This is a genomic window from Burkholderia sp. ABCPW 111 (assembly GCF_000773065.1).
In the GTDB taxonomy this organism is placed as follows: domain Bacteria; phylum Pseudomonadota; class Gammaproteobacteria; order Burkholderiales; family Burkholderiaceae; genus Burkholderia; species Burkholderia savannae.
Genome location: NZ_JPWT01000071.1, coordinates 1 through 56,798 on the forward strand (window position 1 = coordinate 1; position 56,798 = coordinate 56,798).

Below are 56,798 nucleotides of genomic sequence, written 5' to 3' on the forward strand. Positions count from 1 at the left end.
CCGCCGAACCGCCGAACCGCCGAACCGCCGAACCGCCGAACCGCCGAACCGCCGAACCGCCGAACCGCCGAACCGCCGAACCGCCGAACCGCCGGGCCGCCGAATCGCCGAATCGCCAAGCCACCAAGCCGCCAAGCCACCAAGCCACCGAGCCACCGATCCACCGATCCACCAAGCCACCGAGTTGGCATCGGCCGAGCGGCCGCTGGCCATCGCGCGGCGCTTGACTTAGAGTGCACTCTAAGTCCTAACCTCGAGAACGTCATGTCGAACGCACCGAAGCAAACGTCCCCGCGCGCGTTGACGATCGGCCAGGTGGCCGCGCTCGTCGGCGTGTCGACGCACACGCTGCGCTATTACGAGCAGGCGGGCCTGCTGCGGTCGATTTCGCGCACGCAGTCGGGACACCGGCTGTACGCGCCCGCCGACCTCGACTGGCTGCGCTTCGTGATGCGCCTGAAGGCGACCGGAATGCCGATCGCCGGAATGCAGGCGTTCGCCGAGCTGCGCGCGCAAGGCGATGCGACGATCGGCGAGCGGCGCGCGCTTCTCGTCGCGCATCGCGACGCGGTGCGCGCGCAGATCGACGCGCTGCAGACGAACCTTGACGCGATCGTCGACAAGATCGCGTATTACGAGCGGGCCGAGCGCGACGCGAATCGACAGGCGAATCAATCTCAACCGGATAAGGACGAACGATGGAATCTCGAATCGCGGAAGACCGCTATACGCGCGGCTGGAACAAGCTGAAGGAAATCGACGGCGAAGTCGGCGAGCGCGTGGTCGCGTCGCTCGCGCCGATCGCGCCCGACTTCGGGCGGCTGCTCGTCGAGTTCGGCTTCGGCGACATCTACAGCCGGCCGCAGCTCGATCTGAAGTCGCGCGAAATCGCGACGATCGCCTCGCTCGCCACGCTCGGCCACGCGCAGCCGCAGTTGAAGGTGCATGTCGAGGCGGCGCTGAACGTCGGGTGCACGCGCGAGGAGATCGTCGAAGTGTTCATGCAGATGGCCGTGTACGCGGGCTTTCCCGCCGCGCTCAACGCGCTGTTCGCCGCGCGCGAGGTGTTCGAGCGGCGCGATGCCGCGCACGCGCATGCGTGAGCGCGGCGTCGGCGGTCGGCGCGCCGACATGTGATGCGGCGCGCCGACGCGGCGCTTCGCAATGTGCGGGGTAGGGCGTCGCGCGCGAGATGCCGCAAGCGCGCGCGATCGGGCCGATTTCGGACCGATTTCGGACCGATTCTCGCGCCTGGCGCGAGCTGCTCGCGGCGGCGGGCGCGGGCGGTCGCCGTTCGTGACGACGTCGGCTCGGATGGTCGGGCTCGGCGAGCGTGACGGCGATGGCGAGCCGCGCGATGCGGCGGTTGCGCAATCGGCGTGCGTACGGCGTCGACGCGCGCGTGATCGATCAAGGTGCCGCGCCGTCGCCATTCCGTCTGCAATGCGAAGCTACGCGGCGGCGGGCACGTTCATCACGCGGGCGGGTTTGCGCCCGGCTTGGCCGGGTGACGGGAACGCCCGCGCTGCCGTGGCGCCACGCGTGAGCATTGGCGCACGCGTGTCGCCACGCGCGACGCCGAACGCGCGGAAAGCGGCAACCCGAGCGAAAAAGACATAAAACACGACGCAGTCGACATCGACCGCTCCCCGCTACGCACCGCTTGCCTCCCGTTGCCCGATCCGCCTCAGATAGAGCGCGAGCCCGCCGCCCGCGAGGATCAGACTCGCGGTGTTGGCGATCCAGAAGCCGCGCGCGCCGGTGAGCGACGCGGGCACGACGCCGCCGACGTCGAAGCCGAGCAGATAGCCGCCGCCGAGCCCGACGCCCCACAGCGCGATCGCGTAGATCGCGGTCGGCGCGACGGCGACTTTGTGCGCGCGCAGCACGAACGCGGTCGTGATCTGCAGCGCGTCGAAGAAGTGATAGAACGTGACGATCGCGACGAGCGGCATCGCCGCCGCGGCGACGGCCGGATTCGGCGTGTAGCCCGACACGATGAGCGGCCGCAGCGCGAACACGACGATCCCGTACACGCATGCAACCGCGCAGGCGAGCGCGATCCCGTGCCGGCCGAGCGAGCGCGCTTCGTCGAGCCGCTTCGCGCCGAGCGCGCGCGCGACGAGCGTCGACGAAGCGACGCCGATCGACAGCGGCGTCATGTAGAGCACGGCGCCGATGTTGCCGGCGATCTGATGGCCGGCGAGCGTCGTCGTGCCGAACTGCGCGATGAAGAGCGCCATGAACGTGTACGACGTGACCTCGATCAGATACGAGAGCCCCATCGGCACGCCGAGTGTGAGGAGCGCTTTCTGCCGCCGCCAGACGGGCCGCGTGAAGCGCGCGAAGATCGCGAGCGGCTCGAACACGTCGAGCCTCGCGAGCAGCGTGAAGCCGACGATCGCGAGCGCCCAGTTGATCAGCGTGCTCGCGAGCCCGCAGCCGGGGCCGCCGAGCGCGGGCACGCCGAGGCCGCCGAAAATGAACCAGATGTTGAGCGGCACTTTGATTGCGAGCGCGCCGAGCTGCAGGATCATCGCGAGCCGCGGCTTGCCCGCCGCGTTCGTCAGCGCGCTGTAGATCCGAAAGAGCAGGCTCGCGGGCAGCCCGAACGACAGGATGCGCAGATACGCGACCGTGCGCTCGGTGAGTTCGGCGGGCGCGTGCGCGATCCGCAGCAGCGGATGCGGGAAATGCAGCAGCAGGAAGCCGGGGATCGCGAGCAGCACCGCGAGCCATATCGCCTGACGCACTTCTTCGCCGATCTCCGCGTAGCGTCGCGCGCCGTACAACTGCCCGGCGATCGGCTGCAGCGCGGACAGGATGCCCGTCAGCGCGATGAACACGGACAGATAGATCGACATACCGAGCCCGAGCGCGGCGAGATCCAGCGCGGCGAATCGGCCGACCATCGCGGTGTCGATCACGCCGAACGCGACGATCGCGAGCTGGCCGACGAGCACCGGCCACGCGAGGCCGGCGATTGTGCGAACGTCGCCGAACATCGGTCAGCGGGCCTTGGGCGGCGGGCGGCGCTTGACGGGCGTCTTCGGGCGCTCGATCCGTTCGTACAGTCGGAAGCGCTCGTCGCGGTCGGCGGCGCGGCGGCCTTCCCACACGAGGCGCCACACGTACTGCGACATCGAGCTCGGCTCGCCGAAGTCCGCGCGGTCCTGCCGCAGGATCACGTCGCAGTCGTCGGTGAACGAGAAGTGCATGTCGCCGAAGTAGGCGAACGTCGCGATCTGCGCGTCGCCAAGGCGCACGGGCGAGATGCATTCGTAGTCGGGCGGCAGGTGCGCGGCGATCTGCTGCGCGACGTCGCGATAGGTCCGGCTGTAGTTGACGATCGGCAGCCACAGCGTCATCAGCAGCACCCACATCAGCGTCGTGCCGGCGCTCGACAGCACGACGCTGCGCCACAGCACCTTCGGCTGACGCGAGATGCGCCAGCGCACGAGCATCAGCCAGCATGCGGTCGCGGCGACCGCGCAGACGAACGACAGCACCTTGAAGTGCGGCTCGTAGCCCGGCACGAGGCGGCCGAGGTTGCGCGCGAGCGGATGCGGGAAGCCCGTCAGCGACGCGAGCCACACGAGCCACACGAACGTGCCGAGGATCGTGAAGCTCAGCACCGCGAACCAGTCGATCGCGTTGATCGCGCCGCGCTTGAGCGTCGGCAGCGCGAACGTCGCGACGACGGCGAGCGGCGGCAGCAGCAGCATGTACATCCGGTTCGTCTGCTGGCTCTGCAGGATCACGAGCGCGACGAGCGGCGCGACGACCGACAGCGGAATCGCGATGTGCGGCCGGCGGCGCAGGCCCGCCCAGCTGACCCACGCCCAGATCGCGAGCGGCCACGCGGGCCACGTGAAGAGCGGCAGGTTCTTGGCCGCGTACGCGAGCACCGTCGTCGGCGGGCCGGAGAAGCGCATCAGGCTGCCGTGCAGCCATTGGTTGAAGAACCAGGCCGCGTCGTCGGGGAGCGCGACGTGCGCGGCGAGCGGCCAGATCGCGAACACGGCGACGGCGAGCGGCAGCCCGATCGCGGGCAACTGCGCGCAGCGGATTTCGGGCGTGACGAGATAGAGCGCGAGCGTGCCGACCGCGAGCGCGGCGACGAGCACCGGATTGCCCGACAGCGCGACGAGGCCGAGTGCGAGGCCCCACCAGAGCGCGCCTTGCACCGGCTTGTCGATCGCGCGCACGAGCCCGTAGACGAGCATTGCGATCCACGCGAATTGCGCGAGCTGCGGCGTCGTTTCGTGGCCGCGCTCGGCGAGGCCGAAGCACGCGAGCAGGACGAGGAGCGCGCCGTCGGCGAGCGTGCGCCCGTAGTCGCGCGGCTCGGGCTCGCCGCCGAACGCGTACTTGAACGGCTGGATTTCGGCGCGCCGGCCGAGCAGGTATGCGGCGTACCAGACGAACGCGGACGCGACGCAGAACAGCACGCCCGCGTAGACCCGCGACGCGTTGCTCGCGTCGACCCACGGCAGCGCGCGGATCGCGAGGCTGCCGAGCCAATAGCCGAGGGGCCCGTCCGACGTGATGAACTTGCCGACGAGGTTCGGCAGCAGCCAGTCATGCAGGCCGCCTTGCGCCATCGTCCACATTACGCCGAAGCCCGCCGCGTCTTCGTTCTTCCACGGATCGCGGCCGAACAGCCCGAACGCCGCATAGACGATGCAGAGCGTGAGCAGCAGCCAGCGCGGCAGCGCGCGGGTGGCGGAAGCGGTAAGGCGAACGACAGGCTTCATGCAGATGGGCGGCAGAGGATGGGCGGCATGCCCGACGCGCGAGCGGCGGGCCATTTCGAGCATCCGGCATTGTAGACGCGCTGGACGGCGCGCGTCAGCGAACCGGACGGCCCGCGCGGCGCTCGGCGTCGGCGCGGGATGAGCGGGGACAAAAAAAGGCAGCCTGGGCTGCCTTTTTTGCGGAACCGGACCGGCGCGAGGCCGGTGCCGATCGGGGCGCGAGACTTACTTCGCAGCCTTGCCGCTGGCGCGTGCGCCGAACTTGTTCTTGAACTTCTCGACGCGGCCCGCCGTATCCATGATCTTCTGCTGGCCGGTGTAGAACGAGTGCGATTCCGACGACACTTCGATCTTCGCGAGCGGGTAGGTCTTGCCGTCGAGCTCGACGGTTTCGCGCGTCTGGATCGTCGAGCGCGTGATGAACTTGAAGCCGTTCGACATGTCTTGGAAGACGACTTCGCGGTAATCCGGGTGAATGCCTTGTTTCATGGTTTTTCCTGTGTAAGAGCGGTAGCCAGCCCGCCGCTTGCGCATCGCGGCGCGCCTCGCTTCGTGTCCGGACAGCCGGGCATGCGTGCAGGGCGCGCCGTGAATCGACGCCGGTCGGCGCTGCGCGGTGCGAAAGCCCGGCGCGAGCCACTTGCCTAAGGTCGAAAGCTCGCGATTATGCCAGAAAATCAGAAGCTTGGCGAATTTTTCGTCAGGCGTGCGCGGCGGGCTGCGCGAGGCAGCCCGTTTTCGCGGGGTCCTGGCGGTAATAGCGGGCGAGCAGCCGGTACAGCTCCGGAAATTCGGACTCGAACGCGCGCGGCTTGACGAAGAGCGCCTCGCTGCAGACCGCGAAGAATTCCGACGGGTGATCGGCCGCATAGGGATCGATCAGCGAATCGCGCTCGAAACGCGCCCACGCGCGCTCCGGCACCGCGTCGACGCGATCGCAGAACTGGTCGTACGCGTGGTCGAACACGTCGGCCCAGCGTTCGGCGTCGAGGTCCGGCGCGTGCCAGCGGCGAAAAAGGGGGGGGTGGCCGTCGGCCGGGCCGCTCATCATGTCGATCTTGTGCGCGAATTCGTGGATCACGACGTTGTACGCGTCCGAGCCGTCCGACATCTGCACGTCCTCCCACGACAGGATCACCGGCCCGCCTTCCCACGCTTCGCCGCTCGCGTCGTGCTCGACTTCGTGTACGACGCCGTCCTCGTCCTCGACCGTCTTGCGGATCACGAATTCGCCCGGATAGACGACGATGCCGACCCAGCCGCGATACAGGTCGAGCCCGAGGTTCAGCACGGGCACGCACGCCTGCACGGCGACGCCGGCGACGATCGCGTCGGTGAGCTCGAGCCCGTGCGCGGTCGAAAACGACTTTTGCGCGAGAAAGAGGCTCGCCGTTTCGCGCAGCCGCGCCAGGTCTTCGCCGGACAGGTAAGACAGGAACGGCAGGCGCTCGAGCGTCTCGCGCCACAGCGCGTCGGGAATCGGGTGCGAGCGCAGTGCGCGGTCGCGGCGGCGCGCGTCGAGCCACTGGGTGAGTTTGGCGAGCATCGGGGAGAAGAGGGCGTGAAGCGACAGGCGCTAAACGTACCTCAATCGATCTCTTTTTGCCAGGCGGCGAAGATGCCGCCGCAGATCGCGACGCCCGCGAGGAAATAGAAGCCGTCGAGCGACGCCAGGAACGACGCCTGTTGCGAGATCGTCCGGCTCACGGTGACGAGCGCGAGCGCGTGCGCCTCGGAGAGCGCGTGGCCCGCGGCCGCGAAGCCGCGCGCGAGCGTGTCGACGGTCTGCTGGAACAGCGGGTTGTAGACGTTCGCCTGCTCGACGAGCCGCGTTTGGTGCACGGCGAGCCGATGCTGCTCGACGATGATGACCGACGCGGTCGCGAACGAGATCGTCAGTTGCCGCACGATGTTCTTCAGCCGGTAGCCGTGCGAGTACTCTTCGATCGCGAACACGCGGAACGTCAGGTTCGCGACGGGCAGCACGATGAAAAGGAGCAGCAGCCCGCGCATCAGGAGCGGCACGACGAGTGCCGCTTCGCCGACGTCGGGCGCCATCCGCGTCATCCACAGCGCGGCGAACGCGGCCATCGCGAAGCCGGGCACGATGATCCACTTCTTGTGCGTGAGAAGCTTCGCGTAGCGCAGATAGACGAAGAGCGCGCTCGCCGAGATGAGCGACATCGTGCCGACGAGCCGCCCCGCGTTCTCGACCGGATAGCCGAGCCCGGTTTCGAGAAAGCGCGAGATCAGATAGCTGTAGCCCGTCGTCTCGTAGTAATAGAACATGTAGAGCAGGAGGCCGACCTGGAACGTGCGCTCGCGAAACGCGTGCAGCCGCACGAGCGGCGCCGGATGATGCCACTGGTGATGGCCGAACCACGCGAGCGCCGCGAGGCCGCCGACGGTGAGCAGCACGAGCTGCGGCGAGCCCGCGAAGAGCTCGAAGCGTACCTGCTGCATCACGATTTGCAGCGCGCCCTGCGCGAGCGCGAAGATCACGTACGGCCAGAAGTGGGCGCTGCCGCGCTCCTCGGGCGGCGTGTGGCCCGAATCGGGCAGCGCGACGAGCGCGAGCGCGGCGAACAGGATGCCCGTCGGCACCGTGCTTGCGAAAAGGGCGCGCCACGTGAAATGCGCGACGAGGAGGCCGCCCGCGATCGGCGCGAGCGCGCTGCCGAGCAGCAGCATGATGAGGAACGCGCGCGTCGCGGGCGGGCGGTCCTTCGGCGAGAAGCTGACCTGGATCAGGATTCGGCACGCGCCCATCATCGGGCCGATGAAATAGCCTTGGAAGCCGCGCGCGAAGGCGAGTTGCAGCGATGTGTCCGCAAGCGCCGCGGCCGCCGCGCCGAGCGAGAACATCAGCATGCAGCCGGCGACGTAGCGGCGGTGCCCGAGGCGGTCGACCCACCATTGCTGTTGCAGGATGCCGAGCACGGCCGTCACCGCGTACGCGCTCGACGCCCACACGAGTTCGTCCGGCGAAGCGTTGATCCCGCCCGCGATGTAGCTCGCGAAGAACGAGAACGCCGCGTTGTCGAAGTAGTCGAGGCCGGTGACGATCGCGAGCACCCATGGAAAGAAATCGCCGCGCAGGTTCGCGACGCTCCAGAGCGGCGGCCGGCCCCGCGCCGCGTTCATGCGTCGGGCCCGCCCGTTTTGCGCGGGCCCGGCGTGCGGCCGCGCGCGGCGGCGCGGCGTTGGGCGATCAGCTCGTCGGGGTTTTCGCCGGCGAGCCGGCGCTCGACGTAGTGGATGTCGTGCTGCAGTTCCTTCTTCAGTGCGCGCACTTCCTTCAATTCGCGCTGCGCGGCGGCGATGCGCGCATCGAGCGTCGCGATCTGCTGCGACAGATCCGCGTGGATGTCGCGCAGCGACGCGTCCGAATAGCGCCGCCGTCCGTCGCCCGTCGGCTCGAGCGGGCGCTTCAGCATCTCGGTGATGCCGTGCAGCGAGAATCCGAGCGCGCGCAGCCGCAGGATGCGCTCGAAGCGCTCGAGATCCGCCGCGTCGTACAGCCGATAGCGGCCTTCGCTGCGCGACGGCGTGACGAGCCCGCGCTCCTCGTAGTACTTGAGCGTGCGCGGCGTGACGCCGAGCCGCTCGGCGGCGTCGCGTACGGTCAGCAGCAGGGTGGATGGGGCGTCGCTCATGGCGCGGAACTCTCCGGATGGCGAAGGATCGATGTCCGCGATTATAGATCAACGTGTACGTTCACGTACAAGTTTGGCGATAAAAAAACCGCCCGGCGAGCGGGCGGTTTTTCGTGGCGGCGTGCGTGCGTCAGCCGCCGCGGCGCATCAGGTCGAAGAACTCGGAGTTGCTCTTCGTCTGGCGGATCTTGTCGAGCAGGAATTCCATCGCCTCGACTTCGTCCATGTCGTGGATGAATTTGCGCAGCACCCAGATCTTCTGCAGGATCTCGGGCTTGATCAGCATTTCCTCGCGGCGCGTGCCCGACTTGTTCAGGTTGATCGACGGATACACGCGCTTTTCCGCGAGACGGCGCTCGAGGTGCACTTCCATGTTGCCGGTGCCCTTGAACTCTTCGTAGATCACGTCGTCCATGCGGCTGCCGGTTTCGATCAGCGCGGTGCCGATGATCGTGAGCGACCCGCCTTCCTCGATGTTGCGCGCCGCGCCGAAGAAGCGCTTCGGACGCTGCAGCGCGTTCGCGTCGACACCGCCCGTCAGCACCTTGCCCGATGCGGGGATCACGGTGTTGTACGCACGCGCGAGACGCGTGATCGAGTCGAGCAGGATCACGACGTCGTGCTTCATCTCGACGAGGCGCTTGGCCTTTTCGATCACCATTTCGGCGACCTGCACGTGGCGCGTGGCCGGTTCGTCGAACGTCGATGCGATCACTTCGCCCGCGACCGAGCGCTGCATTTCCGTCACTTCCTCGGGGCGCTCGTCGATCAGCAGCACGAACAGGATCACGTCCGGGTGGTTCTGCTTGATCGCATGCGCGATGTGCTGGAGCATCACGGTCTTGCCCGACTTCGGCGACGCGACGAGCAGGCCGCGCTGGCCCTTGCCGATCGGCGCGATCATGTCGATGATGCGGCCCGTGACGTTTTCCTCGCCGCGCATTTCGCGCTCGAGCCACAGCGGCTTGTTCGGGTGCAGCGGCGTGAGGTTCTCGAACATGATCTTGTGTTTCGAGGCCTCGGGCGGCTGCCCGTTGACTTTGTCGACCTTCACCAGCGCGAAGTAGCGCTCGCCGTCCTTCGGCGTGCGAACTTCGCCTTCGATCGTGTCGCCGGTGTGCAGGTTGAAGCGGCGGATCTGCGACGGGCTGATGTAGATGTCGTCGGTGCTCGCGAGGTACGACATTTCCGGCGAGCGCAGGAAGCCGAAGCCGTCCGGCAGCACTTCGAGCGTGCCGTCGCCGAAGATCGTTTCTCCCGTCTTGGCGCGCTTTTTGAGAATGGCGAACATCAGCTCCTGCTTGCGCAGGCGGTTCGCGTTTTCGATCTCCAGGCCGTTGGCCATTTCGATCAATTCGGAGACGTGCAGAGACTTGAGCTCGGATAAATGCATACGGAGATCCCGCCAGGGAGGAGATGCGACGAAAGATATAGGGAGGAGGGCGAGCGGAAGCGCTCAGAGACTTATATGCGTCTTATCGACGTTTTTGATTCTAGCATAGGCCGATTCGGGCTTGAGCGACCGATCGGCGGATTTAGCGGCGCACGTGTTGCCGGCTGACAACACGTGCGCGACGGCGCATCGATTTAGAGATGGCTGTCCAGGAACGCGGTGAGTTGCGACTTCGACAGCGCGCCGACCTTCTGCGCGGCGACCGCGCCGTTCTTGAAGAGGATCAGCGTCGGGATGCCGCGCACGCCGAACTTCGCGGGCGTCGCCTGGTTGTCGTCGACGTTGATCTTCGCGATCTGCAGCTTGTCGCCGTAGTCCTTCGCGACTTCGTCGAGGATCGGGGCGATCATCTTGCACGGACCGCACCACTCGGCCCAGAAGTCCAGCAGGACCGGCTTGTCGGACTTGACGACGTCCTGCTCGAACGATGCGTCGCTGATGTGTTTGATCTGTTCGCTCATTGGGTCAATACCTCTTTCGGTTCGGGGACTGCCTGCGCCGGCTGCCCACGGGCTTTGCCGGTCGCCGGGGCAGGAAGCTCCGCTCTTGCGAAAAGAAGGGCGTGAGCGCTGCATGCCGCGGCTCGCGGGTCATTCGGGCGTCATATTAGCCTAAATTGCTATCCGCTGTTGACGGCGATAGTAGTCGTCACGCGAACAGGGATGCGTAGCATTTCAGGCGTGTCGCCCGCGTGCGCATCAAATGGGCCCGGCGCGGCGAATTGCAAGAGGCGGGCTGCGCGCGGCGTCGGGTGTGCGAGAACGCGGCGTCGGGGGCGCGCGAATCGGCGGCGGTCGGGCTCTCGCGATTTGTCGTCTCGTATGCGAATAACGGTCGCGTCGTGCGCGAAGCGATGTTAGAATGCACCGTGACGGGCCTCCTCGCATGGTGGGGCGGTCAACCTGGTCAGGTCGGGAACGAAGCAGCCACAGCCGTTTTCCGCCAGTGCCGAGGGTCGGGCTCGTCACCTTCCGCTTGTCTTCTCGTGCTTGTCTTTCCGTCTTTCCCGCGCGCGCTTCCGTTTTTCCTCCTTTCGTTTCGCTTCCCGATCGGCGTCGGCATGCATGCGTTTCGCGGCGTTCAACCTGTCGGCGCGGCGCAGCGTTGCTGATACAATTTCCTGATGACCTATCAAGTTCTCGCACGCAAGTGGCGTCCGAAGGATTTCGCTTCGCTCGTCGGCCAGGAGCACGTCGTCAGGGCGCTCACGCACGCGCTCGACGGCGGGCGTTTGCATCACGCCTATCTATTCACGGGCACGCGCGGCGTCGGCAAGACGACGCTGTCGCGCATCTTCGCCAAGGCGCTCAATTGCGAGACGGGCGTCACGTCGCAGCCGTGCGGCGTGTGCCGCGCGTGCCGCGAAATCGATGAAGGCCGCTTCGTCGACTATGTCGAGATGGACGCGGCGAGCAATCGCGGCGTCGACGAAATGGCCGCGCTCCTTGAGCGCGCGGTGTACGCGCCCGTCGATGCGCGCTTCAAGGTCTACATGATCGACGAAGTGCACATGCTGACGAACCACGCGTTCAACGCGATGCTGAAGACGCTCGAGGAGCCGCCGCCGCACGTCAAGTTCATCCTCGCGACCACCGATCCGCAGAAAATTCCCGTCACCGTGCTATCGCGCTGCCTGCAGTTCAATCTGAAGCAGATGCCGGCCGGCCACATCGTGTCGCATCTCGAGCGGATTCTCGGCGAAGAGCGGATCGCGTTCGAGCCGCAGGCGCTGCGTCTGCTCGCGCGCGCCGCGCAAGGCAGCATGCGCGATGCGCTGTCGCTGGCGGATCAGGCGATCGCGTATTCGGCGAACGAAGTGACGGAAGCCGCGGTGTCCGGCATGCTCGGCACGCTCGACCAGACTTACATGGTGCGGCTCCTCGACGCGCTCGCCGCGGCCGACGGTCCGCAGATTCTCGCCGTCGCCGACGAAATGGCGCTGCGCAGCCTGTCGTTCTCGGCTGCGCTCCAGGATCTCGCGAGCCTGCTGCATCGGATCGCGTGGGCGCAGTTCGCGCCGGCGTCGGTGCTCGACGAATGGCCCGAAGCGGCCGACCTGCGCCGCTTTGCCGAGTTCCTGAGCCCGGAGCAGGTGCAACTCTATTATCAGATCGCGACGGTCGGGCGCGGCGAGCTCGGCCTTGCCCCCGACGAATACGCGGGCTTCACGATGACGCTGCTGCGGATGCTTGCGTTCGAGCCGGCGCCGACAGGCGGCGGCGCGCCGGGCGGCGGGTTGCCCGCGCAGGCGGCCGGCGCCGCGCCGAAGTCGAACGCGCGAGCGGCTGCGGTGCTCGGCGCACCGGCGGCGTCCGCGGCCGCCGGGGTGCAGGCGCCGAAGGCGACTGTCGCGCGCGCGGCCGCGGCTCGCGCCGACTTGCCGACCGTGCAGACCGAGCCGGCAGCGGCCGAGCGAAGCGGCGAGGCCGCCGCGAGCGCGCGTGTTACGACGGACGTCCGCTCGGACGAGCGCGGCGCGCCGTCGCGCGCCGCCACGCCGGACGCCGATCCAGGCCTCGATCAAGGCCTCGATTCGGGCCTTGATTCCGACGCGTCGCCGAACGCTCAGCCGGGCGCCGCATCCGAATCAGCACCGAGTTCGGCCGCATCGCCCGAATCGACGGCCGCCACGGAGTTCGACGCGGCCGCGCAGGATTGCGCGGCATCGGAGGCTGAAGCGGCCGATGTGCCGGCCTCCACCGCACCCGTGCCGCAAGCGCCGGCCGAGGCGCCCGCCGCTCCTGCCGCCGCCGCTTCGGCGTCGCGCGCCACCGGCGCGGCCGCCGCACTCGACGTGCTGCGTAACGCGGGCATGCGCGTGTCGTCCGATCGCGGCCGAGGCGCCGGCGCGGGCGCAGCGCGCGCGGCTGCGCCCGCCGCCCCCGCCGCGAAATCCGCGCCGCGCGTGCAGGTGCCCGTTCCGACGCCACGCACGCGCCCGGTGCAGGGCGGCGCTTCGCCGAATGGTGCCGCGCGCGCCGACGCGAGATCCGGGGCGCGCAACGCGCCGCCGCCGTGGGAGGACATCCCGCCCGACGATTACGTGCCGTTGTCGATCGACGACGGCTTCATTCCGCCCGACGACGGTTTCGTCCCGGTGTTCGACAGCGGCCCCGACGATGTTCGGGTCGCGCCGAAGCCGGCGCCCGCGCCACCCGTCGACACGCGGCCGCTGCCGGAGCCGATTCCGCTCGACGCGATCGGCTTCGACGGCGAATGGCCGACGCTCGCGGCGAGCCTGCCGCTCAAGGGCGTCGCTTACCAGCTCGCGTTCAGCAGCGAACTGACGTCGGTCGACGGCGGCGCGCTCAAGCTGTCGGTGCCGGTGCCGCAATACGCGGATGCCGCGCAGGTCGCGAAGCTGAAGGCCGCGCTCGCGGACGCGCTCGGCAAGCCGGTCGACGTCGCGGTCGAGGTCGGCCCGGCGCGCCGCACCGCGGCCGCGCTCGCCGCCGCCGAGCGCGCGAAGCGGCAGCGCGACGCCGAGCACGAGATGAGCGCCGATCCGTTCGTCCAGCAGTTGCTGCGCGAATTCGGCGCGAGCATCGTCGAGGGCTCGATTCGGCCCGTCGGTCCGGAGTCGGACGGCGCGGCGCCGACGTTGCATTGACGCGAATCGGTCGCATCCCGCATCCGATTCCCATATTCATGAGCGGGCGCTAAGATCGCGCCCGTTCGCAATCGATTAGAAGGAGCAAGTCCATGATGAAAGGCCAACTCGCCGGGTTGATGAAGCAGGCCCAGCAGATGCAGGAAAACATGAAGAAGATGCAGGAGCAACTGGCTCTCATCGAAGTGGAAGGCCAGTCGGGCGCGGGGCTCGTCAAGGTGACGATGACCTGCCGCAACGAAGTGCGCCGCGTGTCGATCGATCCGAGCCTGCTCGCCGACGACAAGGACATGCTCGAGGATCTCGTCGCCGCGGCGTTCAACGACGCGGTGCGCAAGGCCGAGGCGACGTCGCAGGAGAAGATGAGCGGCATGACGGCGGGCCTGCCGCTGCCGCCCGGCTTCAAGCTGCCGTTCTGACGATGAACCGTTCGGCCGACGTCGTGAGCGCATGAGCATCAAGCCGCCTTCCGCGCTGTCCGGGCTCGTCGAAGCGCTGCGCGCGCTGCCGGGCGTCGGACCGAAATCCGCGCAGCGCATCGCATATCACCTGATGCAGCACGATCGGGAGGGTGCGGAGCGGCTCGGGCGCTCGCTGTTGTTCGCGACCGAGCATCTGCGTCACTGTGAGAAGTGCAACACGTTCACGGAGGCGCAGATCTGCGAGGTCTGCAGCGATCCGGAGCGCGACCCGACGCTGCTGTGCGTCGTCGAGACGCCCGCCGACCAGATCATGCTCGAGCAGACGATGACCTATCGCGGGCTGTATTTCGTGCTGATGGGGCGCTTGAGTCCGCTCGACGGCATCGGGCCGAAGGAGATCCATTTCGACCGCCTCGTGCGCCGCGCATCGGACGGCGTCGTGAAGGAGGTCGTGCTCGCGACGAACTTCACGAACGAAGGCGAGGCGACCGCGCACTATCTCGGCCAGACGCTGAAGGCGCGCGGCCTGGCCGTCACGCGGCTCGCGCGGGGCGTGCCGGTGGGCGGCGAGCTCGAATACGTCGACGCCGGCACGATCGCCCGCGCGATGCTCGACAGGCGCACCCTCTAGCCGGCGCGCGCGCCGGCGCCGCGCGGCCTCGCGCCGCGCGTACCGTTCAACGATCCAAGGAAGCGACATGAGCGCAACTCCCGGCCCGCTTTCGGGCGTCAAGGTGCTCGAACTCGGCACGCTGATCGCGGGCCCGTTCGCCGCGCGCCTGCTCGCCGAGTTCGGCGCGGACGTCATCAAGATCGAAGATCCGAACGGCGGCGATCCGCTGCGCAAGTGGCGCAAGCTGTATCCGGAGGCGGGCGGCACGTCGCTGTGGTGGTCGGTGCAGGCGCGCAACAAGAAATCGGTGACGATCAACCTGAAGTCCGACGAGGGCAAGGAGATCGTGCGCCGCCTCGCGCGTGAAGCCGACATCGTCGTCGAGAACTTCCGCCCGGGGCTGCTCGAGAAGCTCGGTCTCGGCTACGACGTGCTGTCCGCCGACAATCCGGGCCTCGTGATGGTGCGCCTGTCCGGCTACGGGCAGACGGGCCCGTATCGCGACCGTCCCGGCTTCGGCGCGATCGCCGAATCGATGGGCGGGCTGCGCCACATCACGGGCTATCCGGAGCTGCCGCCGCCGCGCATCGGCATCTCGATCGGCGATTCGATCGCGGCGCTGCACGGCGTGATCGGCGCGCTGATGGCGCTGCATCACCGCAACGCGAACGGCGGCGCGGGGCAGGTCGTCGACGTCGCGCTCTATGAGGCCGTCTTCAACATGATGGAGAGCGTCGTGCCCGAGTACGGCGTCTACGGGCTCGTGCGCGAGCGCACGGGCGCGTCGCTGCCGGGCATCGTGCCGTCGAACACGTATCCGTGCCGCGACGGCAGCATCGTGATCGGCGGCAACAGCGATCCGATCTTCAAGCGCCTGATGAACGCGATCGGCCGCGACGATCTCGCGGGCGATCCCGCGCTTGCGCACAACGACGGCCGCGTGCCGCGCACGCAGGAAATCGATGCGGCGATCGGCGCGTGGCTCGCCGAGCGCACGATCGACGACGCGCTCGCGGTGCTGAACGCCGCGGACGTGCCCGCGTCGCGAATCTACAGCGTAGCCGACATGTTCACCGATCCGCAGTTCGCCGCGCGCCAGATGATCCAGCGTTTCAAACTCGCGGGCGGCGCGGAGATCCCGCTGCCGAACGTGACGCCGAAGCTGTCCGGCACGCCCGGCGAAACGCGCTGGCTCGGCCCCGAGCTCGGCGAGCATACGGACGAGGTGCTGGGCGCGCTCGGCTACGACGCGCAGGCGATCGCCGTGCTGCGCGAGAAGCGCGTGATCTGAGCGCCGAGGGCCGCGCGGTACGCGCTTCTTGCGCCGTCGCACGCTGCACGCGAGGCGGCCGGGGCTGTCGCTCTCGCGCAATCTTTCCTCGGTTACAATCGGCGGATGCGAATATTACTCAGCAACGACGACGGATACCTTGCGCCCGGCATCGCCGCGCTGTACGAAGCGCTGTGCCCGCTGGCCGAGGTCATGGTGATGGCGCCCGAGCAGAATTGCAGCGGCGCGTCGAACTCGCTTACGCTGTCGCGTCCGCTTTCGGTGTCGCGTTCGGCGAGCACGGGTTTCTACTACGTGAACGGCACGCCGACCGATTCGGTGCACGTCGCGCTGACGGGCATGCTCGACGCGAAGCCGGACCTCGTCGTGTCGGGAATCAACAACGGCCAGAACATGGGTGAGGACACGCTGTATTCCGGCACGGTCGCGGCCGCGACGGAAGGCATCATGTTCGGCGTGCCGGCGATCGCGTTCTCGCTCGTTCACAAAGAGTGGGCGCACCTCGGCGACGCCGCGCGCGTCGCGGCCGAGATCGTGCGCCGCTATCTCGACAATCCGCTGTCCGGCCGGCCGCTGCTGAACGTCAATATTCCGAACCTGCCGTACGACGAGCTGAAGGGCTGGCGCGTGACGCGGCTCGGCAAGCGCCATCCGTCGCAGCCGGTGATTCGCCAAACGAATCCGCGCGGCGAGCCGATCTACTGGATCGGAGCGGCGGGCGACGCGCGCGACGCGAGCGAGGGCACCGATTTCCACGCGACCGCGGCGGGCTACGTGTCGATCACGCCGCTGCAGCTCGATCTCACGCACACGCAAATGCTGGCAGCCACGCGCGAATGGGCGCGTGCCGGGAGCGGCGCTTCATGAGCGGCGAGCGCGCGAAGCGGTTTCCGCTCGCGCTCGAGGACCTGAAGCGCGAGCCGCGCAAGCCCGAAGGGCGCGCGGCCGAGCGCCAGGCGGCGGGCGACGCCGCCCGCCAGCGCCTTGCCGCCGCGCCCGCCGCCACATCGACCCTCGTGCCCGACCGGCGCGCGCCGCAGCGCGCAGCCGCCACGACGGGCGGCCGCGTGGCCACGACGGGCGGCCGCGTGGCCACGACGGGCGGCCGCGTGTCCGCACCGAAGTCCGCGCACGCGAAGAAATCCGCGTCGGGCCTGCCCGGCGTCGCGAAGGGCGCGCCGTCCGCCGCCGCGAAAAGCGGCGACAAGGGCGCCGCGCCGAATGTCGCGTTGAGCGGCGCGCTCGCGCTGACTTCGGAACGGGTGCGCGAGCGCATGGTCGAAAGGCTGCGGGCAAACGGCGTGGCCGATCCGCGCGTGCTGGCCGCGATGGCGGCCGTGCCGCGCCACATGTTCGTCGATCCGGGGCTCGCGGCTCAGGCGTATGAAGACGCGGCGCTGCCGATCGGGCATCAGCAGACGATCTCGAAGCCGTCGGTCGTCGCGCGGATGATCGAACTCGCGGCGGCCGGCCGCGTGCTCGAGCGCGTGCTCGAAATCGGCACGGGCTGCGGTTATCAGGCCGCGGTGCTGAGCCGCGTCGCGCGCGACGTGTATTCGATCGAACGCGTGAAGCCGCTCTACGAGCGCGCAAAACTGAATTTGCGGCCGCTGCGCGTGCCGAACATCCGCTTGCATTACGGCGACGGACGCGTGGGCCTGCCCGCCGCGGCGCCGTTCGACGCGATCGTGATCGCGGCGGCGGGGCTCGACGTGCCGCGGGCGCTGCTGGAACAATTGGCGATCGGCGGCAGGCTCGTCGCGCCTGTCGGAGAGCAGGCGGGCGAGCAGGTGTTGACGCTCGTGGAGCGCGTCGCACCCGCGCAGTGGCGCGAGTCGCGGCTTGATCGCGTTTTCTTTGTCCCTTTAAAATCCGGAGTGATTTGATACCGATGAGTATGCTGCGCGCGATGCAAAACAATCGTTTGAAGTTACCGCTCTCGCTCGCTCAGCGCGCGATTTGCATGGCGGCTTTCACGCTGCTCGCCGCGTGCGCGACGCGGCTCGACCAGGCGCCCGTCGTCGATCGTTCCGGCTCGCTCGGCACGACGGCTGCCGCGCAGCCGCCCGCGCCGCTGCCGCCTGCGCCCCCGGGTTACTACCGGGTGAAGCCGGGCGACACGCTTTATCGGATCGCGCTCGAGAACGGCCAGAACTATCGCGACATCGCAGCGTGGAACAACCTCACGAACCCGAATCAGATCGAAGTCGATCAACTGCTGCGCGTCTCGCCGACAGCCGGCGGCGCGACGCCGGCCGCACCGGTCGCGGGCGGCGCGGCGACGCCGCCGCTGTCGAGCGGCCCGGCTGCGGTGCCGCCGATCTATGGCTCCGGTTCCACCGCGAGCGCCGCGCCGTCTGCCGCGCCCGCGCCGAGTGAAACGACTGCGCCTGCGGCGAGCAGCAACCTGTCGTTCGCGTGGCCGGTGCGCGGTGCGCTGTTGAACACGTTCGACGATTCGAAGAACAAGGGGATCAACATCGGCGGCCCGGCCGGCGAGGCCGTGAAGGCCGCCGCTGATGGCCGCGTGGTGTATGCGGGCAACGGTCTGCGCGGCTACGGCAATCTCATTATCATCAAGCACGACGCAACTTATCTCACGGCGTATGCACACAATCGCGCTTTGATGGTAAAAGAGGGGGACGCGGTGACGAAAGGCCAGAAGATCGCAGAGATGGGCAATAGCGATTCCGACCGCGTGATGCTGCATTTCGAGGTTCGCCGGCAGGGTAAACCTGTCGATCCGCTGAAGTATTTGCCGCCTCAATAAACGAGACGACCATGCCGAAATCGAAGCGCCACGAGCCGCAAGCCGAGTCTGAGAAGATCAGTCGAGCCACGCAAGCATCGGTGGAGCGAGCTGGCGCTTCGACGGACGAGGATGAAGACGCCGCCGACAACGAACGCGACTACGAGCCGCGCGAAGCGGATTCGGACGACTCGCGCGAAGGGCGCGGCGATGCAGCCGACGCGTCACCCGATCTGGACGATTTCCGGGCGCTTCTGCAGGCGGAGCTCACTGCCGACACGATCCAGCACTACCTGAATCGCATCAGCGTGAAGCCGCTCTTGACGGTCGAGGAAGAGCAGCGCTATTCGCGGCTCGCGAAGGCGGGCGAATTCGACGCGCGGCAGGTGATGATCGAGCGGAATCTGCGGCTCGTCGTCAGCATCGCGAAAGGCTATCTGAATCGCGGCGTGCCGCTGCTCGATCTGATCGAGGAAGGCAACCTCGGGCTCATGCACGCGATCGAGAAGTTCGATCCGACGCGCGGCTTTCGCTTTTCGACGTACGCGACCTGGTGGATACGGCAAAGCATCGAGCGCGCGATCATGAATCAGGCGCGCACGGTGCGGCTGCCGGTGCACGTGATCCGCGAGCTGAACCAGGTGCTGCGCGCGAAGCGCCATCTGGAAAAGAACTCGCTGTCGACGGGCGCGGCGGCCGAGCGCCGCGAGGCGAGCATCGACGACATCGCGTATCTGACGGGCAAGACGGCCGAGGAAGTCACCGACATCCTCGCGCTCAACGAGCACACCGCATCGCTCGATGCGCCGCTCGATCTCGATCCGGCGAGCAGCCTGCTCGATCTGCTGCCCGACGACCAGAGCCAGTCGCCCGATGCGGAGGTTCAGCACCGCGAACTGGAAACGCTAACGCGCGCATGGTTGTCGCGCCTGTCCGACAAGCACCGCCATGTGATCGAGCGGCGCTTCGGCCTCAATCACATTGAACCCGCGACGCTCGAGGAGCTTGCAGACGAGATGGGGCTGACCCGCGAGCGGGTTCGCCAGATCCAGCAGGAAGCGCTCGTGCGGCTCAAGCGGTTTTTCGCATCCAACGGCGTGCGCAAGGACGCCGTTCTGTAATTCATCGATGACACCGATTCTGGTTTTTGACATCGAGACGATTCCCGATGTCGACGGCATTCGCCGTCTTGAAGATCTGCCCGCCGACCTCACCGATGCCGAAGTGGCCGAGCACGCGTTCGCCGCGCGCCGCGAGAAGACGGGCAGCGATTTCCTGCCGCTTCATCTGCAACGGGTCGCGGCAATTTCGTGCGTGTTCCGCGACAACACCGGCTTTCGCGTGCGCTCGCTCGGTGCACCGGGCGACCCGGAGGCGACGTTGATCCAGTCGTTCTACCGCGTGATCGAGAAGTACACGCCGCAACTCGTGTCGTGGAACGGCGGCGGCTTCGATCTGCCGGTGCTGCATTACCGCGGGCTCGTGCACGGCGTCGCGGCGCCGCGCTACTGGGACATGGGCGAGGACGATCGCGACTTCAAGTGGAACAACTACCTGTCGCGCTACCACACGCGGCATCTCGACCTGATGGATCTGCTCGCGCTCTATCAGCCGCGCGCGAGCGCGCCGCTCGACGCGCTCGCGAAGCTGTGCGGCTTTCCGGGCAAGCTCGGGATGGACGGCAGCCAGGTGTGGAAGGCGTTTCAGGAAGGGCGGATCGAGGAGATCCGCAACTACTGCGAGACCGACGTCGTGAACACCTACTTGCTGTACTGTCGGTTCCAGCAGATGCGCGGTGGTCTGTCGCCCGCCGAGTACACCGAAGAGATCGCGCTCGTGAAGAATTCGCTCGTGCAGGAGCCGGCGCTGCATTGGGCCGAATACCTCGCCGCGTTCGACGCGTGAACCGTCCGGCGTCCCCCGCAGGGCGGACGCCGCTCTCTCTGTCTCTCTCTCGACGCCGCGAAACCGAAACGCGTCTCTTTTCTCGCCGGCTTGCCGGCGCTCACGCATCGCTCAGTTCGAGCACGATCGGCTGATGATCGGACGCGCGCACCGCGCCGTCGATCTCGCAGCGCGTCAGGCGGCGAACGAGCGTGTCGGTGACGAACACGAAATCGCAGGTCATCGGCCCCTCCTTCCACTGCTCGGTGTCGTAGACGCCTGCGGTCATCGGCGGCGTCTCGCCCGGATGGCGCGCGAGCCACGCGTCGACGAAGCACGGCGCGTCGGGAAACGGCGCGAGAAAGCGCCGGTAAGCGCCGCTGCGATACGCGCTGTTGAAATCGCCGCAGACGATCGCGTCGGCCGCGCGCGCGGACGGCGCGAACGGACCTGTCGGCGTCTCAGGCGGCGCACTCGCGCGCGTGTGCGCGGCCGCCTCGCGGTGCAGGCGCCGCAACGCGTCGACTTGCGCGAGCCGCTGCTTCGCCGAGTAATACTCCAAGTGCGTGACGACGACGCGCAGCGGCCCGAACGGCGCGCGCAGCGTGACTTCGAGCGCGCAGCGCGGCATCGACGGCGCGGCGGCGCTCGCGGGCCACGGCAGCGCGTGGCGCATCGCGCGCTCGACCGGCAGCCGCGTCGCGAGCGCGTTGCCGAACTGCCGGCGCGGCGCGCCCGGCTCGGTCGGCGGCAGATCGACGCCGATCGCGTCGAACACCGCATATTCTGGCAACAGCGTCGCCAGTTCGGCATACTGATCGTCGGAAGGGCCGCCCGGCAGCGCGCGAAAGCCGCGCGTGAGTTCCTGCGCGCACAGCACGTCGAAATCGCCGAGCCGGCAGGCAGCGTCGATCGTGCGCGCCAGATCGACCGTGCCGTCGGCGTCCCGTCCCCATTGGATGTTCCAACTGATGAGTCGCATCGTCGAATCTCCGTTGCGTGACGGCCGTTCGTCTACAATCTCGCCTTTCCCCACAATCGTTCGTCAGGAAAAGCTGGTGTCAGAAGCCGTCCCTCTCTCCACGCGCCGCGCGTCGCATGCGAGCGCCGCGCCCGATCGCGCCCCGGTTCTCGATATCGATTCGCTCGACATGGAAGCGCGCGGCGTCGGCCGCGTCGTCGACGAAAACGGCGAGCCCGGCAAGGTGATTTTCGTCGAGGGCGCGCTGCCCGGCGAGCGCGTCACGTATTCGAGCTTCCGCCGGAAGCCGACCTACGAGCAGGCGCAAGTCGTCGATATTTTGCGCCCGAGCGTGATGCGCACGCAGCCGAAATGCGCGTTTTTCGGCACCTGCGGCGGCTGCTCGATGCAGCATCTCGATATGCGCGCGCAGGTCGCGATCAAGCAGCGCGTGCTCGAGGACAACCTGTGGCATCTCGCGAAGCTGCGCGCCGAAGCGATGTTCGCGCCGATACACGGCCCATCTTGGGGCTACCGGTATCGCGCGCGCCTCACCGTGCGCCACGTCGCGAAGAAGGGCGGCGTGCTCGTCGGCTTCCACGAGAAGAAGAGCAGCTATGTGGCCGACATGACGAGCTGCGAGGTGTTGCCGCCGCACGTGTCGGCGATGCTCGTGCCGCTGCGCAGGCTCGTCGAGCAGTTGTCGATCCGCGATCGCATGCCGCAGATCGAGCTCGCGGTCGGCTCGCAAGTGACGGCGCTCGTGCTGCGCGTGCTCGAGCCGATCAACGCGGCCGACGAGGCGCTGCTGCGCGAATTCGCCGACACGCACCGCGTGCAGTTCTGGCTGCAGCCGAAGGGGCCGGATACGGTCGCGCCGTTCTATCCGCTCGACGTGCAGCTCGACTACACGCTGCCCGAATTCGGCATCCGGATGCCGTTCAAGCCGACCGACTTCACGCAGGTCAATCACCAGATCAACCGGGTGCTCGTCGGGCGCGCGTTGCGGCTGCTCGCGCCCTCGCGCGACGATCGCGTGCTCGATCTGTTCTGCGGAATCGGTAACTTCACGCTGCCGCTCGCGCGGCTCGCGCGCGAGGTGGTCGGGATCGAGGGCAGCGAGACGCTGAGCGTGCGCGCGCTCGCGAACGCGAAGGAAAACGGCGTCGACGGCCACACGTCGTTCGCGTGCCGCAACCTGTTCGAGGTGACGGCCGACGATCTGCGCGCGCTCGGCGCGTTCGACAAATTCCTGATCGATCCGCCGCGCGAAGGCGCGCTCGCGGTGTCGAAGGCGCTTGCGGACATCGCGCAGAGCGGCGTCGGGCCGCTGCCCGCGCGGATCGTCTACGTGTCGTGCAACCCGTCGACGCTCGCGCGGGACGCGGGGCTCCTCGTGCACGAGGCGGGCTACCGGCTGAAGGGCGCGGGCGTCGTCAACATGTTTCCGCATACGTCGCACGTCGAATCGATCGCGCTCTTCGAGCGCGCGTGACGCGTTGCTTTCGCGGCGGCGTGCGCCGTGCGCGGGCATGAAAAAACCGGCCCTCGGGGCCGGTTTTTCGTGATGCGCGACGAAGTGCCGCCGGGCTTCAGTTGCGGTTGCCGCCGAAGATGCCGAGCAGCGCGAGCAGGTTCGTGAACACGTTGTACAGATCGAGGTAGATCGCGAGCGTCGCGCTGATGTAGTTGGTCTCGCCGCCGTTCACGACGCGCTGGACGTCGAACAGCATGTACGCCGAGAAGATCACGATCGCGAGCACCGACACCGTGAGCATCAGCGCCGGCAACTGCAGGAACACGTTCGCGACCATTGCGAGCAGCAGCACGATCACGCCGACGAAGAGCCACTTGCCGAGGCCGGAGAAATCGCGCTTGCTGACGGTCGCGACCGTCGCCATCGCGGCGAAGATCACGCCGGTGCCGCCGAATGCGAGCATGATGAGCGACGGGCCGTTCGAAAAGCCGAGGATGAAGCTCAGGAGGCGCGACAGCATCAGGCCCATGAAGAACGTGAAGCCGAGCAGCACGAACACGCCGGCCGAGCTGTTCTTCGTGCGCTCGATCGCGAACATGAAGCCGAACGCGATCGCGAAGAACGCGAGAAGGCTCATCATCGGGCTCGTCGCGGCGAACAGCGAGAAACCCGTCGCGACGCCGACCCAGGCGCCGAGCACGGTCGGCACCATCGACAGCGCAAGAAGCCAGTAGGTGTTGCGCAGCACGCGGTTGCGAGTCTCGGCCGTGCTGATCGCGCCGCCGCGGCCGAAGTTGTACGGATAGTCGTTCATGGTTTCTCCTAACATGGAACGTGGCGGCGCCGCCGGCCGGCGGCGCGCTTGTTGCGCCGCAATAAGCCGTCAGGCCGCTACCCCTAAGATAGGTTTCGAGGGCGGAGGTTTCAACGTCTCGGTGCCCGCGAAACGCGAAGTGTTAGAACCTTTCTGTCGTGTAAGGGTTCAATCGCAATGATACACGGGAACGTGTTACAATAGCGGATTCATTTGAAACTGTAACCTCTTAATTTCTTGGAGTTTTTATGGCACTCGAGCGCACCCTGTCGATCATCAAGCCGGATGCGGTGGCGAAGAACGTGATCGGCCAGATCTACAGCCGTTTCGAAAACGCCGGCCTGAAGATCGTGGCGGCGCGCATGGCGCACCTGTCGCGCGCCGATGCGGAGAAATTCTACGCCGTGCACGCCGAGCGTCCGTTCTTCAAGGATCTCGTCGAATTCATGATCTCGGGCCCGGTGATGATCCAGGTTCTCGAAGGCGAGGACGCGATCCTGAAGAACCGCGACCTGATGGGCGCGACGGACCCGAAGAAGGCGGAAAAGGGCACGATCCGCGCCGACTTCGCGGACAGCATCGACGCGAACGCCGTGCACGGCTCGGACGCACCGGAAACGGCGCGCGGCGAAGTCGCGTTCTTCTTCCCGGAAATGAACGTCTACTCGCGCTGAGCGGGTCGGGGTCCGGCGCGTCTGGCGGCAAGGCAGGGCATCATGGCGAGCGAAACCATCGTCAATCTACTCGACCTCGACGCCGAGGGTCTCGTCGCGTACTGCGGCAGCCTCGGCGAGAAGGCGTTTCGCGCTAAGCAACTGCAGCGCTGGATCCATCAATACAACGCAGCCGATTTCGACGGGATGACCGATCTCGCGAAGTCGCTGCGCGAAAAGCTGAAAGGGCGCGCCGTGATCGGCACGCCCGACATTCTGAGCGATCACGTGTCGGCCGACGGCACGCGCAAGTGGCTTATCGACGTCGGCAACGGCAACGCGGTCGAGACGGTGTTCATCCCCGAGGAAACACGCGGCACGCTGTGCGTGTCGTCGCAGGCGGGATGCGCGGTCAATTGCCGCTTCTGCTCGACCGGCAAGCAAGGTTTTTCCCGCAATCTGTCGACGGGCGAGATCGTCGGGCAACTGCGGATGGCGGAATTCGCGCTGCGCGCGTCGCTCGGGCGCGCGCCCGGCCCGAACGGCAAGGCCGAGCGCGTCATCACGAACGTCGTGATGATGGGCATGGGCGAGCCGCTTCTCAATTATTCGGCGGTCGTGCCCGCGATGCGCCTCATGCTCGACGACAACGCGTACGGCTTGTCGCGCCGGCGCGTGACGCTGTCGACCTCGGGCGTCGTGCCGATGATGGACAAGCTCGGCGCCGAGCTGCCCGTCGCGCTCGCGGTGTCGCTGCACGCGTCGAACGACGCGCTGCGCGACATGCTCGTGCCGCTCAACAAGAAGCATCCGCTGCGCGAGCTGATGGCCGCGTGCCAGCGTTATCTGAAAGTCGCGCCGCGCGATTTCATCACGTTCGAATACTGCATGCTCGACGGCGTCAACGACACCGACGCGCATGCGCGCGAGCTGCTCGCGCTGACGCGCGACGTGCCGTGCAAGTTCAATCTGATTCCGTTCAATCCGTTCCCGGAATCGGGGCTCGTGCGCTCGAAGGCGGAACAGATCAAGCGCTTCGCGCAGATCCTGATCGACGCCGGCATCGTGACGACGATCCGCAAGACGCGCGGCGACGACATCGACGCCGCCTGCGGCCAACTGGCGGGCGCGGTCAAGGACCGCACGCGGCTTGCCGAGCGAACGGGCGCGGCAAAGATTATCGAGGTCCGGGCGGTTTGACGGGGATGCCCGGGCCGGCAGTGAAATACGCGTAAAGCGATCGGGGGCGGCGCGCGGCGCCGCGCAGTGTGTGACAACGGTGGTGTTGCGAGCCTGGCCGGAGCCGGTGCGGGTGTGCAGGCAAGAAGAATCGACGCGAGGATGAGGATGAGCGAACCGCAGCCGTCAAAGAGCCCAGAGACGAACGCAGGCGAGAAACCGGCGGCGGCCGGCGGCGGCATTGCGTCGGTCGCGGCAGTGGGCGCGCGGCTCGCGGAGTTGCGCGAGGCGAAGGGATGGTCGGTCGACGACGTGTCCGCGCGGCTCAAGGTCGCAGCGTCGAAGTTGCAGGCGCTCGAGGCGGGCGATACGAGTCAGCTTCCGGGGACGACTTTCGCGCTTGGCCTCGTGCGCAGTTACGCGAAGATGCTCGGCGTCGATCCGGAACCGTTCGCGCAGGCGCTGCGTCGCGAGAAGGGTGTGCCCGAGGTCGATCTGTCGATGCCCGCGTCGGCCGGCACCGATCTGCCGCGCGGCCGGGTGTCGATTCCGCTCGGCGGCTCGTCGCGCGGCCGGCCGTGGCTGTGGGCGGTCGCGGCGGTCGTCGTCGCGTTGATCGCCGCGGCGATGTGGCGTACGGGCGGCGAATCGTCGAACTGGCTCGCGCGCTTGAAGTCGAGCGGGGCCGGCGAAGCCGCGTCGGGCGCGCGTGCGCAGCCGGAGGGCGCCGCGTCCGATCTGCCGGCGAGCGCGGCGGTGTCCGGCACGGTGACGCAGGCGAGCGCCGTCGCGGCGAGCGCGACGCAGTCGGTCGGCGGCGCGTCGGCGGGCGATGCGGTGGTGGCGAGCGTGCCGGCCGCGGGTTCCGCGCCTGCCGTCGCGAGCGCGGTGGCCGTGCCGCCCGCTTCGACGCCGGTCGCCGCCGCGCAACCGGCGCAATCGATGCAACAATCGGCGGCACTGGGGGCCGATGGCGCGAGCGCCGTCGTAACGGCCGCGCCCGGTCAGTCGGTGGTCGCGCTGAAGGTCGCGCAGGACTGCTGGTTCAGCGTGCGCGACAAGAACGGCAAGGAGTTGTTCTCGTCGCTCGTGCGCGCCGGCGAGACGAAGCAGGTTGCAGGCGATGCGCCGCTCAAGGTCACGATCGGCAACAAGGCCGGGCTCGAATCGATCGCTTTCGACGGCAAGCCCGTCGATCCGGCAAAATACTCGACGGCTCGGGGCAACGTCGCGCGTTTCGCATTGCCCTGACGGCAAGCGCCGTGGCCGGCCGGGCACGGCGCTGTTCTCTTTCGCGCGTCGCCAAGCGGGCGGCGCGTTTGGCGTAAATTGGATCTATCGATGCAATCCGAAGCTCAATCCCCACGCAGCAGTCAGATTTGTTCAACCGAGCCGGTGTTCGGCGGGCATGCGCCGCGGCGCGTGTCGCATGCGGTCGACGTCCGCTGGGGCGGGACGCTCGTGACGATCGGCGGCGCGGCGCCCGTGCGCGTGCAGTCGATGACGAACACCGACACGGCCGATGCGATCGGCACCGCGATCCAGGTGAAGGAGCTCGCGAACGCGGGCTCGGAGCTCGTGCGCATCACGGTGAACACGCCCGAGGCCGCCGCCGCCGTGCCGGCGATCCGCGAGCAGCTCGACCGGATGGGCGTATCCGTGCCGCTCGTGGGCGATTTCCATTACAACGGGCATCTGCTGCTGCGCGACTATCCCGAGTGCGCGGAAGCGCTGTCGAAGTACCGGATCAACCCTGGCAACGTCGGCCAGGGCGCGAAGCGCGATTCGCAGTTCGCGCAGATGATCGAGGCCGCGATCAAGTACGACAAGCCGGTGCGCATCGGCGTGAACTGGGGCAGCCTCGACCAGGACCTGCTCGCGCGGATGATGGACGAGAACGGCGCGCGCGCCGAGCCGTGGGAAGCGCAGAGCGTGATGTACGAGGCGCTGATCCAGTCGGCGGTCGGCTCGGCCGAGCGCGCGGTGGAGCTCGGCCTCGGCCGCGAGAAGATCGTGCTGTCGTGCAAGGTGAGCGGCGTGCAGGATCTGATCGCCGTGTATCGTGAGCTCGCGCGCCGCTGCGGCTTCGCGTTGCATCTCGGTCTCACCGAGGCGGGCATGGGCTCGAAGGGCATCGTCGCGTCGACGGCCGCGATCGGCTTGCTGCTGCAGGAAGGGATCGGCGACACGATCCGCATCTCGCTCACGCCGGAACCCGGCGCGTCGCGCACGGGCGAAGTGATCGTCGGCCAGGAAATCCTGCAGACGATGGGGCTGCGCTCGTTCGCGCCGATGGTCGTCGCGTGCCCGGGCTGCGGCCGCACGACGAGCACGCTGTTCCAGGAGCTCGCGCTGCAGATCCAGACCTATCTGCGCGAGCAGATGCCCGCGTGGCGCAAGGAATATCCGGGCGTCGAGAAGATGAACGTCGCGGTGATGGGCTGCATCGTCAACGGCCCGGGCGAGTCGAAGCACGCGAACATCGGCATCAGCCTGCCGGGCTCGGGCGAGAACCCGGCCGCGCCCGTGTTCGTCGACGGCCAGAAAGTGAAGACGCTGCGCGGTGAGCGCATCGCGGAGGAATTCCAGCAGATCGTGAGCGATTACGTCGCGCGCACCTACGGCCGCGTTGCGGTCCAGAATTAATTCGTCCACCGTATTTCAGATGACAGAACAAAAGCGAAAGCTCGAGAAGCTCGCGGGCGTGAAGGGCATGAACGACATCCTCCCGCAGGATGCCGGCTTGTGGGAATTCTTCGAGGCGACCGTGAAGTCGCTGTTGCGCGCGTACGGCTATCAGAACATCCGTACGCCGATCGTCGAGCATACGCAGCTCTTCACGCGCGGCATCGGCGAAGTGACCGATATCGTCGAGAAGGAGATGTACAGCTTCGTCGACGCGCTCAACGGCGAGAACCTGACGCTGCGCCCCGAGAACACCGCGGCCGTCGTGCGCGCGGCCATCGAGCACAACATGCTGTACGACGGGCCGAAGCGCCTGTGGTACGTCGGCCCGATGTTCCGCCACGAGCGTCCGCAGCGCGGCCGCTATCGCCAGTTCCACCAGGTCGGCGTCGAGGCGCTCGGCTTCGCGGGGCCGGACGCCGACGCGGAAATCATCATGATGTGCCAGCGCCTGTGGGACGATCTCGGCCTCACCGGCATCAAGCTCGAGATCAACTCGCTCGGCCTTGCGCAGGAGCGCGCGGCGCACCGCGTCGAACTCGTCAAGTATCTCGAGCAGCACGTCGAGAAGCTCGATGACGACGCCCAGCGTCGCCTGTACACGAATCCGCTGCGCGTGCTCGACACGAAGAATCCCGCGCTGCAGGAGATCGTGCAGAATGCGCCGAAGCTGATCGACTTCCTCGGCGACGCGTCGCGTGCGCACTTCGAAGGCCTGCAGCGCCTGCTGAAGGCGAACAACCTGCCGTTTACGATCAACCCGCGGCTCGTGCGCGGGCTCGATTACTACAATCTGACCGTATTCGAGTGGGTGACCGACAAGCTCGGCGCGCAAGGCACGGTCGCCGCGGGCGGCCGCTACGATCCGCTGATCGAGCAACTGGGCGGCAAGCCGACCGCCGCGTGCGGCTGGGCGATGGGCGTCGAGCGCATTCTCGAGCTGCTGAAGGAAGAGAACCTCGTGCCGGAGCAGGAAGGCGTCGACGTGTACGTCGTCCATCAGGGCGACGCGGCGCGCGAGCAAGCGTTCGTCGTCGCGGAGCGTCTGCGCGACACGGGCCTCGACGTGATTCTCCACTGCAGCGCGGACGGCGCGGGCGCGAGCTTCAAGTCGCAGATGAAGCGTGCCGACGCGAGCGGCGCGGCGTTCGCGGTGATCTTCGGCGACGACGAGATCGCAAACGGCACGGCGAGCGTGAAGCCGCTGCGCGGCGCGGGCGACGACGGCGAAAAGAACGTTCAGCAGTCCGTGCCGGTCGAAAGCTTGACCGATTTTCTAATCAATGCGATGGTTGCAACCGCCGAAGACGGCGACGACTGATCGCGGCGCATCCGCTCGACAAAGAAGCGTGTACAGGAAGGAATCGCTAGGCGATGAGTTATCACGACGAACAAGAATCGATTGAAAGCCTGAAGGCGTGGTGGGCCCGGTGGGGCAATCTGACGACCTGGATCGCGATCGCCGTCCTCGCCGCCGCGGCCGCCTGGAACGGCTGGAACTACTGGCAGCGCCGCCAGGCCGCGCAAGCGGCCGTGCTCTACGAGCAGGTGCAGCAGGCCGTCCAGTCGAACGACAAGGCGAAAGTGTCGCGCGTCGCGTCGGACATGGAGGACAAGTTCGGCGGCACCGCCTATGCGCAGATGACGGCGCTCGAGGCGGCGAAGGCGCTGTACGGCGCGGGTGATACGGCGGGTGCGAAGGCGCAGTTGCAGTGGGCCGCCGATCATGCGAAGGACGGCGAGTACAAGCAGATCGCGACACTGCGTCTTGCGTCGCTGCTGCTCGACGAGAAGGCGTACGACGCAGGCCTCGCGCTGCTGTCGGGCACGCCGCCCGAGGCGTTCAAGGGCGCCGTCGCGAATGGTCGCGGCGATCTGCTCGCCGCGCAGGGCAAGAGTGACGACGCGCGCGCCGCGTACAAGCTCGCGCTCGATTCGCTGCCGAAGGATGACGCCTCCGCCCGCCAACTCGTGCAGTTCAAGCTGGACGCGCTCGGCGGTTGAGCGCGTGCGCTTTCGTTTTACAACTTAACTTTGCTTCGCTATCGATGAATCTGCTGAAACGTTACGCTGCACCCGTTGCCTGCGCGGCGGCCGTCCTGGTTCTCGCGGCCTGTTCGTCAACGAAGGACGCGCGCCGCGTGCCGACGCCGCTTACCGAGTTCAAACCCGTGCTCGACGTGCAGCAAGTGTGGAAGGCGAGCGTCAGCAAGGGCGGCCGCTACTCGTTCTCGCCCGTCGCGGTGGGCGATGCGGTGTACGTCGCCGGCGCGAACGGTTCGGTCGAGAAGATCGACGCGAAGACGGGCCAGGAAGTCTGGCGCGCGAAGGTCGGCTCCGACCTGTCGGCGGGCGTCGGCAGCGACGGCACCCTGACCGCGGTCGGCGCGCTGAAGGGCGGCGTGTTCGTGCTCGGCCCGGACGGCAAGCTGCTGTGGAAGACGAGCGTGCAGGGCGAGGTCTTCTCGCCGCCGCTCGTCGGCAACGGCCTCGTGATCGTGCGCACGATCGACGGCCAGGTGATCGCGTTCAACGGGCAGACGGGCGAGCAGAAGTGGACGTACCGCAATCGCGCGGTGCCGCTCAATCTGCGCGTGTCGGCCGGCATGACGTTCGCGGGCGACGCCGCGGTGCTCGCGGGCTTTCCGGGCGGCGGCCTCGTCGCGCTGAACCTGCAGACGGGCGAGCCGTTCTGGCAGACGCCCGTGTCGTTCCCGAAGGGCGTGACGGAGGTCGAGCGGATCAACGACGTGACGGGCGCGCCGACTCTCGTCGGCGCCGAGACCTGCGCGGTGACGTTCCAGGGCCAGCTCGGCTGCTTCGACGCGAACTCGGGCCGTCCGCTGTGGGAAAAATCGTTTTCGAGCCGCAGCGGCGTCGCGCAGGACGATACGGTGGTCGCGGGCGGCGACGACTGGTCGGTCGTGTCGGCTTACGACGTCGCGACGGGCAAGGAGCTCTGGCGCAACGACAAGCTGAAGAGCCGCGACGTCGGCGTGCCGTACCTGCTCGGCCGCGCGGTCGTGTTCGGCGACTACAAGGGCTTCGTGCACTTCCTGTCGCGCGACGACGGCACGTTCGTCGCCCGGATGAAGACGGACGGCAGCGCGATCGCCGCGGCGCCCGTGCTCGCCGGCAACACGCTCGTCATCCAGACGCAGGACGGCGGCGTGTACGGTTTCCGTCCGCGCTAAGCGCGCGGCGTTTTTCGCGCGGCCGCGCGTTTCGCCGGCCGCGCTTCGTATTTTTTGACGCGTGCGTGCGGCCGTAGCCGGGCGCACGCGGCCCGGCGGCGCGGCATCGCGCGGTCCGCGGGGCCGGGAGCGAATCGAAAAAAATGAGCGGCGCGACACGTATGCCGCCGCCTGCGCGCCGAGTCGGCGCGAATTCGTGCTAATTTCCATCAAGCGCAGCCGCCTGCCGAATGCGGGCTCATCGCCGCTGCGTTTCACGTAGACGACATCAATCAGATGAAACCGGTCATTGCCCTCGTTGGGCGCCCCAATGTGGGGAAATCCACGCTGTTCAACCGGCTCACGCGTTCGCGCGATGCGCTGGTCGCCGATCTGCCCGGCTTGACGCGCGATCGCCACTACGGCGAGGGGCGGGTCGGCGCGCGGCCGTATCTCGTCGTCGACACGGGCGGCTTCGAGCCCGTCGCGAAGGACGGCATCCTGCACGAGATGGCGCGGCAGACGCGCCAGGCGGTCGAGGAGGCGGACGTCGTCGTGTTCATCGTCGACGGCCGCAACGGCCTCGCGCCGCAGGATAAGTCGATCGCCGACTACCTGCGCAAGACCGGACGGCCGATCTTCCTCGTCGTCAACAAGGCCGAGGGGATGAAATACACGGCGGTCGCGTCGGATTTCTACGAGCTCGGCCTGGGCGACCCGCGCGCGATTTCGGCCGCGCACGGCGACGGCGTGACCGACATGATCAACGAGGCGCTCGAGGTCGCGTACGCGGGCCAGCCGGAAGAGAGCGAAGAGGACGCGGCCGCGCGCGGCGTCAAGATCGCGATCGTCGGCCGGCCGAACGTCGGCAAGTCGACGCTCGTCAACACGCTGATCGGCGAAGATCGCGTGATCGCGTTCGACATGCCGGGCACGACGCGCGATTCGATCTATGTCGATTTCGAGCGCAACGGCAAGCAGTACACGCTGATCGACACGGCGGGCCTGCGCCGCCGCGGCAAGGTGTTCGAGGCGATCGAGAAGTTCTCGGTCGTGAAGACGCTGCAGTCGATCTCCGACGCGAACGTCGTGATTCTTCTGCTCGATGCGCAGCAGGACATTTCCGATCAGGACGCGCACATCGCGGGCTTCGTCGTCGAGCAGGGGCGCGCGCTCGTCGTCGGCGTGAACAAGTGGGACGGGCTCGATTCGCACGTGCGCGAGCGCACGAAGGCCGATCTCACGCGCAAGCTGAAATTCCTCGAATTCGCGAAGTTCCATTTCATTTCGGCTGCGGAGAAGACGGGCATCGGAGCGCTGATGCGCTCGGTCGACGACGCATACGCGGCCGCGATGAAGAAGCTGCCGACACCGAAGCTCACGCGCGCGCTGATCGAGGCGGTCGAGTTCCAGCAGCCGCGCCGCCGCGGCCCGGTGCGGCCGAAGCTGCGCTATGCGCACCAGGGCGGACAGAACCCGCCCATCATCGTGATCCACGGCAATGCGCTCGACGCCGTGACCGAGACGTACAAGCGCTATCTCGAGAATCGTTTCCGAGAAACTTTCTCGCTGACGGGCACTCCATTGCGCATAGAGTTCCGCTCGTCGACCAATCCTTACGCCGACAAGGGCTGAGCGAGGCAGCCGCGTCGGCCGGACGGCAGAGCCGGGCGGGGCGGACAAAATCGGCTATAGTGTAGCGATTGGCGGCGGATCTCTTTTTCTTCGCCCCAATTTAGATCAACCTGCAAAAAAGATGGAGTACGCCATGAGCAACAAAGGGCAATTGTTACAAGACCCGTTTTTGAACGCACTGCGTAAAGAGCATGTACCGGTTTCGATTTATCTCGTCAACGGCATCAAGCTCCAAGGGAACATCGAATCGTTCGACCAGTACGTCGTGTTGCTCAGGAACACGGTTACTCAAATGGTTTACAAGCACGCCATTTCGACGGTCGTGCCGGCGCGTCCGGTGAACTTCCACCCGGATGCGGAAGCAGCGTCCTAACCCATTGCCGCGGCTGGCTCGCGTCGCCGTCGGCATCCGATGCCAGCCGCCCAATCTTGACTTCCGATAATTTGATCAACGCAGCGTTAGTAGGCATCGATTTCGGCAAGACCGATTTCGAAGCCAGTCTCGAAGAACTCAGCCTGCTCGCCTCCAGCGCGGGCGCCCATCCCGCCGTCACGCTGACGGGCCGCCGTGCGAGCCCCGACGCCGCCATGTTCGTCGGCAGCGGCAAAGCCGAGGAACTGCGGCTTGCCTGCGAAGCGAACGACGTCGAAATCGTCATCTTCAATCACGCGCTCGCTCCCGCGCAGCAACGCAACCTGGAACGGATGCTTAATCGGCGCGTTGTCGATCGCACGAGCCTCATTCTCGATATTTTCGCCCAGCGCGCGCGCAGCCACGAAGGCAAGCTGCAGGTGGAGCTCGCGCAGCTGCAATATCTTGCGACCCGACTGATTCGGGCCTGGACCCACCTCGAGCGGCAAAAGGGGGGGATCGGCCTGCGCGGTCCCGGCGAAACGCAGCTCGAAACCGACCGCCGCCTGATCGGCGAGCGCATCAAGATGCTGAAGTCGCGGCTCGACAAGCTGCGCCGTCAGCATCACACGCAGCGCCGGCAGCGGGTGCGTAGCGGCACGATGTCGGTGTCGCTCGTCGGCTACACGAACGCGGGCAAGTCGACGCTCTTCAATGCGCTCACGAAAGCGCAGGCATACGCGGCGGATCAGCTGTTCGCGACGCTCGACACGACGTCGCGGCGCGTGTATCTCGGCGACGAGGTCGGGCAGATCGTCGTGTCCGACACCGTCGGCTTCATTCGCGAGCTGCCGCACCAGCTCGTCGCGGCGTTTCGCGCGACGCTCGAGGAAACGATCCACGCGGATCTGCTGCTGCACGTCGTCGATGCGTCGAGCGCGGTGCGGCTCGAGCAGATCGAGCAGGTCAACGAGGTGCTGCACGAAATCGGGGCGGATTCTATCCGTCAGATTCTCGTGTTCAACAAGATCGACGCGGTGCCCGAGCTCGCGGCCCGCGGGGGCGCGGTCGAGCGGGACGAATATGGTAATATCTCGCGCGTCTTTTTGAGCGCGCGCACGGGCCAGGGTCTGGACTCGCTGCGTGCCGCCATTGCCGAGATCGCCACCGCGGAACATCTTGTCGGCGCCGTGCCGCTCGACGGCGCGCCGGCGCTACCACACGAAGACCACCCGGTTTCCGAACACGGGCGCTGACGGCTGCGGCCGGTCTAGTTGCTCCAATCTGGTGAACAAACACAGGTGAACGACTACAACGAGCGGAGTACCTGGCGGCGTATGCGCGCCTTGCTGTCGATCAACGATCCCCGCTGGGGACGCGGCGGCAACGGCGACAAGCCGCGCGCGAACGAATCGAAGCGCCCGAACGGGCGCGACGACGGCCCCCCGGATCTCGATGAGATGTGGCGGAATTTCAACCGCCGCCTGAACGGCTGGCTCGGCGGCAAGGGCGGCGGCAACAACGGCCTTCGCCCGGACAACGGGCGCGCCGCGCGCGTCGGCGTCGGCATCGTCGCGGGCGTCTTGATCGCGATCTATCTCGGCAGCGGCATCTTCATCGTCCAGGACGGCCAGACGGGCGTCGTGCTGCGCTTCGGCGAATACAAGGGCACGGTCGGCGACGGCGTGCACTGGCGCTTGCCGTATCCGTTCGAATCGCACGAGATCGTCGACACCGCGCAGGTGCGCTCGATCGAGATCGGCCGCAACAACGTCGTGCGGCTCGCGAACGTGAAGGACGCATCGATGCTCACGCGCGACGGGGGCATCGTCGACGTGCGCTTTGCCGTTCAATATCGAGTCGGCTCCGCGACCGACTACCTGTTTCGCGCCGCCGATCCCGAGCGCAGCGTGTCGCAGGCGGCGCAGGCGGCGGTGCGCGAGATCGTCGGCGCGAAGAGCGCGGACGACGTGCTCGCGCTGGATCGCGACGCACTGCGCGATGCGCTCGCGAAAGCAATCCAGCGCGATCTCGACGGCTATCGCACGGGCCTCGTCGTGACGGGCGTGACCGTGCAGAGCGTCTCGCCGCCCGAGCAGGTGCAGGCGGCCGTCGACGACATCGCGAAGGCGCGTCAGGACGGCGAGGCCGCGAAGAACGCCGCGCAGGCGTACGCAAGCGAGTTGCTGCCGCGCGCGCAGGGCGACGCGGCGAAGATGGTCGACGACGCGAAGTCGTACGCCGAGCGCGTCGTCGCGCAGGCGGAGGGCGACGCGGAGCGCTTCAAGCAGGTCTACGCGCAGTACTCGAAGGCGCCCGCGGTGATTCGCGAGCGGATGTACCTCGAGACGATGCAGGAGATCTATTCGAACACGACAAAGGTGTACGTCGGCAACAAGGCGGGCAACAGCGTGCTTTATCTGCCGCTCGACAAGATCGTCGAGGCGGGCCGCCAGCGCGCGGCAGAGGCGGCGAGCGCCGCCGCCGCGGCACCCGCGAGCGGCGCCCAGGCGTTCGCCCCCGCATTTTCCGCGCCGGCGTCGGCTGCGGCCGTCGCCGGCGCGTCGCACGCATCGGCGCCCGCCGCCGCGAATCCGGCGTCCGGCAGCGATTCGCTGCGCTCGCGCGAGGCGTTTCGCAGCCGTTCGCGCACCGACGATCTGCAGTAACGAGGAGCGCATCATATGAACCGAATCATTGCGCTCGTCGTAGCGATCGTCGTCGTCGCGCTGGTGGCTGCGTCGACGGTGCTCGTCGTCGATCCGCGCCACGCGGCCGTGCTGTCGTCGCGCGACGGCGGCGCGCTGACGCTCGCCGGCCCCGGCCTCCATTTCAAGCTGCCGCAGCCGCTGCAGACGGCGACGCTCGTCGATGTCCGCGTGCAGACGCTCGACTCGGCCGATCCGCAAACGCTGACGACGAAGGACAAAAGCGACGTGCTCGTGAGCCCCGTCGTCAAATACCGGATCGCCGACGCGCTCAAGTACTACAAGGCGACGGGCGGTGCGCCGCGCAGCGAGGCCGAACGCCTGTCGACGGCCGTCAGGGGCGCGCTCGGCGCCGCGTTCGCGAAGCGCGAGCTCGACGATGCGCTCGGCAGCCAGCGCGCGATTGCCGACGAGGCGAGGCGCTCGCTGCAGGCCGACGCGGCGCCGCTCGGCATCGACATCGTCGACGTGCAGCTCACGCGCGTCGACTTGCCCGCCGCGCAGGCGGACGGCGCGTATCAGCGGATGACGGCCGAGCTGCAGCGCGAGGCCGAGCGGGAGCGCGCGGAAGGCGCGGCGCAGGCGGAGGAGATCAAGGCGGACGCGGCGCGTCAGCAGCAAACGATCCTCGCGGAAGGTTACAAGTCGGCGCAGTCGATCAAGGGCGAGGGCGACGCGAAGGCCGCGTCGATTGCCGCCGATGCGTTCGGGCGCGATCCGCAGTTCTACCAGTTCTACGCGAGCCTGCAGGCTTATCGGAACAGCTTCAAGCCGAACGACGTGATCGTCGTCGATCCGGACAGCGAGTTCTTCCGCTTCATGCGCAGCCCGACGGGCGGCGCCGCGGCACCCGCTGCCGCTCCCCGCAACCGTTGATGTGCAAGGGGCGTCGTCGTCCGCATGGATTTCGCTGGTTCGTTACTGCTTGCTCTCGCGCTGATGCTCATCATCGAGGGCGCCTTTCCGTTCGTGTTTCCGAGCGCGTGGCGCGACACGTTTCGTAGAATAGCGGAGCGGCCCGCGCACCATATCCGGATCGGCGGGTTCATCGTGATGGCGCTCGGGCTTGCGCTGCTTCTGTTCGTCACCTGAGCCGGCCGCGCGCGCCCCTTCGGCGTTTCCCGGCCATGCGCCGGGACGCCGGGCGCCGACCCGATTTCAATCCGAGGCGCGCGTTCAGTGCGCGCCGTGTTTCCTGTCGTAGGACCGCAACGATGTCGACCTGGTTACTTCCCGAGAATATTGCCGACGTGCTGCCGTCGGAGGCGCGCAAGATCGAGGAGCTGCGCCGCAGGCTGCTCGACCGCTTTCGTTCGTACGGCTACGAAATGGTCATGCCGCCGCTCCTCGAGTATCTGGAGTCGCTGCTGACGAGCGGCGGCAACGAGCTGCGCCTGCGCACGTTCAAGCTCGTCGATCAGGTGTCGGGCCGCACGCTCGGTCTGCGCGCGGACATGACGCCGCAGGTTGCGCGCATCGACGCGCACTTGCTGAACCGCCAGGGCGTGACGCGCCTCTGCTATGCGGGCCCCGTGCTGCACACGCGTCCGCGCGGGCTGCACGCGAGCCGCGAGCAATTGCAGATCGGCGCTGAAATCTACGGGCACGCGGGCCTCGAGGCCGACGAGGAGATCCAGCAGTTGATGCTCGATGCGCTGCATCTGACTGGTCTGAAGAAAATCCGGCTCGACCTCTGCCATGCGGGCGTGCTGGCCGCGCTCTTCGCGCGCGACGCGGTCGCGGCCGAGCGCGGCGAGGCGCTTTACGACGCGCTCGCCGGCAAGGACGTGCCGCGCCTGAACGAGCTGACCGACGATCTCGGCGCCGATACGCGCGCCGCACTGCGCGCGCTGCCGCGCCTGTACGGCGACGCGTCGGTGCTCGACGAGGCGCGCCGTCGGTTGCCGGCGCTGCCCGAGATCGCGCGCGCGCTCGACGATCTCGCGCGCCTCGCCGCGCAGGTGAAGGACGCCGAGGTCGCGATCGATCTCGCCGATTTGCGCGGCTACGCGTACCACAGCGGCGCGATGTTCGCCGCATACGTCGACGGCGTGCCGAACGCGGTCGCGCACGGGGGCCGCTACGACCACGTCGGCCAGGCGTACGGCCGCGCGCGTCCGGCGACGGGCTTTTCGCTCGACTTGCGCGAAATCGCGCGGATTTCGCCGATCGAGGCGCGCGGCGCCGCGATTCTCGCGCCGTGGAAGCACGATGACGCGCTGCGCGCGGCAGTCGGCGCGCTGCGCGACGCGGGCGAGGTCGTGATCCAGGCGCTGCCGGGGCACGATCACGTGCTCGACGAGTTCGCGTGCGATCGCGCGCTCGTCGAGCGAGGCGGCGCGTGGGTGGTCGAGCCACGCTGAACGCGCCGCGCCGCCGGGCTTCCGGCGCGTTTCTAGAGTGCAATGTCGTTGAAGCGAAACGGAAAAATTCGGAACCGGCGGCGAACCTAGGTAGAATACGTTTTTAACCAGCTATCGAATCAACATGTCTGCCAGCGCAGTGAACGTGACCCCCGGGCGCAACGTCGTCGTCGTGGGGACTCAATGGGGTGATGAAGGCAAAGGCAAGATCGTCGACTGGCTGACGGACCACGCTCAGGGCGTCGTGCGTTTCCAGGGCGGCCACAACGCAGGCCACACCCTCATCATCGGCGGCAAGAAGACCATCTTGCGCCTCATTCCGTCGGGCATCATGCGTGAAGGCGTCGCCTGCTACATCGGCAACGGCGTCGTGTTGTCGCCCGAGGCGCTCTTCAAGGAGATCGGCGAGCTGGAAGAGGCGGGCCTGTCCGTTCGCGAGCGGCTCTTCATCTCCGAGGCGACGACGCTGATCCTGCCGTACCACGTCGCGATCGACCAGGCGCGCGAGGCGCGGCGCGGCGCGGGCAAGATCGGCACGACGGGCCGCGGCATCGGCCCCGCATACGAAGACAAGGTCGGCCGCCGTGCGCTGCGCGTGCAGGATTTGTTCGATGCGAGAACGTTCGCCGATCGCCTGCGCGAGAATCTCGATTTCCACAACTTCGTGCTGACCCAGTATCTCGGCGGCGCGGCCGTCGATTTCCAGGCGACGCTCGACACGATGCTCGGCTACGCGGATCGTCTGAAGCCGATGGTCGCGGACGTGTCGCGCCGCCTGTACGAAGAGAACCACGCGGGCCGCAACCTGCTGTTCGAAGGCGCGCAGGGCACGCTGCTCGACATCGATCACGGCACCTATCCGTTCGTCACGTCGAGCAACTGCGTCGCGGGCGCGGCGGCGGCGGGCGCGGGCGTCGGCCCGCAGAAGCTCAACTACATCCTCGGCATCACGAAGGCGTATTGCACGCGCGTCGGTTCGGGCCCGTTCCCGAGCGAACTGTACGACGCGGATAATCCGAGCCGCCAGGATCAGATCGGCATCACGCTCGCGAACGTCGGCAAGGAATTCGGCTCCGTCACGGGCCGTCCGCGCCGCACCGGCTGGCTCGACGCGGCCGCGCTGCGCCGCTCGATCCAGATCAACGGCGTGTCGGGCCTTTGCATGACGAAGCTCGACGTGCTCGACGGCCTCGAAGAAGTGAAGCTGTGCGTCGGCTACAAGATCGATGGCGAAGACGTCGACCTGCTGCCGCGCGGCGCGGCCGAAGTCGCGCGCTGCGAGCCCGTCTACGAGACGTTCGGCGGCTGGAAGGAGAGCACGGTCGGCATCAACTCGTGGGATGCGCTGCCCGCGAGCGCGCGTGCGTACCTCACGCGCGTGCAGGAAGTGGCCGGCGTGCCGATCGACATGGTGTCCACGGGCCCGGATCGCGACGAGACGATCCTGCTGCGCCATCCGTTCAAGGTGTAAGCGTAGATGACGCAGAATCTCATGCATGCGCTGACGATGTCCGATCCGCGCAACGACGACAAGAACCTCTGGGTCGGCTGGGACGAATACCACCGGCTGATCGAGATGCTCGCGCTCGCCGTCCACGAATCGGGCTGGAAGTTCGACAAGATCCTCTGCCTCGCGCGCGGCGGCCTGCGCGTCGGCGATCAGCTTTCGCGCATCTACGATCTGCCGCTCGCGATCCTCGCGACGAGTTCGTACCGCGAGGCGGCGGGCACGCAGCAGGGCGATCTCGACATCGCGCAGTACATCACGATGACGCGCGGCGATCTGTCGGGCAACGTGCTGCTCGTCGACGATCTCGTCGACTCGGGCGTGACGCTCGCGCGCGTTCAGCAGCATCTGAAGGAGCGCTATCCGGCCGTGACGGCCGTGCGTTCGGCCGTGCTCTGGTACAAGGGCTGCTCGAAGGTGAAGCCCGATTACCACGTTCAGTACCTGCCGACGAATCCGTGGATTCACCAGCCGTTCGAGGAATGGGATACGGTGCGTCCGCACAATCTCGCGGCATGGATCAAGCGCGGCAACATGCAGCGCGACGAAGCGTCCGACGCGTAAGCGCGTCCGGCGCAGCATCGAAAACGGCGCCTCGACGGCGCCGTTTTTTGTTCCGTCTTTTTACATCCTCTTTACGGTATCCGAAGAATCGCGCGGCGAGGGTAGGCGCGCCGTCTTCGCCCGGCTATCATGACGCCCCGTCGCGGCAGGATGCGTCACGACCCCATGCTACACTTGGCGCGCCGCAGCAAGTGGTGTGCTGACAACACCAGTGGGCGGCATTTTTGCGTGCCCAGTTAGAATAGCGCTCGTTTTTCCGATCCCAGCACGGATTTATATCGCTTTTATGACCGACACGAATCACTCGTCCATGCGCCAGCATTCGCTGCAATCGCTCGCAATCGCAGCAATCGGCGTGGTTTTCGGCGACATCGGCACGAGCCCGCTGTACTCGCTCAAGGAAGCGTTCAGTCCGGCCCACGGCATTCCTCTCACGCAAAGTTCGATCCTCGGAGTGATCTCGCTCCTGTTCTGGGCGATCATCCTCGTCGTCGGCATCAAGTACGTGCTGTTCGTGATGCGCGCCGACAACAACGGCGAAGGCGGCGTGCTCGCGCTGATGGCGCTGTCGCTGCGGCCGCTGAATCCGAAGTCGCGCGTCACCGGCCTGATGATGGCGCTCGGCATATTCGGCGCATGCATGTTCTACGGCGACGCGGTGATCACGCCGGCGATCTCGGTGATGTCGGCGGTCGAGGGCCTCGAGGTCGCGGCGCCGCAACTGACGCACCTCGTGCTGCCGATCACGATCGTGATCCTGATCGCGCTGTTCTGGATACAGCGGCATGGCACCGCGACGGTCGGCAAGCTGTTCGGCCCGATCATGGTGCTCTGGTTCGTCACGATCGCCGTGCTCGGCGTCTACCATATCGTGCGCGCGCCGATGATCGTCTCGGCGATCAACCCGTACTACGCGTTCTCGTTCATGTCCGAGCACGTGCTGCTCGCGTACGTGGTGCTCGGCTCCGTCGTGCTCGTGCTGACGGGGGCGGAGGCGCTTTATGCGGACATGGGCCACTTCGGCGCGAAGCCGATCCGGCTCGCCGCATACGTGCTCGTGATGCCGTCGCTCGTGCTCAATTACTTCGGCCAGGGCGCGCTGCTGCTCCTCGATCCGAAGGCGATCGAGAATCCGTTTTTCCTGCTCGCGCCGCAATGGGCGGCGCTGCCGCTCGTCGTGCTGTCGACGGTCGCCACCGTCATCGCGTCGCAGGCGGTGATCTCGGGCGCGTACTCGCTGACGAGCCAGGCGATCCAGCTCGGCTACGTGCCGCGGATGAAGATCCTGCACACGTCGGAGCTCGCGATCGGCCAGATCTACGTGCCCGTCGTCAACTGGCTGCTGTTGTTCGTGATCCTCTGCATCGTGATCGGCTTCAAGAGCTCCGACAACCTTGCGGCCGCGTACGGCATCGCGGTGACGGCGACGATGGTGATCACGACGATCCTCGCCGCCGTCGTGATGGTGAAGGTCTGGAACTGGAACAAGCTGCTCGTCGCGGCGATCATCGGCGTGTTTCTCGTCGTCGATCTCGGCTTCTTCGGCGCGAACCTGCTGAAGGTCGAGCAGGGCGGCTGGCTGCCGCTCGGCATCGGCGCGCTGCTGTTCTTCCTGCTGACGACCTGGTACAAGGGGCGTCACCTCGTCAAGGAGCGCACGGCAGCCGACGGCATTCCGCTCGCGCCGTTCCTGCAGGGCCTGCTCGCGCATCCGCCGCACCGCGTGTCGGGCACCGCGATCTATCTGACGGGCAACGACACGCTCGTGCCGGTGAGCCTCCTGCACAACCTGAAGCACAACAAGGTGCTGCACGAGCGAACCATTTTCCTCACGTTCGTCACGCGCGACATTCCGTACGTGAGGGATGACGAACGAGTGACGATCCACGACGCGGGCGAAGGGCTCTACATCGTCAAGGCGGAGTACGGCTTCAACGAAACGCCGGACGTGAAGGCGACGCTCGAGGAAGTGGCGCGTCAGCGCGGCATCACGTTCGAGTTGATGGACACGTCGTTCTTCCTCGCGCGCGAAACGGTCGTGCCGACCCATCTGCCGGGCATGTCGATCTGGCGCGAACGCGTGTTCGCATGGATGCATCAGAACGCCGCGAAGCCCACCGATTTCTTCTCGATTCCGGCGAACCGCGTCGTCGAGCTCGGCACGAAGATCGAGATCTGAGCGACGACGCGGGCCGCGTCCGTCGTTCTTCGGCAACGGCGCGGCCCGCAGGCTATGTGCATCGCTGTGCGGCGTGTGCGCCGGTCTGCTCCAGATTTGCTGCGTATCGTGCCGTCGACTTTCGAATGATCGACAACCGACCCTGGCGCGAACGAGGCGGCGAACGAGAGTCGCCGCCGGAAACCGGGTTGCGTTCGCTTTTCGGAAGCCGAAACCCGCGAGCGGACGTCGGTCGCGCGAGCCGGCTGCCGTGAATGGTCGCGGGGGCCGCGCGACGCCGCGGGCGTAAAAAAAGCCCGCATCGCTGCGGGCTTTTTCGTTGCCGGCGCGTCGCGCTCAACGCTGCTGCTTGAGTTTTGCGAACGCGGCGGCCATCGCGCCCGCCGGTTCCGGCTCGCGCGTGCGCTGCGGGCGGGCGCCGCCGCCACTGCGCATTCCGCCGCGCTCCGCGCCGCCGCGGCTGCCGGCGGCGCTCGGCGCCGCGTCGTCGTCGAGGCGCATCGTGAGCGAAATCCGCTGCCGCTTCACGTCGACATCGAGCACCTTCACCTTGACGACCTGGCCCGCCTTCACGACTTCGTGAGGGTCCTTGACGAATTTCGTCGACATCGCGGACACGTGGACGAGGCCGTCCTGATGCACGCCGACGTCGACGAACGCGCCGAACGCCGCGACGTTCGTCACGACGCCTTCGAGCACCATGCCCGGCGCGAGATCCGACACCTTCTCGACGCCTTCGCGGAACGTCGCGGTCTTGAATTCGGGGCGCGGATCGCGGCCCGGCTTCTCGAGTTCGGACAGAATGTCGCGCACGGTCGGCAGCCCGAAACGGTCGTCGACGAATTCGGCGGGCGACAGGCCCGCGAGCGCTTCGCGGCTGCCGAGCACGTCGTCGATGCGCTTGCTGATCTTCGCGAGCATCCGCTCGACGACGGGGTACGCTTCCGGGTGCACCGACGAGCGGTCGAGCGGATTCTCGCCGCCGTTGATGCGCAGGAAGCCGGCGGCCTGCTCGAATGTCTTGTCGCCGAGGCGCGGCACGCGGCGCAGGTGCTCGCGCGACGGGAACGGGCCGTTCGCGTCGCGGTAGTCGACGATGTTGCGCGCAAGCGTCGCATTGAGGCCCGACACGCGCGCAAGCAGCGCGGCCGACGCGGTGTTCGCATCGACGCCGACCGCGTTCACGCAGTCCTCGACGACCGCGTCGAGCGAACGCGCGAGCTCGCGCTGGTTCACGTCGTGCTGGTATTGGCCGACGCCGATCGCCTTCGGCTCGATCTTCACGAGCTCGGCGAGCGGGTCCTGCAGCCGGCGCGCGATCGACACGGCGCCGCGCAGCGACACGTCGAGCTCGGGGAATTCCTTCGCGGCCAGCTCCGATGCCGAGTAGACGGACGCGCCCGCCTCGGACACGACGATCTTCTGCAGCTTGAGCTCCGGATGCCGTGCGATCAGCTCGCTCGCGAGCTTGTCGGTCTCGCGCGACGCGGTGCCGTTGCCGATGCTGACGAGCTCGGCCTGCGTGTGCGCGGCGATGCGCGCGAGCTTCGCGATCGAGCCGTCCCAGTCGCGGCGCGGCTCGTGCGGGTAGATCGTGTCGGTCGCGAGCAGCTTGCCCGTGCGATCGACGACCGCGACCTTCACGCCCGTGCGCAGACCCGGGTCGAGACCGATCACGGCCTTCGGGCCCGCGGGCGCGGCGAGCAGCAGATCCTTCAGGTTGCGTGCGAACACGCGGATCGCTTCATGCTCGGCGTTCTCGCGCAGTTGCGTGAGCAGCTCGGTCTCGATGTGCGGCTGCACCTTCACGCGCCAGCACCAGCGGCACACGTCGGACAGCCACTTGTCGGCCGGCCGGTTCTGGTTCGCGATGCCGAAATGGCGCGCGATCATCGCCTCGCCGGGGTGCGGCACCTGCGCGTCGAGCTCGTCGCCGAGGCCGAGCTTGACGGTCAGCACGCCGGCGTTGCGGCCGCGGAACAGCGCGAGCGCACGGTGCGACGGCACGGTCTTGATGGTTTCCGAGTAGTCGTAGTAGTCGCGGAATTTCTCGCCTTCCTCGCCTTCCTTGCCCTCGACGACGGCCGACGACACGACGCCGCGCTCGAACAGGTAGTCGCGCAGCTTGCCGAGCAGTTCCGCCGTCTCGCCGAATTGCTCGGACAGGATGTCGCGCGCGCCGTCGAGCGCCGCCTTCACGTCGGCGACGCCGTTGTCCGCGTTCACGTACGCGGCGGCTTCCGTTTGCGGATCGAGCAGAGGATTCGCGAGGAGCGCCTGCGCGAGCGGCTCGAGCCCGGCTTCGCGGGCGATCTGCGCGCGCGTGCGGCGCTTCGGCTTGTACGGCAGGTACAGATCCTCGAGCGTTTGCTTGCTGTCGGCCGCCTCGATCGCCGCGCGCAGCTCGTCGGTCAGCTTGCCTTGCTCGTCGATGCTCGCGACGATCGTCGCGCGCCGCTCTTCGAGCTCGCGCAGATACAGGAGGCGCTCTTCGAGCTGGCGCAGTTGCGTGTCGTCCAGGTTGCCCGTGACCTCCTTCCGGTAGCGGGCGATGAACGGAACGGTGGAGCCTTCGTCGAGGAGTTGCACCGCTGCGGCGACCTGCCTGGGCTGAACCGCCAGTTCGTCGGCGATGCGCTGTACGATCTTGAGTGCTACGGTTTCCGTCATGTCGTGATGTGCGTCTACTGCCTGCTGAAATCGCCCGGTCCGGCCGACTGCGCCCTCGGGCCGGCCCTGGCGGGTGAATGGAGCGGGGCATTTTGCCATAAATGCGAAAGGGTCTAGCCGCGGGTGTTAGAATTTGGCCCATGATCCGCAGCTTTCCTACGACGTTGCCTACTTCCCGATTTTCCATTGTCGCGTTCGCCGTGGCGCTTGCGGCGACGCTGTCCTGCGCGCCCGTCGCCGGCGTCGCGCAGACGTCCGCTGCGGCGCCGGCCGCCGCTGCGTCCGATGCGGATACGTTCGCCGCGCAAGCGAATTTCGACGCGCGTCAAAAAGTGCTCAATCAACGCACGACGGAAAACGATTATCGTTATGCGGTGGCCCAGCACGATTGCTACAGCGCGTTTTTCGTCAATCGCTGCTTGAACAAGGCGCGCGAGACGGTGCGCGCGGAGCGCGCGAGCATCAGCCAGGAGCAACTCGCGCTCGACGACGAACAGCGTGCGGTGCGCGCGCAGGAGCGCGACCGGCAACTGGCGCTGAAGGATGCGCAGCGGCAGGCGCAAGCGCCGCGGCGCGCGGCCGACGAAGCGGCGAATGCGGCGGCTTATGAAGGCAAGCAGCAGCAAAACGCGCTGAAGCGCGCGGAGCGCGACGCGCAGGCGCCGCAGCGCGCGGCGAACCAGAAGGCCTACGACGCGAAGCAGGCCGAGTTTCAGCGCAAGCTCGACGCGGCGCACGCGCAGGCGGCGAAGGATGCGCAGCAGCGTGCGGGGAACGCCGAGCGCTACGAACAGAAGCAGCGTGACGCGGCGCAGCACAAGGCGGACGTCGAGGAGCGCCAGCGACAAGCCGCCGAGAAGGCGAAGCAGAAGCAACAACAGCAGCAGTAACGGTTAGCAGCAGGGGAAGTGACGCGGTAGCGTTGGGTGGTGGTTTCGCAAGGCAATCTCGGGCATGCGGGCGGCTCGGCCGGCATGCCGATTCAGTGAGGAGGCGAGTATGCAAACCCGTTCGGCGGAAACTCAACAGGAACTGTACAACCGACTGACGTCGTTGCAGGAGCTGCACAGGCAGCTTGCCCGCGAGATCGAGCAGAAGGAGGGCCGGTCCGACATCGACGACCTGGCGCTGCACCGGCTGAAGAAGGAAAAGCTGCTCGCCAAAGACAAGATCATCATGCTGCAGTCGCAGCTCGAACCGGATAAGCGCGCTTGACGCGCGGCCTGGCAAGCGCCGGCGCCGCGGCAAGCGCCGGATACTAGGAACCGCTTGCCTTGAATTCACCGCTTGATGTCAATCCCGACGCGCGGCGCGACGAATCGTCCGCCGCGCGCGCCCGCACGTCCGGCGCCGTGGCGGCGACGGGCGCGTATACGCCGAGCGTGAAGCGTATCGACGAGCTCGACGCGATCTTCGGCGACGGCGGCCTCTTCGCGCGCGCGCTCGACAGCTATCGTCCGCGCGCGTCGCAGATCGACATGGCGCGCGCCGTCGCGGCCGCGATGGAGGCGTCGGGTAAGCTGATGCCGGAGCCCGAGATCTTCGAGACGCGCAAGCGTCCCGCGCGACGCCTGCAGGAGGGCGCTTCCGCCGGCCGCGACGACGCGCCCGCCGCATTGCCCGACGGCGAAGGTGCCGACAACGGCGACAACACGCTGATCGTCGAGGCGGGCACGGGCACCGGCAAGACCTATGCATACCTCGTCCCGGCGATGCTCTGGGGCGGCAAGGTCATCGTGTCGACGGGCACGAAGCACTTGCAGGATCAGCTGTTCCTGCGCGACATCCCGACGGTGCGCGATGCGCTCGCGGTGCCCGTGACGGTCGCGATGCTCAAGGGGCGCGCAAACTATCTGTGCCATTACTACCTGCAGCGCACGGCCGACAACGGCCGCCTGCCGTCGCGGCAGGACACCGCCTACCTGCAGGACATCATCCGCTTCGCGAAGATCACGAAGAGCGGCGACAAGGCCGAGCTCGCGAGCGTGCCGGAGACGTCGCCCGTGTGGTCGATGGTCACGTCGACGCGCGACAACTGCCTCGGCCAGGAATGCCCGCATTACAAGGATTGCTTCGTGATGCAGGCGCGCCGCGAGGCGCAGCAGGCGGACGTCGTCGTCGTCAATCACCACCTGTTCTTCGCGGACATCATGCTGCGCGACACCGGGATGGCCGAGTTGCTGCCGAGCGCGAACACGATCATCTTCGACGAGGCGCATCAACTGCCCGAGACCGCGACGCTCTTTTTCGGCGAGACGCTGTCGACGACGCAGCTGCTCGAGCTCGCGCGCGACTCGGTGGTCGAAGGTCTTGCGCATGCGCGTGACGCGGTGGAATGGGTGAAGCTCGGCGGCGCGCTCGAGCGTGCGGCGCGCGACTTGCGGCTTGCGTTCGCCGACGACGGCATCGTGCGGATGTCGCTCGCGCAGCTGGGTGACGGCCATCCGCTCTTTGGCGCGCTCGACGCGCTCGACGTGGCGCTCGGCGCGCTGTCGACCGCGCTCGCGGGACAAGCGGAGCGCGCCGAGTCGATCGCCGCATGCGAGCGCCGCGCGCGCGAGCTGCAGGATCTGCTCGCGGGCTGGGTCGCGCCCGGCGCGAAGGAGGACGCAGCCGATGCGCAAGCCGGAGCTCAGGCGGGCGAGCACGGCGATCCGAACGAGAAGGTGCGCTGGGTCGAGGTATTCGCGCACACGGTCCAGTTGCACGAAACGCCGCTGTCCGTCGCGCCGATCTTCGCGAAACAGCGCGCGGGCGTGCCGCGCGCGTGGATCTTCACGTCGGCGACGCTGTCGGTGCGTGGCGATTTCACGCATTACGCGGCGCAGATGGGCCTCAACGCGCGCCGCTCGATGACGCTGCCGAGCCCGTTCGACTATCAAACGCAAGGGCTCCTGTACGTGCCGCGGAACTTGCCGCAGCCGTCGTCGCCCGCATTCACCGACGCGGTGTTCGACGCCGCGCTGCCGGCGATCGAGGCGTCGGGCGGCGGTGTGTTCGTGCTGTGCACGACGCTGCGCGCGGTCGACCGGATCGCGACGAAGCTGCGCGATACGATCGACGCGCGCGGCTGGGGCACGCCGCTCCTCGTGCAGGGCGACGCAAGCCGCACCGAGCTGCTCGACCGGTTCCGCGCGTACGGCAATGCGATTCTCGTCGGCAGCCAGAGCTTCTGGGAAGGCGTCGACGTGCGCGGCGACGCGCTGTCGCTCGTCGTGATCGACAAGCTGCCGTTCGCGCCGCCCGACGATCCGGTGCTCGCCGCGCGGCTCGACGCGCTGACGAAAAAGGGATTGAGCCCGTTCGCCGCCCACCAACTGCCGCAGGCCGTCATCACGCTGAAGCAGGGCGCGGGCCGCTTGATTCGTGCGGAGACGGATCGCGGCGTGCTGATGATCTGCGACACGCGCCTCGTCGACAAGCCGTACGGCCGGCGCATCTGGCAGAGCCTGCCGCCCTTCAAGCGCACGCGCGAGATCGACGTCGTCCGCGAGTTCTTCGCCGAGCGGCGCGAGCCCGAGCAGGCTTGAGCGCGCCGCACGCGCGCCGTTTGCGGCGGCGGCACGGGATGTGCGGGGCGATCGGCGAGCAGTGCGGCCGCGCCGCGCTGCTCGCGGCGTGTGCTAAACGCGCGAGAACGCCTCAAAAAAAGAAAACCCGGCTCGACAGGCCGGGTTTTCTTTTGGCAGCGTCCGTCAACTGCGGTCAGCTGCGTAATGCGCGACGCTCAGCTCAGAACTGCCACCACGATTTCTTCGCGCCCGGCCGAGCATGACCGGTCACGTACGGGCTGTCCGGGAACGTCGACGCGAGCACGCGCTTCGTGTCGTCGGCGAGCTGCGTCTGGTTCAGCTTCGCGTACGACAGCATCATGATGTGCAGCGCATCCTCGATCGCGGGCGCGTTCTTGTATTCCCTGATCGCGAGTTGCGCGCGGTTGATCGCCGCGACGTAAGCGCCGCGCCGGTAGTAGTAATCGGCCGCGTGCACTTCGTGCGACGCGAGCGCGTTGACGATGTAGCGCATCCGCGCGGCCGCGTCCGGCGCATACTTGCTCTTCGGATAGCGGTCGACGACGAGCTTGAATGCGTCATACGATTCGCGCAGCGCCTGCGGATCGCGCTCGCTCATGTCCTGGCCGGAGAAGCGGCCGAAGAGACCGAGGTCGTCGTTGAAGTGGATCATCCCCTTCAGATAGTACGCGTACGCGATATCCGGGTGATCCGGGTGCAGCTGGATGAAGCGGTCGATTGCCTGGTCGGCCGCGGCTGCTTCGTTGTCCTTCCAGTTGCAGTACGCGACGTTGATCTGCGCCTGCTGCGCGAAATGGCCGAACGGATCGCGGCCCTGCAGCGCTTCGAAGTATTTCGCGCACTTGCCCCAGTCGCCGCCCGTCAATGCATCCTGAGCCTCTGAGTATAATTTGTTGTTCGACCAGGTCGCCGTCTCGTCGGTCTTCTGCGGCAAGCCGTGGCAGCCCGCGACGAGCGCCGCCGCAGCGGCCAGCGCGGCCCAGGCGGCCGCAGGTTTCGCGACGCGTTTGGTCGAATGCATCATGGTGAATAGGGCTCGCATTGTCCTAGCTTCAAGTCTCAAGTGACCCAGTCTAAATGACCCGTTCAAGTTCGTTGAATGCCCGTGCGGGCAAGTCAAACCGCGACGATTATAGCCCAAGCGTCAGCCCCACCGATGCTTCTGCCGGCGATTCGCTCGACGATGATCTGACGAGCGACGCGCTCGTCGCGCCCGCGAGCGCCGATTCCGGCGCCGATGCGCCGCGCGTGATCGAGGTGCCGCCCGCGCTCGCGGGCGAGCGCCTCGACAAGGCGCTCGCGCAGCTCTTCCCCGAGTTTTCGCGCAGCCGCCTGCAGCAGTGGATCGAATCGGAGCGCGTGCGCGTCGACGGCGCGCACGCGAAGATCCGGCAGCCCGTGCCGCTCGGCGCGACGATCGAGCTCTTGCCCGACCTGCTGCCCGAGCAACTCGCGTTCGCGCCGGAGCCGGTGCCGCTTTCGATCGTCTACGAGGACGACACGCTCGTCGTCGTAGACAAGCCGGCCGGGCTCGTCGTGCATCCGGCCGCCGGCAACTGGAGCGGCACGCTGCTCAACGGCCTGCTGCACCGCTATGCCGATGCGGCGGGCCTGCCGCGCGCGGGCATCGTGCACCGGCTCGACAAGGAAACGTCGGGCCTGATGGTCGTCGCGCGCACGCTCGCCGCGCAGACCGACCTGATCCGCCAATTGCAGGCGCGCACGGTGAAGCGCCGCTATTTCGCGCTCGCGTGGGGGCAGATGCCCGACGAGGGCACGATCGACGCGCCGATCGGCCGCGACCCGCGCGAACGCACGCGGATGGCGGTCGTCACGGGGGCGGCGGGCAAGCCGGCGCGCACGCATTTCCGTACGGTCGACACGACGATGTGGGAGCGCCAGCCGGTGTCGGCGATCCATTGCGATCTCGAGACCGGGCGCACGCACCAGATTCGCGTGCATTGCGCGCACGTCGGGCATCCGCTCCTCGGCGATCCCGTGTACGGCCGCGCGCGCGGCAAGCGCTCGGTCGCGCCGCTGCCGGGCGGCTTCGCGCGGCAGGCGCTGCACGCTTGGCGGCTCGGCCTCGTGCATCCCGCGAGCGGCCGGACGATGCAATGGCGCGCGCCGCTGCCGGCCGATCTCGCGGCGCTCGTCGACGCGCTCGGCTTCGGTGCGGACGACGCGGAATTCGGCGACGACGACGCGGTCTATGACGAAGGTTACGATGACGGCATCCCGCATGCCGGCGACGATGAGGATTGATTCCCGATGACGATGTTGCGACCCCTGACGCTCGCCGATTGCGTGCAACCCGACTGGCACGCGCCCCCGCGCGTGCGAGCGCTCGTCTCGACGCGCAACGGCGGCGTGAGCGAGCCGCCTTATGGTGGTTGGGGCGGCGGCGGCGAGGTCGCGGGCGGGATGAATCTCGGCCGGCACACGGGCGACGATCCCGCGCATGTCGAGATGAACCGCGCGCGGCTGCTCGCGCTGACCGGCCGGTCGCGCGCCGCGTGGCTCGAGCAGGTCCACGGCACGGACGTCGTGCGCGCCGAGGACGTGCTCGCCGCGAGCGCGGGCGGCGCGGGCGAGGGCGAAGCCGAGCGCGTCGTACGCGCGGACGCGAGCGTTGCGACGGCGCCGGGCGCCGTTTGCGTCGTGATGGTCGCCGATTGCTTGCCGGTGCTGCTGTGCGACGACGCGGGCCGGGCGGTCGGCGCCGCGCATGCGGGCTGGCGCGGACTCGTCGGGGGGATCGTCGAGAAGACGGCCGAGCGCGTTGCGGCACTGGCGGGCGGCGGCCTCGACGGCCTGCACGCGTATCTCGGCCCGGCGATCGGCCCGAGCGCTTTCGAAGTCGGCGCCGACGTGCGCTCGGCCTTTCTCGACGCGGCGCCGCTCGCCGATTACGCGGCGACCGAGCGCGCATTCGCGCCGCGCGCGGACGCGCCCGGCAAATATCTGGCGGATCTCTACGCGCTCGCGCGTCTGCGTCTCGCGCGCGCGGGCGTCACGCGCGTGAGCGGCGGCACCGCGTGCACGGCGACCGAGCGTGAGCGCTTCTATTCGTATCGACGCGATCGCGTGACGGGACGAATGGCCGCGATGATCTGGCTCGCCGATTGACGGCCGCCGGTTGCGCGCGGCCCTTTGTTGACGATCGGGAACGAGCGGGAGCGATATTTTCGCCGTGCCGCCGGGCGCCGATTGCTGCGCTGCTTCGTGCGATTGCTGTCATCGAAATCGCTTAGACTCTCGCCGGCCGATTCGGCCTGGCATCCCCGCCGCGCCGCGCATCGCATCGCGCGTTTCGCAACAATTATTCCGGTCGGTGAAGCATGTGTTGTCGGAGGTGACGGATCACATGGGGAAAACGATAATGATAAAACTACTGCACTGCGGCAGAATCTGGAGGAACGCTCCGGAACGCGACGCCCGGCCGGACGGGGCGCAGTGGGTGGTCGACTTCATGCGGCTCGAGCAGGATTTCCAGGGTCCCCGCAGGCAATACCGAGGAAACACCGAGGAACCACCGAGGAACCACCGTTAAGGCAGGTATGACAGCATCGAAAAAATCGTCGACGTCCTCTCATACGGATACTTCCCAGGGTCGCGAGACAGCCGGATCGGCGACCCAGCCCATGCAACAGATGTTCGAGTCCTGGATCGGCGCGTGGCGCAGCTTCGCGGACCCGGCCCGCGCGGCCGCCGGCGGCGCGCCCGCACAGCCGCCGTTCGCGGTGTTCCAGCCGTCTCAGCCGTTCCCGTTCGCGATGCCGGCCATGCCGCAGATGCCGCCGATGCCGGACTGGTCGGGCGCGTCCGCATCTTTCGCGGGGCTCGCGCCCGTCGCGTCGGTGCCGCCCGCGCGGCTGCAGACGCTTCAGGCCGACTATTCGCGCGATAGTCTCGCGCTGATCCAGCAGGCGACGGCCGCGACGCCGACCGTTCCCGATCTCAAGGACCGGCGTTTCAGCTCGGACGCGTGGAAGGCGTCGCCCGCGCATGCGTTCGCAGCCGCATGGTATCTGCTGAACGCGCGCTATCTGCAAGAGCTCGCCGACGCGCTCGAGACCGATCCGAAGACGCGCGAGCGAATCCGCTTCGCGGTCCAGCAATGGACGGCCGCCGCGGCGCCGAGCAACTTCCTCGCGCTCAATCCTGAAGCGCAGAAGAATCTCGTCGAGACGCAAGGCGAGAGCCTGCGGCTCGGGATGAAGAACCTGCTCGCCGACATGCAGCGAGGCAAGATCTCGCAGACGGACGAAACTCAGTTCGTCGTCGGCAAGAATCTCGCGGTGACGGAAGGCGCGGTCGTCTACGAGAACGATCTGATCCAGCTGATCCAGTACAAGCCGACGACGGCGACCGTCTTCGAGCGGCCGCTTCTCATCGTGCCGCCTTGCATCAACAAGTTCTACATCCTCGATCTGCAGCCTGAGAATTCGCTCGTCGCGCATGCGCTGTCGTGCGGCCATCAGGTTTTCCTGGTGTCGTGGCGCAACGCGGACGCATCGGTCGCGCACAAGAGCTGGGACGACTACATGGACGAGGGGCTCCTCGCCGCGATCGACGCCGTCCAGCAGGTGAGCGGGCGCGAGCAGATCAACACGCTCGGCTTCTGCGTCGGCGGCACGATGCTGGCGACGGCGCTCGCGGTGCTCGCCTCGCGCGGCGAGCATCCGGCCGCGTCGATGACGCTCCTCACCGCGATGCTCGACTTCTCCGACACGGGCATCCTCGACGTGTTCGTCGACGAAGCGCACGTGCAAATGCGCGAGCAAACGATCGGCGGCAAGAACGGCACGCCGCCGGGGCTCATGCGCGGCGTCGAGTTCGCGAACACGTTCTCGTTCCTGCGGCCGAACGATCTCGTCTGGAACTACGTCGTCGACAACTACCTGAAGGGACGCACGCCGGCGCCGTTCGATCTGCTCTACTGGAACAGCGATTCGACGAGCTTGCCGGGCCCGATGTACGCGTGGTACTTGCGAAACACCTATCTCGAGAACAAGCTGCGCGAGCCGGACGCGCTCGTCGTGTGCGGCGAGCCCGTCGATCTGTCGAGGATCGACGTGCCGACGTTCATCTACGGCTCGCGCGAGGATCACATCGTGCCGTGGCAGACCGCGTACGAATCGACGTCGCTGCTCACGGGCCCGCTCAAGTTCGTGCTCGGCGCGTCGGGCCACATCGCGGGCGTGATCAACCCGCCCGCGAAAAAGAAGCGCAGCTACTGGAGCTACGACGCAAGCGCGAAGGCGCTGCCGGAATCGGCGAACGACTGGCTCGACGCGGCGACCGAACATCCGGGCAGCTGGTGGCCCGTGTGGATCGAGTGGCTCGATCAGTACGGCGGCCGCAAGGTGAAGCCGCGCGCGCAGCTCGGCTCCGCGCACTTCCCTGTGATCGAGCCCGCGCCCGGCCGCTATGTGATGCAACGCGATTGACGAACGGCGGAAGGCGGAGCACGCTTTCCGTCGCTACCGACTTTTAACAGGGCGACACGCGGCGCGCCGTGCCGCGTTCGCTCGGAGGATAGTGAAATGACTGACGTAGTGATCGTATCGGCCGCGCGCACCGCGGTCGGCAAGTTCGGCGGCTCGCTCGCGAAGATCGCCGCGCCGGAGCTCGGCGCGACCGTGATCCGCGCGGTGCTCGAGCGCGCGGGCGTGAAGCCCGAGCAGGTCGGCGAAGTGATCCTGGGCCAGGTGCTGACGGCGGGCTCGGGCCAGAATCCGGCGCGCCAGGCGCTGATCGCGGCGGGCCTGCCGACCGCGGTGCCCGGCATGACGATCAACAAGGTGTGCGGCTCGGGCCTGAAGGCCGTGATGCTTGCCGCGAACGCGATCGTCGCGGGCGACGCGGAGATCGTCGTCGCGGGCGGCCAGGAGAACATGAGCGCCGCGCCGCACGTGCTGCCGGGCTCGCGCGACGGCTTCCGGATGGGCGATGCGAAGCTCGTCGACAGCATGATCGTCGATGGCCTGTGGGACGTCTACAACAAGTACCACATGGGCATCACGGCGGAGAACGTCGCGAAGGAGCACGGCATCACGCGCGAGCAGCAGGACCAGTTCGCCGCGCTGTCGCAGAACAAGGCGGAAGCCGCGCAGAAGGCGGGCCGTTTCGACGACGAGATCGTGCCGATCGAGATTCCGCAGAGAAAGGGCGAGCCGCTTCGCTTCGCGACCGACGAATTCGTGCGCCACGGCGTGACGGCCGAGTCGCTCGCGACGCTCAAGCCCGCGTTCACGAAGGACGGCACGGTGACGGCCGCGAACGCGTCCGGCATCAACGACGGCGCGGCCGCGGTGCTCGTGATGTCGGCGAAGAAGGCGGAGTCGCTGGGCCTTGCGCCGCTCGCGCGGATCAAGGCGTACGCGAACGCGGGCGTCGATCCGAGCGTGATGGGCATGGGCCCCGTGCCGGCGTCGCGCCGCTGTCTCGAGCGCGCGGGCTGGTCGGTCGGCGACCTCGATCTGCTGGAGATCAACGAGGCGTTCGCCGCGCAGGCGCTCGCGGTCCATAAGCAGATGGGCTGGGACACGTCGAAGGTCAACGTGAACGGCGGCGCGATCGCGATCGGCCATCCGATCGGCGCGTCGGGCTGCCGGATTCTCGTCACGTTGCTGCACGAAATGCAAAAGCGCGATGCGAAACGCGGCCTCGCGTCGCTTTGCATCGGCGGCGGGATGGGCGTCGCGCTCGCGCTCGAGCGTCCGTAACGCGAATCAGAGGCAATCGGCCGGGCCGCGCCGACAGGTTCGGCTCGGAGAACAGGCGGATTGGCAGGCGGGCGACGGAGAAGTTGCCGCTCGGCGCTTCTCAAAACGATAATGGAGTAAAGGTTATGTCTCAGCGAATTGCTTACGTAACGGGCGGAATGGGCGGCATCGGCACGAGCATCTGCCAGCGTCTGCACAAGGACGGCTTCAAGGTGGCCGCGGGCTGCGGCCCGAATTCGCCGCGCCGCGTGAAGTGGCTCGAGGACCAGAAGGCGCTCGGCTTCGATTTCTATGCGTCCGAAGGCAACGTCGGCGACTGGGATTCGACGAAGCTGGCGTTCGACAAGGTGAAGGCCGAGATCGGCGAGGTCGACGTGCTCGTCAACAACGCGGGCATCACGCGCGACGTCGTGTTCCGCAAGATGACGCGCGAAGACTGGACGGCCGTGATCGACACGAACCTGACGAGCCTCTTCAACGTCACGAAGCAGGTGATCGACGGGATGGTCGAGCGCGGCTGGGGGCGCATCATCAACATCTCGTCGGTGAACGGCCAGAAAGGGCAGTTCGGCCAGACGAACTACTCGACCGCGAAGGCGGGCATTCACGGCTTCACGATGTCGCTCGCGCAGGAAGTCGCGACGAAGGGCGTGACGGTCAACACGGTGTCGCCGGGCTATATCGGCACGGACATGGTGAAGGCGATCCGCCCGGACGTGCTCGAGAAGATCGTCGCGACGATTCCGGTGCGCCGTCTCGGCTCGCCCGACGAGATCGGCTCGATCGTCGCGTGGCTCGCGTCGGAGGAGTCCGGTTTCGCGACGGGCGCCGATTTCTCGCTGAACGGCGGCTTGCATATGGGCTGAGCCATGGAGCCGGGCGGCATGTGCCGTCCGGGCCCATGGGTCGGATGTTCCGGGAACGCCCGGTTCCGCGCGCGGCCGCGCCCGCGTGCGGCGCCGGGCGCCGTCACTGCGCGCATCAGGCGCTCAAAGGCGTTACATGACTACTACAAAGAAAACTGGCGAACGGCTGATCAAGAAGTATCCGAACCGCCGTTTGTACGATACGGAGACGAGCACGTACATTACGTTGACCGACGTGAAGCAGCTCGTGCTCGGCCAGGAGGATTTCAAGGTCATCGATGCGAAGAGCAACGAAGACCTGACCCGCAGCATC

The 56,798-nt window shown here is 67.4% G+C and carries 51 protein-coding genes, 1 other RNA gene and 1 pseudogene (1 of these 53 running past the window's edge); 40 read left to right on the forward strand and 13 right to left on the reverse strand.

The window, feature by feature from the left end:
* From X946_RS36280 to X946_RS15750, 3 genes and pseudogenes are all read left to right on the forward strand, one after another.
* Positions 1–232, forward strand: a pseudogene (locus X946_RS36280) (hypothetical protein); the annotation flags it as partial.
* Positions 233–264: 32 nt separating this feature from the next.
* Entirely contained in the window at positions 265–750 is a 486-nt protein-coding gene (locus X946_RS15745) for a MerR family transcriptional regulator (protein ID WP_038749112.1), read from the forward strand.
* Complete coding sequence (locus X946_RS15750; protein WP_038749115.1) at positions 699–1,103, forward strand: carboxymuconolactone decarboxylase family protein; 405 nt, start codon at positions 699–701, stop codon at positions 1,101–1,103. Before X946_RS15745 ends, X946_RS15750 begins: the two co-directional genes overlap by 52 nt.
* Before the next feature lie 549 nt (positions 1,104–1,652).
* Here the strand turns inward: X946_RS15750 and X946_RS15755 are convergent.
* From X946_RS15755 to trxA, 8 genes are all read right to left on the reverse strand, one after another.
* The gene (locus tag X946_RS15755) at positions 1,653–3,005 is read right to left on the reverse strand and encodes an MATE family efflux transporter (protein ID WP_038749118.1); all 1,353 of its coding nucleotides are present in this window, start codon (positions 3,003–3,005) and stop codon (positions 1,653–1,655) included.
* Positions 3,006–3,008: 3 nt separating this feature from the next.
* A complete protein-coding gene (locus X946_RS15760) occupies positions 3,009–4,757 on the reverse strand; it encodes an ArnT family glycosyltransferase (protein WP_038749253.1) in 1,749 nt (582 codons plus the stop codon).
* 225 nt (positions 4,758–4,982) lie between these two features.
* Complete coding sequence (locus tag X946_RS15765; RefSeq protein ID WP_010103191.1) at positions 4,983–5,246, reverse strand: type B 50S ribosomal protein L31; 264 nt, start codon at positions 5,244–5,246, stop codon at positions 4,983–4,985.
* Positions 5,247–5,457: 211 nt separating this feature from the next.
* Positions 5,458–6,303: a M90 family metallopeptidase gene (locus X946_RS15770; RefSeq protein WP_038749123.1), complete on the reverse strand. Its 846-nt coding sequence runs from the start codon at positions 6,301–6,303 to the stop codon at positions 5,458–5,460.
* Positions 6,304–6,344: 41 nt separating this feature from the next.
* Positions 6,345–7,901: an MFS transporter gene (locus X946_RS15775; protein WP_038749127.1), complete on the reverse strand. Its 1,557-nt coding sequence runs from the start codon at positions 7,899–7,901 to the stop codon at positions 6,345–6,347.
* Complete coding sequence (locus tag X946_RS15780; RefSeq protein ID WP_038749130.1) at positions 7,898–8,413, reverse strand: MerR family transcriptional regulator; 516 nt, start codon at positions 8,411–8,413, stop codon at positions 7,898–7,900. Before X946_RS15780 ends, X946_RS15775 begins: the two co-directional genes overlap by 4 nt.
* Positions 8,414–8,543: 130 nt before the next feature.
* Positions 8,544–9,806, reverse strand: a complete 1,263-nt coding sequence (rho, locus tag X946_RS15785) for a transcription termination factor Rho (RefSeq protein ID WP_038749133.1) — start codon at positions 9,804–9,806, stop codon at positions 8,544–8,546.
* A gap of 194 nt (positions 9,807–10,000) precedes the next feature.
* Positions 10,001–10,327 (reverse strand): thioredoxin TrxA, encoded by a 327-nt coding sequence (gene trxA, locus X946_RS15795; RefSeq protein ID WP_009890789.1) that lies wholly within the window; start codon positions 10,325–10,327, stop codon positions 10,001–10,003.
* 409 nt (positions 10,328–10,736) lie between these two features.
* On the opposite strand from trxA, the gene ffs reads away from it, so the two are divergent.
* From ffs to X946_RS15840, 10 genes are all read left to right on the forward strand, one after another.
* Positions 10,737–10,835, forward strand: an RNA gene (gene ffs, locus X946_RS31370) — signal recognition particle sRNA small type.
* 154 nt (positions 10,836–10,989) lie between these two features.
* Positions 10,990–13,476: a DNA polymerase III subunit gamma/tau gene (locus X946_RS15800; protein ID WP_038749136.1), complete on the forward strand. Its 2,487-nt coding sequence runs from the start codon at positions 10,990–10,992 to the stop codon at positions 13,474–13,476.
* Positions 13,477–13,568: 92 nt separating this feature from the next.
* A complete protein-coding gene (locus X946_RS15805) occupies positions 13,569–13,895 on the forward strand; it encodes a YbaB/EbfC family nucleoid-associated protein (RefSeq protein WP_006026979.1) in 327 nt (108 codons plus the stop codon).
* A 31-nt stretch (positions 13,896–13,926) separates the two neighbouring features.
* A complete protein-coding gene (gene recR, locus X946_RS15810) occupies positions 13,927–14,529 on the forward strand; it encodes a recombination mediator RecR (RefSeq protein ID WP_081989624.1) in 603 nt (200 codons plus the stop codon).
* 67 nt (positions 14,530–14,596) lie between these two features.
* Positions 14,597–15,802: a CaiB/BaiF CoA transferase family protein gene (locus tag X946_RS15815; RefSeq protein WP_038749138.1), complete on the forward strand. Its 1,206-nt coding sequence runs from the start codon at positions 14,597–14,599 to the stop codon at positions 15,800–15,802.
* Positions 15,803–15,907: 105 nt separating this feature from the next.
* The gene (surE, locus tag X946_RS15820) at positions 15,908–16,669 is read left to right on the forward strand and encodes a 5'/3'-nucleotidase SurE (protein WP_038749141.1); all 762 of its coding nucleotides are present in this window, start codon (positions 15,908–15,910) and stop codon (positions 16,667–16,669) included.
* On the forward strand, positions 16,666–17,688 hold the full coding sequence (locus X946_RS15825; protein WP_038749258.1) for a protein-L-isoaspartate(D-aspartate) O-methyltransferase: 1,023 nt from the start codon (positions 16,666–16,668) through the stop codon (positions 17,686–17,688). Before surE ends, X946_RS15825 begins: the two co-directional genes overlap by 4 nt.
* A gap of 11 nt (positions 17,689–17,699) precedes the next feature.
* Entirely contained in the window at positions 17,700–18,572 is an 873-nt protein-coding gene (locus X946_RS15830) for a peptidoglycan DD-metalloendopeptidase family protein (protein ID WP_038749144.1), read from the forward strand.
* Between the two features lie 11 nt (positions 18,573–18,583).
* Positions 18,584–19,672 (forward strand): RNA polymerase sigma factor RpoS, encoded by a 1,089-nt coding sequence (rpoS, locus tag X946_RS15835; protein ID WP_038749147.1) that lies wholly within the window; start codon positions 18,584–18,586, stop codon positions 19,670–19,672.
* A 7-nt stretch (positions 19,673–19,679) separates the two neighbouring features.
* Positions 19,680–20,456, forward strand: a complete 777-nt coding sequence (locus tag X946_RS15840; protein ID WP_038749149.1) for a 3'-5' exonuclease — start codon at positions 19,680–19,682, stop codon at positions 20,454–20,456.
* A gap of 100 nt (positions 20,457–20,556) precedes the next feature.
* On the opposite strand, the gene X946_RS15845 is transcribed toward X946_RS15840, so the two are convergent.
* Complete coding sequence (locus X946_RS15845; protein ID WP_038749151.1) at positions 20,557–21,417, reverse strand: endonuclease/exonuclease/phosphatase family protein; 861 nt, start codon at positions 21,415–21,417, stop codon at positions 20,557–20,559.
* A 76-nt stretch (positions 21,418–21,493) separates the two neighbouring features.
* Between X946_RS15845 and rlmD the strand changes: the two genes are divergently transcribed.
* Positions 21,494–22,891, forward strand: a complete 1,398-nt coding sequence (rlmD, locus tag X946_RS15850; RefSeq protein ID WP_038749154.1) for a 23S rRNA (uracil(1939)-C(5))-methyltransferase RlmD — start codon at positions 21,494–21,496, stop codon at positions 22,889–22,891.
* Positions 22,892–22,988: 97 nt separating this feature from the next.
* On the opposite strand, the gene X946_RS15855 is transcribed toward rlmD, so the two are convergent.
* Positions 22,989–23,687: a Bax inhibitor-1/YccA family protein gene (locus X946_RS15855; RefSeq protein ID WP_038749157.1), complete on the reverse strand. Its 699-nt coding sequence runs from the start codon at positions 23,685–23,687 to the stop codon at positions 22,989–22,991.
* A 248-nt stretch (positions 23,688–23,935) separates the two neighbouring features.
* Here X946_RS15855 and ndk point away from each other — a divergent pair, with 248 nt between their 5' ends.
* The 16 genes from ndk to X946_RS15940 all read left to right on the forward strand — a co-directional run bounded on the left by ndk (position 23,936) and on the right by X946_RS15940 (position 40,506).
* Positions 23,936–24,361, forward strand: coding sequence for a nucleoside-diphosphate kinase (gene ndk / locus X946_RS15860; RefSeq protein ID WP_038749160.1), 426 nt, complete (start codon positions 23,936–23,938; stop codon positions 24,359–24,361).
* A gap of 42 nt (positions 24,362–24,403) precedes the next feature.
* On the forward strand, positions 24,404–25,540 hold the full coding sequence (gene rlmN, locus X946_RS15865; protein ID WP_038749163.1) for a 23S rRNA (adenine(2503)-C(2))-methyltransferase RlmN: 1,137 nt from the start codon (positions 24,404–24,406) through the stop codon (positions 25,538–25,540).
* A gap of 147 nt (positions 25,541–25,687) precedes the next feature.
* The gene (locus tag X946_RS15870; protein ID WP_038749166.1) at positions 25,688–26,770 is read left to right on the forward strand and encodes a RodZ domain-containing protein; all 1,083 of its coding nucleotides are present in this window, start codon (positions 25,688–25,690) and stop codon (positions 26,768–26,770) included.
* 90 nt (positions 26,771–26,860) lie between these two features.
* The gene (gene ispG, locus X946_RS15875; protein ID WP_038749260.1) at positions 26,861–28,165 is read left to right on the forward strand and encodes a flavodoxin-dependent (E)-4-hydroxy-3-methylbut-2-enyl-diphosphate synthase; all 1,305 of its coding nucleotides are present in this window, start codon (positions 26,861–26,863) and stop codon (positions 28,163–28,165) included.
* Positions 28,166–28,184: 19 nt separating this feature from the next.
* A complete protein-coding gene (hisS, locus tag X946_RS15880) occupies positions 28,185–29,525 on the forward strand; it encodes a histidine--tRNA ligase (RefSeq protein WP_038749169.1) in 1,341 nt (446 codons plus the stop codon).
* A gap of 53 nt (positions 29,526–29,578) precedes the next feature.
* Complete coding sequence (locus tag X946_RS15885) at positions 29,579–30,208, forward strand: tetratricopeptide repeat protein (RefSeq protein ID WP_038749172.1); 630 nt, start codon at positions 29,579–29,581, stop codon at positions 30,206–30,208.
* A gap of 44 nt (positions 30,209–30,252) precedes the next feature.
* On the forward strand, positions 30,253–31,398 hold the full coding sequence (gene bamB, locus X946_RS15890; RefSeq protein WP_038749175.1) for an outer membrane protein assembly factor BamB: 1,146 nt from the start codon (positions 30,253–30,255) through the stop codon (positions 31,396–31,398).
* Positions 31,399–31,674: 276 nt separating this feature from the next.
* Entirely contained in the window at positions 31,675–33,012 is a 1,338-nt protein-coding gene (gene der, locus X946_RS15900) for a ribosome biogenesis GTPase Der (protein WP_038749180.1), read from the forward strand.
* A 133-nt stretch (positions 33,013–33,145) separates the two neighbouring features.
* Entirely contained in the window at positions 33,146–33,385 is a 240-nt protein-coding gene (gene hfq / locus X946_RS15905; RefSeq protein ID WP_004192796.1) for an RNA chaperone Hfq, read from the forward strand.
* 71 nt (positions 33,386–33,456) lie between these two features.
* A complete protein-coding gene (gene hflX, locus X946_RS15910; RefSeq protein ID WP_186448584.1) occupies positions 33,457–34,620 on the forward strand; it encodes a GTPase HflX in 1,164 nt (387 codons plus the stop codon).
* Positions 34,621–34,701: 81 nt separating this feature from the next.
* Positions 34,702–36,033: an FtsH protease activity modulator HflK gene (hflK, locus tag X946_RS15915; protein WP_052145104.1), complete on the forward strand. Its 1,332-nt coding sequence runs from the start codon at positions 34,702–34,704 to the stop codon at positions 36,031–36,033.
* A gap of 15 nt (positions 36,034–36,048) precedes the next feature.
* Positions 36,049–36,948: a protease modulator HflC gene (gene hflC / locus X946_RS15920; protein ID WP_038749188.1), complete on the forward strand. Its 900-nt coding sequence runs from the start codon at positions 36,049–36,051 to the stop codon at positions 36,946–36,948.
* Between the two features lie 24 nt (positions 36,949–36,972).
* Positions 36,973–37,164, forward strand: a complete 192-nt coding sequence (locus X946_RS15925) for a DUF2065 domain-containing protein (protein WP_038749191.1) — start codon at positions 36,973–36,975, stop codon at positions 37,162–37,164.
* Between the two features lie 122 nt (positions 37,165–37,286).
* Positions 37,287–38,435, forward strand: a complete 1,149-nt coding sequence (locus tag X946_RS15930) for an ATP phosphoribosyltransferase regulatory subunit (RefSeq protein ID WP_038749194.1) — start codon at positions 37,287–37,289, stop codon at positions 38,433–38,435.
* A 124-nt stretch (positions 38,436–38,559) separates the two neighbouring features.
* On the forward strand, positions 38,560–39,906 hold the full coding sequence (locus X946_RS15935; protein ID WP_038749196.1) for an adenylosuccinate synthase: 1,347 nt from the start codon (positions 38,560–38,562) through the stop codon (positions 39,904–39,906).
* 6 nt (positions 39,907–39,912) lie between these two features.
* Positions 39,913–40,506: a phosphoribosyltransferase gene (locus X946_RS15940; RefSeq protein WP_038749199.1), complete on the forward strand. Its 594-nt coding sequence runs from the start codon at positions 39,913–39,915 to the stop codon at positions 40,504–40,506.
* A 127-nt stretch (positions 40,507–40,633) separates the two neighbouring features.
* Here the strand turns inward: X946_RS15940 and X946_RS31375 are convergent, their stop codons facing one another.
* Positions 40,634–40,828: a hypothetical protein gene (locus X946_RS31375; protein ID WP_081989631.1), complete on the reverse strand. Its 195-nt coding sequence runs from the start codon at positions 40,826–40,828 to the stop codon at positions 40,634–40,636.
* Between X946_RS31375 and X946_RS15945 the strand changes: the two genes are divergently transcribed.
* Positions 40,793–42,685: a potassium transporter Kup gene (locus X946_RS15945; protein ID WP_038749202.1), complete on the forward strand. Its 1,893-nt coding sequence runs from the start codon at positions 40,793–40,795 to the stop codon at positions 42,683–42,685. The two genes, X946_RS31375 and X946_RS15945, sit on opposite strands and share 36 nt — an antisense overlap.
* Positions 42,686–43,021: 336 nt before the next feature.
* Here X946_RS15945 and X946_RS15950 read toward each other — a convergent pair whose 3' ends face one another.
* Entirely contained in the window at positions 43,022–45,355 is a 2,334-nt protein-coding gene (locus X946_RS15950; RefSeq protein WP_038749205.1) for a Tex family protein, read from the reverse strand.
* 140 nt (positions 45,356–45,495) lie between these two features.
* On the opposite strand from X946_RS15950, the gene X946_RS15955 reads away from it, so the two are divergent.
* From X946_RS15955 to X946_RS15965, 3 genes are all read left to right on the forward strand, one after another.
* Positions 45,496–46,245, forward strand: a complete 750-nt coding sequence (locus tag X946_RS15955; RefSeq protein ID WP_038749207.1) for a hypothetical protein — start codon at positions 45,496–45,498, stop codon at positions 46,243–46,245.
* A 109-nt stretch (positions 46,246–46,354) separates the two neighbouring features.
* Complete coding sequence (locus tag X946_RS15960; RefSeq protein WP_038749262.1) at positions 46,355–46,570, forward strand: YdcH family protein; 216 nt, start codon at positions 46,355–46,357, stop codon at positions 46,568–46,570.
* A 59-nt stretch (positions 46,571–46,629) separates the two neighbouring features.
* The gene (locus X946_RS15965; protein ID WP_038749210.1) at positions 46,630–48,885 is read left to right on the forward strand and encodes an ATP-dependent DNA helicase; all 2,256 of its coding nucleotides are present in this window, start codon (positions 46,630–46,632) and stop codon (positions 48,883–48,885) included.
* Between the two features lie 202 nt (positions 48,886–49,087).
* Here the strand turns inward: X946_RS15965 and X946_RS15970 are convergent, their stop codons facing one another.
* Positions 49,088–49,912, reverse strand: a complete 825-nt coding sequence (locus X946_RS15970; RefSeq protein ID WP_038749213.1) for an outer membrane protein assembly factor BamD — start codon at positions 49,910–49,912, stop codon at positions 49,088–49,090.
* 53 nt (positions 49,913–49,965) lie between these two features.
* Here X946_RS15970 and X946_RS15975 point away from each other — a divergent pair, with 53 nt between their 5' ends.
* From X946_RS15975 to phaR, 6 genes are all read left to right on the forward strand, one after another.
* Positions 49,966–51,153, forward strand: a complete 1,188-nt coding sequence (locus tag X946_RS15975; RefSeq protein WP_038749215.1) for an RluA family pseudouridine synthase — start codon at positions 49,966–49,968, stop codon at positions 51,151–51,153.
* Positions 51,154–51,159: 6 nt separating this feature from the next.
* Positions 51,160–52,017, forward strand: coding sequence for a peptidoglycan editing factor PgeF (gene pgeF, locus X946_RS15980; RefSeq protein ID WP_038749218.1), 858 nt, complete (start codon positions 51,160–51,162; stop codon positions 52,015–52,017).
* A gap of 515 nt (positions 52,018–52,532) precedes the next feature.
* The gene (phaC, locus tag X946_RS15990; protein ID WP_038749223.1) at positions 52,533–54,341 is read left to right on the forward strand and encodes a class I poly(R)-hydroxyalkanoic acid synthase; all 1,809 of its coding nucleotides are present in this window, start codon (positions 52,533–52,535) and stop codon (positions 54,339–54,341) included.
* 96 nt (positions 54,342–54,437) lie between these two features.
* Complete coding sequence (locus X946_RS15995) at positions 54,438–55,619, forward strand: acetyl-CoA C-acetyltransferase (RefSeq protein WP_038749226.1); 1,182 nt, start codon at positions 54,438–54,440, stop codon at positions 55,617–55,619.
* 125 nt (positions 55,620–55,744) lie between these two features.
* On the forward strand, positions 55,745–56,485 hold the full coding sequence (locus X946_RS16000; RefSeq protein ID WP_038749229.1) for a 3-ketoacyl-ACP reductase: 741 nt from the start codon (positions 55,745–55,747) through the stop codon (positions 56,483–56,485).
* Between the two features lie 136 nt (positions 56,486–56,621).
* Positions 56,622–56,798: the beginning of a polyhydroxyalkanoate synthesis repressor PhaR gene (gene phaR, locus X946_RS16005; RefSeq protein WP_038749232.1), read on the forward strand. 396 nt of this gene lie beyond the right edge of the window; the window shows 177 of its 573 coding nt (coding positions 1–177); the start codon lies at positions 56,622–56,624; its stop codon lies beyond the right edge, outside the window.

Bases quoted from the DNA above. Each gene is read 5' to 3' on its own strand.
- X946_RS15775 (WP_038749127.1), bottom strand. From the start codon at position 7,901: ATGAACGCGGCGCGGGGCCGGCCGCCGCTCTGGAGCGTCGCGAACCTG.
- X946_RS15885 (WP_038749172.1), top strand. From the start codon at position 29,579: ATGAGTTATCACGACGAACAAGAATCGATTGAAAGCCTGAAGGCGTGG.
- hisS (WP_038749169.1), top strand. From the start codon at position 28,185: ATGACAGAACAAAAGCGAAAGCTCGAGAAGCTCGCGGGCGTGAAGGGC.
- trxA (WP_009890789.1), bottom strand. From the start codon at position 10,327: ATGAGCGAACAGATCAAACACATCAGCGACGCATCGTTCGAGCAGGAC.
- X946_RS15825 (WP_038749258.1), top strand. From the start codon at position 16,666: ATGAGCGGCGAGCGCGCGAAGCGGTTTCCGCTCGCGCTCGAGGACCTG.
- bamB (WP_038749175.1), top strand. From the start codon at position 30,253: ATGAATCTGCTGAAACGTTACGCTGCACCCGTTGCCTGCGCGGCGGCC.
- X946_RS15800 (WP_038749136.1), top strand. From the start codon at position 10,990: ATGACCTATCAAGTTCTCGCACGCAAGTGGCGTCCGAAGGATTTCGCT.
- X946_RS15780 (WP_038749130.1), bottom strand. From the start codon at position 8,413: ATGAGCGACGCCCCATCCACCCTGCTGCTGACCGTACGCGACGCCGCC.
- X946_RS15870 (WP_038749166.1), top strand. From the start codon at position 25,688: ATGAGCGAACCGCAGCCGTCAAAGAGCCCAGAGACGAACGCAGGCGAG.
- X946_RS15995 (WP_038749226.1), top strand. From the start codon at position 54,438: ATGACTGACGTAGTGATCGTATCGGCCGCGCGCACCGCGGTCGGCAAG.
- rpoS (WP_038749147.1), top strand. From the start codon at position 18,584: ATGCCGAAATCGAAGCGCCACGAGCCGCAAGCCGAGTCTGAGAAGATC.
- X946_RS15960 (WP_038749262.1), top strand. From the start codon at position 46,355: ATGCAAACCCGTTCGGCGGAAACTCAACAGGAACTGTACAACCGACTG.
- surE (WP_038749141.1), top strand. From the start codon at position 15,908: ATGCGAATATTACTCAGCAACGACGACGGATACCTTGCGCCCGGCATC.
- der (WP_038749180.1), top strand. From the start codon at position 31,675: ATGAAACCGGTCATTGCCCTCGTTGGGCGCCCCAATGTGGGGAAATCC.
- pgeF (WP_038749218.1), top strand. From the start codon at position 51,160: ATGACGATGTTGCGACCCCTGACGCTCGCCGATTGCGTGCAACCCGAC.
- X946_RS15935 (WP_038749196.1), top strand. From the start codon at position 38,560: ATGTCTGCCAGCGCAGTGAACGTGACCCCCGGGCGCAACGTCGTCGTC.
- X946_RS15760 (WP_038749253.1), bottom strand. From the start codon at position 4,757: ATGAAGCCTGTCGTTCGCCTTACCGCTTCCGCCACCCGCGCGCTGCCG.
- hflK (WP_052145104.1), top strand. From the start codon at position 34,702: ATGCGCGCCTTGCTGTCGATCAACGATCCCCGCTGGGGACGCGGCGGC.
- X946_RS15940 (WP_038749199.1), top strand. From the start codon at position 39,913: ATGACGCAGAATCTCATGCATGCGCTGACGATGTCCGATCCGCGCAAC.
- X946_RS15950 (WP_038749205.1), bottom strand. From the start codon at position 45,355: ATGACGGAAACCGTAGCACTCAAGATCGTACAGCGCATCGCCGACGAA.
- X946_RS15970 (WP_038749213.1), bottom strand. From the start codon at position 49,912: ATGATGCATTCGACCAAACGCGTCGCGAAACCTGCGGCCGCCTGGGCC.
- X946_RS16000 (WP_038749229.1), top strand. From the start codon at position 55,745: ATGTCTCAGCGAATTGCTTACGTAACGGGCGGAATGGGCGGCATCGGC.
- X946_RS31375 (WP_081989631.1), bottom strand. From the start codon at position 40,828: ATGCTGGCGCATGGACGAGTGATTCGTGTCGGTCATAAAAGCGATATA.
- ispG (WP_038749260.1), top strand. From the start codon at position 26,861: ATGCAATCCGAAGCTCAATCCCCACGCAGCAGTCAGATTTGTTCAACC.
- X946_RS15845 (WP_038749151.1), bottom strand. From the start codon at position 21,417: ATGCGACTCATCAGTTGGAACATCCAATGGGGACGGGACGCCGACGGC.
- X946_RS15745 (WP_038749112.1), top strand. From the start codon at position 265: ATGTCGAACGCACCGAAGCAAACGTCCCCGCGCGCGTTGACGATCGGC.
- X946_RS15925 (WP_038749191.1), top strand. From the start codon at position 36,973: ATGGATTTCGCTGGTTCGTTACTGCTTGCTCTCGCGCTGATGCTCATC.
- hflC (WP_038749188.1), top strand. From the start codon at position 36,049: ATGAACCGAATCATTGCGCTCGTCGTAGCGATCGTCGTCGTCGCGCTG.
- rlmN (WP_038749163.1), top strand. From the start codon at position 24,404: ATGGCGAGCGAAACCATCGTCAATCTACTCGACCTCGACGCCGAGGGT.
- X946_RS15770 (WP_038749123.1), bottom strand. From the start codon at position 6,303: ATGCTCGCCAAACTCACCCAGTGGCTCGACGCGCGCCGCCGCGACCGC.
- X946_RS15815 (WP_038749138.1), top strand. From the start codon at position 14,597: ATGAGCGCAACTCCCGGCCCGCTTTCGGGCGTCAAGGTGCTCGAACTC.
- X946_RS15955 (WP_038749207.1), top strand. From the start codon at position 45,496: ATGATCCGCAGCTTTCCTACGACGTTGCCTACTTCCCGATTTTCCATT.
- phaC (WP_038749223.1), top strand. From the start codon at position 52,533: ATGCAACAGATGTTCGAGTCCTGGATCGGCGCGTGGCGCAGCTTCGCG.
- X946_RS15755 (WP_038749118.1), bottom strand. From the start codon at position 3,005: ATGTTCGGCGACGTTCGCACAATCGCCGGCCTCGCGTGGCCGGTGCTC.
- X946_RS15945 (WP_038749202.1), top strand. From the start codon at position 40,793: ATGACCGACACGAATCACTCGTCCATGCGCCAGCATTCGCTGCAATCG.
- hfq (WP_004192796.1), top strand. From the start codon at position 33,146: ATGAGCAACAAAGGGCAATTGTTACAAGACCCGTTTTTGAACGCACTG.
- X946_RS15765 (WP_010103191.1), bottom strand. From the start codon at position 5,246: ATGAAACAAGGCATTCACCCGGATTACCGCGAAGTCGTCTTCCAAGAC.
- X946_RS15930 (WP_038749194.1), top strand. From the start codon at position 37,287: ATGTCGACCTGGTTACTTCCCGAGAATATTGCCGACGTGCTGCCGTCG.
- rho (WP_038749133.1), bottom strand. From the start codon at position 9,806: ATGCATTTATCCGAGCTCAAGTCTCTGCACGTCTCCGAATTGATCGAA.
- recR (WP_081989624.1), top strand. From the start codon at position 13,927: ATGAGCATCAAGCCGCCTTCCGCGCTGTCCGGGCTCGTCGAAGCGCTG.
- X946_RS15750 (WP_038749115.1), top strand. From the start codon at position 699: ATGGAATCTCGAATCGCGGAAGACCGCTATACGCGCGGCTGGAACAAG.
- X946_RS15840 (WP_038749149.1), top strand. From the start codon at position 19,680: ATGACACCGATTCTGGTTTTTGACATCGAGACGATTCCCGATGTCGAC.
- ndk (WP_038749160.1), top strand. From the start codon at position 23,936: ATGGCACTCGAGCGCACCCTGTCGATCATCAAGCCGGATGCGGTGGCG.
- X946_RS15830 (WP_038749144.1), top strand. From the start codon at position 17,700: ATGCTGCGCGCGATGCAAAACAATCGTTTGAAGTTACCGCTCTCGCTC.
- X946_RS15805 (WP_006026979.1), top strand. From the start codon at position 13,569: ATGATGAAAGGCCAACTCGCCGGGTTGATGAAGCAGGCCCAGCAGATG.
- X946_RS15855 (WP_038749157.1), bottom strand. From the start codon at position 23,687: ATGAACGACTATCCGTACAACTTCGGCCGCGGCGGCGCGATCAGCACG.
- X946_RS15975 (WP_038749215.1), top strand. From the start codon at position 49,966: ATGACCCGTTCAAGTTCGTTGAATGCCCGTGCGGGCAAGTCAAACCGC.